The 57,123-nt window shown below is 64.6% G+C and carries 50 protein-coding genes and 1 riboswitch (2 of these 51 cut by a window edge); of the genes, 21 read left to right on the forward strand and 29 right to left on the reverse strand.

The features are described from left to right. The 4 genes from gcvH to BWQ92_RS06180 form a co-directional block, all read right to left on the reverse strand. On the reverse strand, positions 1-53 hold the 5' portion of the coding sequence (gene gcvH, locus BWQ92_RS06165; RefSeq protein ID WP_076798756.1) for a glycine cleavage system protein GcvH. It extends 331 nt beyond the left edge of the window; only the first 53 of its 384 coding nucleotides appear in the window; its start codon is at positions 51-53; its stop codon lies off the left edge, out of view. 621 nt (positions 54-674) lie between these two features. Beyond that, positions 675-1,823 carry a glycine cleavage system aminomethyltransferase GcvT gene (gcvT, locus tag BWQ92_RS06170; protein ID WP_076798757.1) on the reverse strand — a complete coding sequence of 383 codons (1,149 nt, stop codon included), beginning with the start codon at positions 1,821-1,823 and terminating at the stop codon, positions 675-677. Between the two features lie 66 nt (positions 1,824-1,889). After that, entirely contained in the window at positions 1,890-4,760 is a 2,871-nt protein-coding gene (gene gcvP, locus BWQ92_RS06175; protein ID WP_442856748.1) for an aminomethyl-transferring glycine dehydrogenase, read from the reverse strand. A 186-nt stretch (positions 4,761-4,946) separates the two neighbouring features. Continuing rightward, positions 4,947-5,045, reverse strand: a riboswitch (glycine riboswitch). A gap of 220 nt (positions 5,046-5,265) precedes the next feature. Then, positions 5,266-5,805 carry a TetR/AcrR family transcriptional regulator gene (locus BWQ92_RS06180; RefSeq protein WP_076803542.1) on the reverse strand — a complete coding sequence of 180 codons (540 nt, stop codon included), beginning with the start codon at positions 5,803-5,805 and terminating at the stop codon, positions 5,266-5,268. A gap of 68 nt (positions 5,806-5,873) precedes the next feature. Here BWQ92_RS06180 and BWQ92_RS06185 point away from each other — a divergent pair, with 68 nt between their 5' ends. Continuing rightward, the gene (locus tag BWQ92_RS06185) at positions 5,874-7,430 is read left to right on the forward strand and encodes an MFS transporter (protein ID WP_076798759.1); all 1,557 of its coding nucleotides are present in this window, start codon (positions 5,874-5,876) and stop codon (positions 7,428-7,430) included. Positions 7,431-7,566: 136 nt separating this feature from the next. Here the strand turns inward: BWQ92_RS06185 and BWQ92_RS06190 are convergent, their stop codons facing one another. After that, positions 7,567-8,046, reverse strand: a complete 480-nt coding sequence (locus BWQ92_RS06190) for a Dps family protein (RefSeq protein WP_076798760.1) — start codon at positions 8,044-8,046, stop codon at positions 7,567-7,569. Between the two features lie 245 nt (positions 8,047-8,291). Here BWQ92_RS06190 and BWQ92_RS06195 point away from each other — a divergent pair, with 245 nt between their 5' ends. Genes BWQ92_RS06195 through BWQ92_RS06205 form a run of 3 tightly spaced genes read left to right on the forward strand, consistent with a single transcriptional unit; the run spans position 8,292 to position 11,935 of the window. Further along, positions 8,292-9,338, forward strand: a complete 1,047-nt coding sequence (locus tag BWQ92_RS06195; RefSeq protein ID WP_076798761.1) for a nitrilase-related carbon-nitrogen hydrolase — start codon at positions 8,292-8,294, stop codon at positions 9,336-9,338. 11 nt (positions 9,339-9,349) lie between these two features. After that, the gene (locus BWQ92_RS06200; protein ID WP_172804345.1) at positions 9,350-10,360 is read left to right on the forward strand and encodes an agmatine deiminase family protein; all 1,011 of its coding nucleotides are present in this window, start codon (positions 9,350-9,352) and stop codon (positions 10,358-10,360) included. Positions 10,361-10,372: 12 nt separating this feature from the next. Further along, positions 10,373-11,935 (forward strand): APC family permease, encoded by a 1,563-nt coding sequence (locus BWQ92_RS06205; RefSeq protein WP_076798763.1) that lies wholly within the window; start codon positions 10,373-10,375, stop codon positions 11,933-11,935. 97 nt (positions 11,936-12,032) lie between these two features. Here the strand turns inward: BWQ92_RS06205 and BWQ92_RS06210 are convergent, their stop codons facing one another. Then, complete coding sequence (locus BWQ92_RS06210) at positions 12,033-12,581, reverse strand: AMIN-like domain-containing (lipo)protein (RefSeq protein WP_076798764.1); 549 nt, start codon at positions 12,579-12,581, stop codon at positions 12,033-12,035. Positions 12,582-12,894: 313 nt separating this feature from the next. Continuing rightward, a complete protein-coding gene (locus BWQ92_RS06215) occupies positions 12,895-13,197 on the reverse strand; it encodes a DUF4193 domain-containing protein (protein WP_076798765.1) in 303 nt (100 codons plus the stop codon). Positions 13,198-13,452: 255 nt separating this feature from the next. On the opposite strand from BWQ92_RS06215, the gene BWQ92_RS06220 reads away from it, so the two are divergent. Next, a complete protein-coding gene (locus BWQ92_RS06220) occupies positions 13,453-13,800 on the forward strand; it encodes a hypothetical protein (RefSeq protein ID WP_076798766.1) in 348 nt (115 codons plus the stop codon). A gap of 302 nt (positions 13,801-14,102) precedes the next feature. Here BWQ92_RS06220 and BWQ92_RS06225 read toward each other — a convergent pair whose 3' ends face one another. The 10 genes from BWQ92_RS06225 to BWQ92_RS06270 form a co-directional block, all read right to left on the reverse strand. Beyond that, positions 14,103-15,227, reverse strand: coding sequence for a YkvI family membrane protein (locus BWQ92_RS06225; protein ID WP_076798767.1), 1,125 nt, complete (start codon positions 15,225-15,227; stop codon positions 14,103-14,105). Between the two features lie 174 nt (positions 15,228-15,401). Next, positions 15,402-16,781: an MFS transporter gene (locus tag BWQ92_RS06230; RefSeq protein WP_076798768.1), complete on the reverse strand. Its 1,380-nt coding sequence runs from the start codon at positions 16,779-16,781 to the stop codon at positions 15,402-15,404. Positions 16,782-16,814: 33 nt separating this feature from the next. Then, complete coding sequence (locus BWQ92_RS06235; protein ID WP_076798769.1) at positions 16,815-17,447, reverse strand: GntR family transcriptional regulator; 633 nt, start codon at positions 17,445-17,447, stop codon at positions 16,815-16,817. A gap of 133 nt (positions 17,448-17,580) precedes the next feature. Beyond that, positions 17,581-18,918, reverse strand: a complete 1,338-nt coding sequence (locus BWQ92_RS06240; protein ID WP_076798770.1) for an MFS transporter — start codon at positions 18,916-18,918, stop codon at positions 17,581-17,583. Between the two features lie 13 nt (positions 18,919-18,931). Continuing rightward, entirely contained in the window at positions 18,932-20,419 is a 1,488-nt protein-coding gene (locus tag BWQ92_RS06245) for an aldehyde dehydrogenase family protein (RefSeq protein WP_076798771.1), read from the reverse strand. 4 nt (positions 20,420-20,423) lie between these two features. Next, positions 20,424-21,317 (reverse strand): 4-hydroxy-tetrahydrodipicolinate synthase, encoded by an 894-nt coding sequence (gene dapA / locus BWQ92_RS06250; RefSeq protein ID WP_076798772.1) that lies wholly within the window; start codon positions 21,315-21,317, stop codon positions 20,424-20,426. A 65-nt stretch (positions 21,318-21,382) separates the two neighbouring features. Next, the gene (locus tag BWQ92_RS06255) at positions 21,383-22,768 is read right to left on the reverse strand and encodes a protoporphyrinogen/coproporphyrinogen oxidase (protein ID WP_076798773.1); all 1,386 of its coding nucleotides are present in this window, start codon (positions 22,766-22,768) and stop codon (positions 21,383-21,385) included. Positions 22,769-23,186: 418 nt separating this feature from the next. Beyond that, positions 23,187-24,524: an MFS transporter gene (locus BWQ92_RS06260; RefSeq protein WP_076798774.1), complete on the reverse strand. Its 1,338-nt coding sequence runs from the start codon at positions 24,522-24,524 to the stop codon at positions 23,187-23,189. A gap of 332 nt (positions 24,525-24,856) precedes the next feature. Further along, positions 24,857-26,257: an amino acid permease gene (locus tag BWQ92_RS06265; RefSeq protein ID WP_076798775.1), complete on the reverse strand. Its 1,401-nt coding sequence runs from the start codon at positions 26,255-26,257 to the stop codon at positions 24,857-24,859. Between the two features lie 186 nt (positions 26,258-26,443). Beyond that, positions 26,444-27,361: a LysR family transcriptional regulator gene (locus BWQ92_RS06270; protein ID WP_076798776.1), complete on the reverse strand. Its 918-nt coding sequence runs from the start codon at positions 27,359-27,361 to the stop codon at positions 26,444-26,446. Between the two features lie 95 nt (positions 27,362-27,456). Here BWQ92_RS06270 and BWQ92_RS06275 point away from each other — a divergent pair, with 95 nt between their 5' ends. The 6 genes from BWQ92_RS06275 to BWQ92_RS06300 all read left to right on the forward strand — a co-directional run bounded on the left by BWQ92_RS06275 (position 27,457) and on the right by BWQ92_RS06300 (position 35,305). After that, positions 27,457-28,662 carry an NAD(P)/FAD-dependent oxidoreductase gene (locus BWQ92_RS06275; RefSeq protein WP_076803543.1) on the forward strand — a complete coding sequence of 402 codons (1,206 nt, stop codon included), beginning with the start codon at positions 27,457-27,459 and terminating at the stop codon, positions 28,660-28,662. Between the two features lie 58 nt (positions 28,663-28,720). Continuing rightward, the gene (hglS, locus tag BWQ92_RS06280; protein ID WP_083706230.1) at positions 28,721-30,139 is read left to right on the forward strand and encodes a 2-oxoadipate dioxygenase/decarboxylase; all 1,419 of its coding nucleotides are present in this window, start codon (positions 28,721-28,723) and stop codon (positions 30,137-30,139) included. Positions 30,140-30,161: 22 nt separating this feature from the next. Next, positions 30,162-31,700: an L-piperidine-6-carboxylate dehydrogenase gene (gene amaB / locus BWQ92_RS06285; protein WP_076798777.1), complete on the forward strand. Its 1,539-nt coding sequence runs from the start codon at positions 30,162-30,164 to the stop codon at positions 31,698-31,700. 95 nt (positions 31,701-31,795) lie between these two features. Next, a complete protein-coding gene (locus tag BWQ92_RS06290; protein WP_076798778.1) occupies positions 31,796-33,145 on the forward strand; it encodes an FAD-binding oxidoreductase in 1,350 nt (449 codons plus the stop codon). A 34-nt stretch (positions 33,146-33,179) separates the two neighbouring features. After that, positions 33,180-34,100 carry a LysR family transcriptional regulator gene (locus BWQ92_RS06295; protein WP_076798779.1) on the forward strand — a complete coding sequence of 307 codons (921 nt, stop codon included), beginning with the start codon at positions 33,180-33,182 and terminating at the stop codon, positions 34,098-34,100. 32 nt (positions 34,101-34,132) lie between these two features. Beyond that, complete coding sequence (locus BWQ92_RS06300; RefSeq protein ID WP_076798780.1) at positions 34,133-35,305, forward strand: Glu/Leu/Phe/Val family dehydrogenase; 1,173 nt, start codon at positions 34,133-34,135, stop codon at positions 35,303-35,305. Between the two features lie 156 nt (positions 35,306-35,461). Here BWQ92_RS06300 and BWQ92_RS06305 read toward each other — a convergent pair whose 3' ends face one another. Continuing rightward, on the reverse strand, positions 35,462-35,872 hold the full coding sequence (locus tag BWQ92_RS06305; protein ID WP_236783121.1) for a cupin domain-containing protein: 411 nt from the start codon (positions 35,870-35,872) through the stop codon (positions 35,462-35,464). Between the two features lie 423 nt (positions 35,873-36,295). Between BWQ92_RS06305 and BWQ92_RS06310 the strand changes: the two genes are divergently transcribed. Both BWQ92_RS06310 and BWQ92_RS06315 read left to right on the forward strand, forming a co-directional pair. Then, positions 36,296-36,712 carry an ethanolamine utilization protein gene (locus BWQ92_RS06310; protein ID WP_236783122.1) on the forward strand — a complete coding sequence of 139 codons (417 nt, stop codon included), beginning with the start codon at positions 36,296-36,298 and terminating at the stop codon, positions 36,710-36,712. Positions 36,713-36,791: 79 nt separating this feature from the next. Further along, a complete protein-coding gene (locus BWQ92_RS06315) occupies positions 36,792-37,652 on the forward strand; it encodes an NAD(P)/FAD-dependent oxidoreductase (protein WP_076798781.1) in 861 nt (286 codons plus the stop codon). 97 nt (positions 37,653-37,749) lie between these two features. Here the strand turns inward: BWQ92_RS06315 and BWQ92_RS06320 are convergent, their stop codons facing one another. After that, entirely contained in the window at positions 37,750-38,001 is a 252-nt protein-coding gene (locus BWQ92_RS06320; RefSeq protein WP_157365112.1) for a hypothetical protein, read from the reverse strand. Here BWQ92_RS06320 and BWQ92_RS06325 point away from each other — a divergent pair. Continuing rightward, positions 37,993-38,229, forward strand: coding sequence for a hypothetical protein (locus BWQ92_RS06325; RefSeq protein ID WP_157365113.1), 237 nt, complete (start codon positions 37,993-37,995; stop codon positions 38,227-38,229). The genes BWQ92_RS06320 and BWQ92_RS06325 overlap by 9 nt on opposite strands. 203 nt (positions 38,230-38,432) lie before the next feature. Further along, positions 38,433-39,020, forward strand: a complete 588-nt coding sequence (locus tag BWQ92_RS06330; protein ID WP_076798784.1) for a TetR/AcrR family transcriptional regulator — start codon at positions 38,433-38,435, stop codon at positions 39,018-39,020. A 28-nt stretch (positions 39,021-39,048) separates the two neighbouring features. On the opposite strand, the gene BWQ92_RS06335 is transcribed toward BWQ92_RS06330, so the two are convergent. The 5 genes from BWQ92_RS06335 to BWQ92_RS06355 all read right to left on the reverse strand — a co-directional run bounded on the left by BWQ92_RS06335 (position 39,049) and on the right by BWQ92_RS06355 (position 45,770). Then, on the reverse strand, positions 39,049-40,260 hold the full coding sequence (locus tag BWQ92_RS06335; RefSeq protein ID WP_236783123.1) for a hypothetical protein: 1,212 nt from the start codon (positions 40,258-40,260) through the stop codon (positions 39,049-39,051). Continuing rightward, positions 40,257-41,555, reverse strand: a complete 1,299-nt coding sequence (locus BWQ92_RS06340) for a lipopolysaccharide biosynthesis protein (RefSeq protein ID WP_236783124.1) — start codon at positions 41,553-41,555, stop codon at positions 40,257-40,259. The genes BWQ92_RS06335 and BWQ92_RS06340 overlap by 4 nt, the downstream gene beginning before the upstream one ends. Then, complete coding sequence (locus BWQ92_RS06345) at positions 41,552-42,364, reverse strand: glycosyltransferase (protein WP_076798785.1); 813 nt, start codon at positions 42,362-42,364, stop codon at positions 41,552-41,554. The genes BWQ92_RS06340 and BWQ92_RS06345 overlap by 4 nt, the downstream gene beginning before the upstream one ends. Positions 42,365-42,377: 13 nt before the next feature. Then, positions 42,378-43,469 (reverse strand): hypothetical protein, encoded by a 1,092-nt coding sequence (locus tag BWQ92_RS06350; RefSeq protein ID WP_076798786.1) that lies wholly within the window; start codon positions 43,467-43,469, stop codon positions 42,378-42,380. Positions 43,470-43,550: 81 nt separating this feature from the next. Next, the gene (locus BWQ92_RS06355; RefSeq protein WP_236783125.1) at positions 43,551-45,770 is read right to left on the reverse strand and encodes a CBM96 family carbohydrate-binding protein; all 2,220 of its coding nucleotides are present in this window, start codon (positions 45,768-45,770) and stop codon (positions 43,551-43,553) included. A gap of 1,182 nt (positions 45,771-46,952) precedes the next feature. Between BWQ92_RS06355 and BWQ92_RS24470 the strand changes: the two genes are divergently transcribed. The 3 genes from BWQ92_RS24470 to BWQ92_RS06370 all read left to right on the forward strand — a co-directional run bounded on the left by BWQ92_RS24470 (position 46,953) and on the right by BWQ92_RS06370 (position 48,423). Next, positions 46,953-47,081 carry a hypothetical protein gene (locus tag BWQ92_RS24470; RefSeq protein ID WP_257787663.1) on the forward strand — a complete coding sequence of 43 codons (129 nt, stop codon included), beginning with the start codon at positions 46,953-46,955 and terminating at the stop codon, positions 47,079-47,081. A 2-nt stretch (positions 47,082-47,083) separates the two neighbouring features. Continuing rightward, on the forward strand, positions 47,084-47,554 hold the full coding sequence (locus BWQ92_RS06365) for a hypothetical protein (protein ID WP_076798788.1): 471 nt from the start codon (positions 47,084-47,086) through the stop codon (positions 47,552-47,554). 206 nt (positions 47,555-47,760) lie between these two features. After that, positions 47,761-48,423, forward strand: a complete 663-nt coding sequence (locus BWQ92_RS06370; RefSeq protein WP_076798789.1) for a hypothetical protein — start codon at positions 47,761-47,763, stop codon at positions 48,421-48,423. A 182-nt stretch (positions 48,424-48,605) separates the two neighbouring features. On the opposite strand, the gene BWQ92_RS24205 is transcribed toward BWQ92_RS06370, so the two are convergent. The 4 genes from BWQ92_RS24205 to BWQ92_RS06385 all read right to left on the reverse strand — a co-directional run bounded on the left by BWQ92_RS24205 (position 48,606) and on the right by BWQ92_RS06385 (position 52,328). Next, positions 48,606-48,827, reverse strand: a complete 222-nt coding sequence (locus tag BWQ92_RS24205; protein WP_236783126.1) for a hypothetical protein — start codon at positions 48,825-48,827, stop codon at positions 48,606-48,608. A gap of 33 nt (positions 48,828-48,860) precedes the next feature. Continuing rightward, positions 48,861-50,123 (reverse strand): APC family permease, encoded by a 1,263-nt coding sequence (locus BWQ92_RS06375; RefSeq protein ID WP_236783127.1) that lies wholly within the window; start codon positions 50,121-50,123, stop codon positions 48,861-48,863. Between the two features lie 188 nt (positions 50,124-50,311). After that, positions 50,312-51,805 (reverse strand): aldehyde dehydrogenase family protein, encoded by a 1,494-nt coding sequence (locus BWQ92_RS06380; protein ID WP_076798790.1) that lies wholly within the window; start codon positions 51,803-51,805, stop codon positions 50,312-50,314. Between the two features lie 58 nt (positions 51,806-51,863). Next, positions 51,864-52,328, reverse strand: coding sequence for a hypothetical protein (locus tag BWQ92_RS06385; RefSeq protein ID WP_076798791.1), 465 nt, complete (start codon positions 52,326-52,328; stop codon positions 51,864-51,866). A 116-nt stretch (positions 52,329-52,444) separates the two neighbouring features. On the opposite strand from BWQ92_RS06385, the gene BWQ92_RS06390 reads away from it, so the two are divergent. Both BWQ92_RS06390 and BWQ92_RS06395 read left to right on the forward strand, forming a co-directional pair. Further along, positions 52,445-54,427 carry a primary-amine oxidase gene (locus BWQ92_RS06390; RefSeq protein WP_076798792.1) on the forward strand — a complete coding sequence of 661 codons (1,983 nt, stop codon included), beginning with the start codon at positions 52,445-52,447 and terminating at the stop codon, positions 54,425-54,427. 94 nt (positions 54,428-54,521) lie between these two features. Then, on the forward strand, positions 54,522-55,139 hold the full coding sequence (locus BWQ92_RS06395) for a TetR/AcrR family transcriptional regulator (RefSeq protein ID WP_076798793.1): 618 nt from the start codon (positions 54,522-54,524) through the stop codon (positions 55,137-55,139). A gap of 98 nt (positions 55,140-55,237) precedes the next feature. Here BWQ92_RS06395 and BWQ92_RS06400 read toward each other — a convergent pair whose 3' ends face one another. Further along, positions 55,238-56,605, reverse strand: a complete 1,368-nt coding sequence (locus BWQ92_RS06400; RefSeq protein WP_236783128.1) for an MFS transporter — start codon at positions 56,603-56,605, stop codon at positions 55,238-55,240. Positions 56,606-57,075: 470 nt separating this feature from the next. Between BWQ92_RS06400 and BWQ92_RS06405 the strand changes: the two genes are divergently transcribed. Next, a protein-coding gene (locus BWQ92_RS06405; RefSeq protein WP_076798794.1) for a flavin-containing monooxygenase crosses the window boundary here: on the forward strand, positions 57,076-57,123 show its beginning. The gene runs 1,278 nt beyond the window's last position; 48 of the gene's 1,326 nt are visible here — the first part of the coding sequence; the start codon lies at positions 57,076-57,078; its stop codon lies off the right edge, out of view.

Raw genomic sequence — 57,123 nt, forward strand, 5'->3', positions numbered from 1 at the left:
GAAACCCATTCATGCTCGGCGGAATACTGCAGTTCAGCGGCAACTTTTGCCATTTATTTTTCCTTTGCTCGTGAAACTCGCGGACAAAAACAGTTGTGGCTGGGTTACGCGACGGGACACGGGATCCTCCGCGTGCTCGGTCGCGAAGGCGCCCGCTGAGCGGACGCGACGCTCCCTTAGACGCACGCTTCCGGATACCGCGCTCCCGCCGCTTGTGCCAATGTTCCGTTGAAGAGAACGCTGGCAATTCAAAAATCACTGCGCCTTCGGCCGCTCTTGAGCACAGTTCGGCAAGCTCAATCCCCAGTGATCGAGCTCGCCGAGACGCGCTGGAGCCCTGGCTTTCGAAGGCACTAACTCGGCGATGCTAGGTTTCCAGGGGACTCCACCGGCACCCCTCCCCCAGCACTTTTGGCTTTCGATGGCGCCCGTACTGGAGACGGCTGTCCTGCCCGAAGGTGAGCTGACAGAGGCCCCTTAGGGGCTGGCATCCGGAAGCGTGCTCCCCACCGTCTCCCTAACCTCGCAAGCTCGGCCAGGGCACCCTGACGGCGTGGGCCCATTCGGGAGCGTCACGTCCGCTCAGCGGGCGTCTACGCGACCGAGCACGCGGAGGATGTCAGCCCCGACGGGGCCGGTGCCGGGAACGGCACTAGGGGGCAGGACTGGTTGGGCTACTTTGAGCGCTTGTAGAAAGGCAGTGCGACGACTTCGAACGGCTCCGCCTTGCCCCGCAGGTCGATGTCCAGTGCCGTGCCGGGTTCGGCGTAGGCGACGTCGACGTAGGCCATGGCGACCGGGTAGCCGAGGGTGGGGCTGGGCTGGCCGGAGGTCACTTCACCGACGACGTTGCCGTCCTTGAGGACCGGGTAGTGCCCGCGGCCGGCGCGGCGGCCCAGGCCCTTGAGGCCCACGAGCTTGCGGCCCGTGGCGGAGCCTGCTCCGGCTTCCTTCTTGGCTGCCAGCGCGGCCTTGCCCACGAAGTCGCCTTCCTTGGACAGCGCGACGACGGGGCCGAGGCCGGCGGCGAACGGGTCGCCCTCGAGGGAAAGCTCGTTGCCGTAGAGCGGCATGCCGGCCTCCAGGCGGAGTGAATCACGGGAGGCAAGACCGGCAGGCGTCAGCTCACCCTCGTCCGCGATGGCGACGATCGACTGCCAGAGGGCGGCGGCGCCTTCGTTCTCCACGAAGATCTCGAAGCCGTCCTCACCGGTGTAACCGGTGCGGGCCAGCAGCAGGTTCCGGCTGGCACCGCCCACCAGGAAGGGGACCTCGACGGCGGCGTAGTACTTCAGCCCGGTGACCAGCTCGTGCTGGGCGGCCGGGACCAGGCGCAGGAGGATCTCCTCGGCCTTGGGACCCTGCACGGCGACCAGCGACGTCTCAGCGGAGACGTCTTCGACAACGGCGTTGAAGCCGGCAGCCCGCTGCGCCAGTGCCTGGGCCACGACCTTGGCGTTGCCGGCGTTCGGGACCACGAGGAACCTGTCGCTGTCCTCAATGTCAGAGGGCCGCCGGTACACGATGAGGTCGTCGATGATGCCGCCGTCCTCGTTGCAGATCAGGGAGTACTTGGCCTTGCCGACGGCCATGGCGGAAATCTTGCCGGCCAGGGCGTAGTCCAGGAAGGCTGCGGCCTCCGGGCCGGTCACCCAGACTTCGCCCATGTGGGAGAGGTCGAAGATGCCGGCCGCATTGCGGACGGCGTGGTGCTCGGCCAGTTCGGAGCCGTACTTCAGGGGCATCTGCCAGCCGCCGAAGTCGGTGAAGGAGGCGCCAAGCTTCTTGTGCTCCTCGTAAAGGGCGGTGTAGTTCTCAGTCATTGAGGAATCCTTTGGGTGCTGGTGGGCAGGCCGAAGTACGGCTTCGGCCTGCCCACCATGGGAGCTTTAGTTTTCGAACGCTGCTGTGTTGTCCTCGAACGCTTCGAGAGGTGGGCAGGAGCAGACCAGGTTGCGGTCACCCGCTGCGCCGTCGATGCGGCCCACCGGCGGGAAGTACTTGTCCTGCTTGTGCGTGTGCCCGGGGAAGACGGCCTGCTCGCGCGGGTAGGCGCGGTCCCAGTCGGAGCTGATCGCGGCGGCCGCGGTGTGCGGTGCGTTCCGCAGCGGCGAGTTCTGGACCGTAAAGTCTCCGTTGGCCACCTGGTCGATCTCGCCGCGGATGGCGATCATGGCCTTGATGAACCGGTCGATTTCGCCCAGGTCCTCGGACTCGGTGGGCTCCACCATCAGCGTTCCCGCCACCGGGAACGCCAGCGTGGGCGCGTGGAAACCGTAGTCGATCAGCCGCTTGGCCACATCCTCGGCGGTGACGCCGGTCTTGGCCGTCAGTTCGCGCAGGTCCAGGATGCACTCGTGCGCCACAAGGCCGCCTTCGCCCGTGTAGAGCACGGGGAAGAAGTCGTTCAGGCTGGCCGCCACGTAGTTGGCTGCGAGCAGCGCAGACTTGGTGGCCTCGGTCAGGCCAGCCCCGCCCATGAGCTTCACGTACGCCCAGGAGATGGGCAGCACGCCCGCGGAGCCGAAGCGCGACGCGGAGATCGGGACGTCGTTGCCCTCCGTCCAGGTCGCCGCGTCGCCCGGCATGAACGGGGCGAGGTGGGCCTTGGCTGCGACGGGGCCGACGCCCGGTCCGCCGCCGCCGTGCGGGATGCAGAAGGTCTTGTGCAGGTTCAGGTGCGAGACGTCCCCGCCGAACTTGCCCGGCTGCGCCAGGCCCACCAGCGCGTTGAGGTTCGCGCCATCGACGTACACCTGGCCGCCGGCGGCATGCACGGCGTCGCAGACCTCGCGGACATCGCCGTCGTATACCCCGTGCGTGGACGGGTACGTGATCATGATGCAGGAGAGCGCATCCTTGTTGGCCTCGATCTTGGCGTACAGGTCCGCGTGGTCGATGGTGCCGTCGGCGGCAGTGGCCACCACGACCACCTTCATGCCGGCCAGCACGGCCGAGGCGGCGTTGGTGCCGTGCGCGGATGCCGGGATCAGGCAGATGTTGCGCTGCTCATCACCGCGGGAGCGGTGGTAACCGCGGATGGCCAGCAGGCCCGCGAGCTCGCCCTGCGACCCGGCGTTGGGCTGGATGGACACCTGGTCGTAGCCGGTGATCTCCGTCAGCTGCCCCTCAAGGTCGGCGATCAGTTCGCGCCAGCCCGCGGTCTGGGAGTCCGGGGCGAACGGGTGGATCGAGGCGAATTCCGGCCAGGAGATGGCCTCCATCTCAGCCGTCGCGTTCAACTTCATGGTGCACGAACCCAGCGGGATCATGGTCCGGTCCAGGGCAAGGTCGCGGTCGGAAAGCTTCCGGATGTAGCGCAACAGTTGCGTTTCGGAGCGGTGCGTGTTGAACACCGGATGCTGCAGGTACGCGGAGGAACGTTCGACGGCGGTCTCCAGCGCGAAACCGTCACCCGCCTCCACTGCCGTGGCACCAAAGGCGGCGAGAACGTCGGCGACAATGGCCGTCGTCGTGGTTTCATCCGTGGAGATGCCAACGGTGTCGGCGTCGATGCTGCGGAGGTTGATGCCCTTCTGCTCGGCGGCGGCGACGATGGCGGCCGCCTTGCCCGGGACGGAGACCGTCACGGTGTCGAAGAAGCTGGTGTGGAGGACGTCCAGCCCGGCAGCCTTGAGCGACGCGGCGAGAGTCCTGGCGTGGCCGTGGGCAGTTTCGGCGATTGCCTTCAGACCCTCCGGGCCGTGGTACACGGCGTACATCGAGGCCACAATGGCCAGCAGGGCCTGCGCGGTGCAGATGTTGGACGTGGCCTTCTCGCGGCGGATGTGCTGCTCTCGCGTCTGCAGCGCCAGCCGGTAGGCGGGAACACCTGCGGAGTCCTTGGAGACACCCACGAGCCGGCCGGGCAGCGAGCGCTCAAGACCCTTCTGCACGGCCATGTAGGCGGCGTGCGGTCCGCCGTAGAACAGCGGCACGCCGAAGCGCTGGGCGGTGCCGACGGCGATGTCCGCGCCCTGCTCGCCCGGGGGCGTGATGAGGGTCAGGGCCAGCAGGTCGGCGGCCACCGTCACCAGCGCGCCGCGCTCCTTGGCGGCGGCAATCACTCCGGAGTGGTCGAAGACCCGGCCCGAAACGCCGGGCTGCTGGAGCACGACGCCGTTGATGTCGCCGTCGGGCAGTCCCTGGGCGAGGTCCGCGACCTCCACCTCGAAGCCAAGCGCTTCGGCGCGGCCCTTCACGATGGCAATGGTCTGCGGCAGGCAGTCAGCGTCCAGGACGGTCTTGCCCTCGTTCTTCTTGTTGGCCCGGCGCATCAGCAGCACGGCCTCGGCCACGGCCGTGGCTTCATCCAGCAGGGAAGCGTTGGCGATGGGCAGCCCGGTCAGGTCCTGGACCATGGTCTGGAAGTTCAGCAGCGCCTCGAGCCGGCCCTGGGAGATCTCCGGCTGGTACGGGGTGTACGCGGTGTACCAGGCGGGGGCCTCGAGGATGTTGCGGCGGATCACCGGCGGCGTCACGGTGTCGTAGTAGCCCTGCCCGATCATCTGCACGGCAGTCTTGTTCTTCGCCGCGAGCTTCCGGAGTTCGGCGAGGGCTTCCACTTCGCTCAGCGCGGGGGCGAGCGCCAGCGGGGAGTCCTGGCGGATGTCGTTGGGCACTGCCGTATCAACCAGCGCGTCGAGGGTGTCGTAGCCGACGGCCTTGAGCATGGCTTCGACGTCGGCCTGGCGGCGGGCGCCGATATGCCGGTCGACGAAGGACGAGGAGGCTGAACTAACGGTCAAAAGGAACTCCATGACTAAGGCGGCGCAGGGTACGCCACATTGATTCGGGTTCCTCCCCGCTCTGTATTGGACCTGAGAGATTCCGCGTTGCTGCGCCCTCGCACAGCCCCGCTTGCACCGTCGGTGAGCACAGCACGCCCTGAACCGTCCGCGTGGAGCGGAGCATTTCAGGGACAGCCTGCTGCTCTCCAGAGTTGCCTTGCCGCGGCGGTACGTGGGCCTGAGAGATTCCTGGGGAGGTTTTGCTCCTACGGCGCCTGCTTGTACCTACTTGCAGGACTCTCCCGCCGCAGATCAAAGGCTTTATTAAGTTGGGCGGTGACAGCTGCCACCGAGCCCATTCTCCTACTCCGGGTTCGCGTCCGCAAACCGTGTCGGCGCAGGGTGAGGCATGACGGCCGGCCCCAGAACGAAAACGCCGGAAGGCCTCCCGTTCGCTGGAAATTTCCGGCGGCTTCGATGCGTTCCGGCGGGTTCGCGTCCACAAACCGTGGCGGCAGCCCGGCCGCAAGCCGGCCTACCCCCGCAGCCGGTCAAGGGCGGCAAGGAGGCTTTCGACGTCCGCAGCCGTCTCGGACGGGGTCGCGGCGGGGCCAATGGACAGCATGGCGTTGAAGTAGAGCCCGTCACCCATGTACAAAACAGCCTTGGCCAGGCCCGGTCCGACATCGCGTGCGATCTCATCAAGCCACCGCTGCTGGATGTGGGCGAACCGGCGCCGCGTTTCCTCGTGCGCCACTTCGGCGAGCCGGGTGGCAGCCACGATGGCCCGGTCCAGCGGCGTATCGGCCCAGACCGATGACTTGATGAAGTAGGCGGCAGCACCCTCGGGGGCCGCTGCCATGGCCTGGGCATCCGCCTCGGCGAACTCATCCAGCCGGTCCAGCAGGACGCCGATCAGCGCCTCCTTGTTCGGAAAGTGGTACAGGAGCCCGCCCTTGGAGACGCCGGCGCGGGCGGCCACGGCGTCGAGTGTGGCAGCGCGCTCCCCCACCTCAATCAGGAGGGATTCGAAGGCATCGAGGACTGCGCCGCGCGCGACCGGTTTTCTGGGCATGGATTCCATCATGCCCGGTTCCGGCAAAGAGGGTGATAACTGTACCGTCCAGACGGTATAGTTATTTCATGACGATCCACTCGACGCTTAGCCCGAGGCTCACCGGCGGCAACGCGGCTGCACACAAGAGCCGCGACTGGTTCGCCCTGGCCCTGCTCATGTTCCCGGTCCTCCTGGTGGCCGTGGACAATACGGCACTGACGTTCGCCCTTCCCGCCATCGCGCGCAGCTTGGATCCCTCAGGCGTGGAGCTTTTGTGGGTGGTGGACGCCTACGCGCTGGTCCTTGCCGGGCTCCTTGTGGCAATGGGCAGCCTTGGAGACAGGATCGGACGCCGCCGCCTGCTCCTGGTCGGCATCTCGGGCTTTGCGGCCGTGTCCGCAGCGTCTGCGTTCGCACCGAGTGCCGAATGGCTCATCGCCGGCCGCGCAGCACTCGGGTTCTTCGGCGCGATGCTCATGCCGTCCACGCTGTCCCTGATCCGCAACATCTTCCAGGAACCGGGCAGGCGGAGGCTGGCCGTTGCCATCTGGGCGGCATGCTTCTCCGGGGGTGCAGCGCTGGGGCCGATCTTTGGCGGCTGGCTGGTGGAGCATTTCTGGTGGGGCGCAGTCCTGCTGGTGGCCGTGCCGATCATGCTGCCGCCGCTGATCCTGGGCCGCTTCCTCATCCCCGAATCCAAGGATCCGAAGCCGGGACGGGTGGATGCCCCCAGCGTGGTGCTGTCGATGCTGACCATGGTGCCGGTGGTCTACGGCATCAAGGAACTGGCAACCCACGGGCCCGGCCTGGCCCCCTTCGCCGTCATGGCCTTCGGCATGGCCATGGGCTTCCTCTTCGTCCGACGCCAGCAGGCCCTGGCATCGCCACTGCTGGACCTGTCCCTGTTCGGGAACCCGGTGTTTAGCACGGCGATCACGGCAAACATCCTGTCGCTGTTCTCCTACAACGGCTTCATCCTGTTCCTGGCACAGCACCTGCAGCTGCTCGAAGGCATGTCACCATCGGAGTCCGGCACCGCCATGGTGCCCGCGCTTACGGCCATGGTGCTGGCGGGCCTGCTGGTGGTTCCGCTGGTGAGGAAGGTACGGCCCGGCTTTGTGGTGGCCGCGGGACTGGCACTGAGCGCCACCGGCTACTGCCTGGTCACGTTCGGAAATCACGACGGCGGCCCCGCCACGCTGCTGGCCGCCCTCCTTCTCCTGGCCGTGGGTGTGGGAGCAGCCGAGACCATCTCGAACGACCTGATTCTGGGAGCAGCGCCGGCAGCGAAGTCCGGCGCAGCGGCAGCGATCTCCGAGACGGGCTACGAAGTGGGCTCACTCCTCGGCACGGCGGTGCTGGGATCCATCCTGACCGCGTCCTACCAGCAGCACCTCGCCCTGCCGGCAGTCGTTGCGGAGACGGTCCCTGCAGCGGCGGCGGACAAGGCCGGGGAAACACTGGCCGGCGCGATGGAGCTCGCCGGATCGCTGCCGGCACCGCTGGCCGAGGCGCTGACGGCAGCAGCCCGGGCATCCTTTGACTCCGGCGTCCATATCACTGCGGCGATTGGGCTGGTACTGATGGCTGCAGCATCGGCCCTTGCCGCCGTCGTACTACGCCGCATCCCGCGCGCAAAGTAGCGGGCACCGCGAGAAGTAGTCGGGACGCGCGAAGTAACGGGCACAAAGAAGTAGCAGACACAGAATCGGGCGGCCCCGGTGGAATCCCTCCAGGGCCGCCCATGACAACCGGCGCGGGCAATAACTGCCCGCGCGGCTACTTGCTGTCAGGCTGCGTGACGCTGGCCGTCGCCTTCATGTTCTCGGCGGCGGTCATCCACGCGAACTGCTCGAGCTTTTCGATGAAGGTGTGCAGCAGGTCTGCGGTGGTGGGGTCTTCCTCATCCACCTCGTCATGGACCTTGCGCATGGTGCCCACGGCCGCTTCCAGCGCGGCCACAATGCGGTCGATCGCATCCTTGGTGTTGATGAGCCCCTCCGGGAACTGGGGAAGGTTCGTCGACTTGGCCACGGTGGTGCTGCGTCCGTCCGGCAGGGCATGCAGGGCGCGCATCCGTTCGGCCATGTCGTCGGCAAAGAGCCGGGCGGCGGTGACAATTTCGTCCAGCTGGAGGTGCAGATCCCGGAAGTTGGTTCCAACGATGTTCCAGTGCGCCTGCTTGCCCTGGATGTGCAGTTCGATCAGGTCCGTCAGGACGGCCTGCATGTTGTTGGTCAGTGTCGGTGAAGCCTTCATGAATCCTCCTCGAATGGTCCAGTGCTTTCGACGCTACCGCAGGCGCTCCAGAACGGGGAGCAGCGGAGTGCGAATTTCACAATCAGCTTACTTACTAATTTTCCGGGCACCAACTTCCGGTCGCGAGCGGGCAGGGTCATAAATGATCGGCATTCAAATAACCCTTGCCACGCCACGGCCGCACGTGCATACTAAATGAACGTCATTCATTTAGTGACGGTCGTCTCACTGGAGTAATCATCATCATGATCGAAATAAACTGCCCCAACGCTCCTGCTTCGCTCGCCCGGACAGCGCCGTCCGGACGTCCTTCCTTGAGGGTGGGCGTCGTACAGCACCGCTGGCACAGCAGCGCCGCCGCACTCCGTGCAGAGCTCAACGACGGCATCGACCGTGCCGCCCGGCTGGGTGCCACCGTGGTGTTCCTGCCCGAGCTCACCCTCTCCCGCTACCCCGCCGACCAGGTTCCGGAGAACGACCTGGCGCTGCAGGGGCAGCACCGCCCCCGCCCCTCCGACGCCGCCGAGGACCTGCTGACGGGCCCCACCTTCCGCTTCGCGGCCGAGGCCGCCCGCCGGAACGGCATCAGTGTGCACGCCTCGCTCTACCAGCGGGCCGCCAACCCGGACGGCTCCGACGACGGGCTGGGCCTGAACACCTCCATCCTGGTCTCGCCGTCCGGCGAACTCCTGGCCCGCACCCACAAGCTGCACATCCCGGTGACCGCCGGATACTACGAGGACAAGTTCTTCCGCCAGGGTCCTGCCGCGGAGGATGCCTACCAGGTTCATGCCCCGGCTGAACTCGGCGGTGCCCGGCTGGGCATGCCCACCTGCTGGGACGAGTGGTTCCCCGAGCTGGCGCGCATGTACTCCCTCGGCGGCGCCGAACTGCTCGTCTACCCGACGGCGATCGGTTCCGAGCCGCTGTTCCCGGACTTTGACACCCAGCCGCTCTGGCAGCAGGTCATCGTGGGCAACGGCATCGCCAACGGCCTGTTCATGGTGGTCCCGAACCGCTGGGGCCAGGAGGGCAGCCTGAACTTCTATGGCTCCTCCTTCATCTCGGATCCCTACGGCCGCGTCCTGGTCCAGGCACCCCGGAACGAGTCGGCGGTCCTCGTGGCCGACCTCGACCTCGACCAGCGCAAGGACTGGCTGACGCTCTTCCCGTTCCTCACCACCCGCCGCCCGGACACCTATGCCCGGCTCACCGAGCCGGTCCGCTCCGGGGAGCCGTTCGGCACGCCTAATGCCCCGGCCGAGCTCGCCGAGGCCGGAGTGCAGGCGTGAGCACGTGGCGCATGCCGGCTGAAACGGCCCGCCAGGAGCGGCTCTGGATGGCCTTCCCCACCGCGGGCTACACGCTCGGGGACACCGCGGAGGCGGCACATGCCGCCCGTTCCGTCTGGGCCGCCGTCGCGAACGCCGCCGTCGAGTTTGAACTGGTCACCATGGTGGTGGACCCGTCCGACGTCGGCACCGCCGCCCGCTACCTCTCCCCTGCCGTCGAGGTGCTGACGGCGGAACTCAACGACGCGTGGATGCGCGACATCGGCCCCACGTTTGTCCTGGACGGAAACGGGTCCGTGGGTGCCGTGGACTGGGTCTTCAACGGCTGGGGCGCACAGGACTGGGCGAGGTGGGACAAGGACTCACTGGTCGCCGCCGAGGTGGCCGGCCGGTCGGGCGCCCGGCACCTGGTCTCCGAGCTGGTCAACGAGGGCGGCGGAATCCAGGTGGACGGCGAAGGAACCGTGCTGGTCACCGAAACGGTGCAGCTGGATCCGGGCCGCAATCCCGGACTCGGCAAGGCCGACGTCGAGGCTGAACTGGCCAGGACCATCGGCGCCACCAAGGTGATCTGGCTGCCGCGCGGACTCACCCGGGATTCCCAGCGGTTCGGAACGCGCGGGCATGTGGACATCGTGGCCGCCATCCCGTCCCCGGGCAACCTGCTGGTCCATTCCCAGCAGAATCCTGCCCACCCGGACTATGAGGTGAGCCGCGGGATCATCAGCTTCCTGTCCTCCACGACCGACGCCGCCGGCCGGGAATGGAACATCATCGAAGTCCCGGCGCCCGTTGCCCTGACGGACCCGGAGGGCTTCGTGGACTACAGCTACATCAACCACGTTGTGGTCAACGGCGGAGTCATCGCCTGCACGTTCTCCGACCCCAACGACGAAAAGGCGCTCCGTATCCTCGCGGACGCCTATCCCGGACGCAAAGTTGTGGGCATCGATGCCCGCGAACTTTTCGCCCGCGGCGGGGGGATCCACTGCATCACCCAGCAGCAGCCCGCTGCCATCTAGAAAGGGCCACTCATGAGCCAAACCACGCGTGAAAGCATCCAGCCCGGCGGGAAGAGCGCTTCCCCGGCCGGCGACGCAGCACACGGCATCACCCGGAAGGGCCTGAAGGGCGGGCAGCTGGGCCTGCTCGCCGTCGTCGTCCTGGGCATTTCCACGATCGCTCCGGCCTACACGCTGACCAGCGCGCTCGGTCCCACGGTCAACGAGGCGGGACTCCAGCTTCCGGTGATCTTCCTCATCGGCTTCATTCCCATGATCCTCGTATCGCTCGCCTACCGGGAGCTGAACGCTGACTCCCCGGACAGCGGCACCACCTTCACGTGGGTGACCAAGGCCTTCGGACCGTGGGTTGGCTGGATGGGAGGCTGGGGCCTGCTGGCCGCCAACATCATTGTGCTGTCCAACCTCGCCGGGGTGGCGGTGGACTTCTTCTACCTGTTCCTGGCACAGCTGACCGGGTCGCCGGAACTGGCGGACCTTGCCGCCAACAAGCCGCTGAACGTGCTGACATGCTTTGTGTTCGTGGCCCTGGCTGTCTGGGTCAGCTACCGCGGCCTGCACACCACCAAGCTTGTCCAGTACGGGCTGGTGGGCTTCCAGCTGCTCGTGCTGGGCCTCTTCGTGGCCATGGCGTTCGCCAACTGGTCCACGTCCTCCACCGCCATCCCGTTCAGCTGGGACTGGTTCGACGTGAGCAAGATCGAGACGTTCGGCCAGATCGCCGCGGGCATCTCACTGTCCATCTTCGTCTACTGGGGCTGGGACGTGTGCCTGACCGTCAACGAGGAAACGGCCAACGGGAAGAAGACCGCCGGCCTCGCCGGCACCCTGACCGCCGTCGTCGTCCTGGGCATCTACCTGCTGGTGACCATCGCCACCATGATGTTCGCCGGCGTGGGCGATACGGGGATCGGCCTGAACAACGAGGAAAACCACGCGAACGTCTTCACCGCCCTGGCCTCGCCCATCATGGGCCCGTTCGCCATCCTGATGTCCCTGGCGGTCCTGTCCAGTTCGGCGGCATCGCTGCAGTCGACGTTCACCTCGCCCTCGCGCAGCCTGCTCGCGATGGCCCACTACGGAGCCCTGCCCCGGCCGTTCAGCCACATGAGCAAGAAGTTTTCGACGCCGGGCTTCGCCACGATCGCGGCCGGCGTGCTGTCCGCCGGGTTCTACGCCGTGATGCATGTGGTGAGCGAGAACGTCCTGAACGACACCATCCTCGCCCTGGGCCTGATGATCTGCTTCTACTACGGACTGACCGCCTTTGCCTGCGCCTGGTACTTCCGCGGCAGCGTCTTCAGCAACGCCCGCAACTTCGTGCTGCGGCTGCTGTGCCCGCTGCTGGGCGGCATTGGCCTGACGGTGGTCTTCCTGCAGACCGCCATCGACAGCTGGGCGCCTGAGTTCGGCAGCGGTTCGGAGATCTTCGGCGTGGGGCTCGTGTTCGTGCTCGGAGTGGGGATCCTCGCCTTGGGAATCGTCTTCATGCTGGTGATGGCACGGCTGCAGCCCGGCTACTTCCGCGGAGACACCATCCGCAGGGACACCCCGGCGCTGGTGGTTCCCGAGTAGCAGCCTGCTTCATCCTGCAACAGCGGCGGTGCCCCGCCTCCCGGACCAAACAGGTCCCGGGAGGCGGGGCACCGCTGTTTTGATGGGCGCGGGCACCTCACCAGTAGTGCGCAACGTCGACGACGAGCCGTGAGCCCGAGCCGGGACCGTCCAGCGTGAACACCCTGAACGGCAGCCGGGCGCGGACGCCCAGGCCAAGGGCGGTATAGCCCTCAAAGCTGCCGGCCCAGGCCACCTGCCGGAACGTGTGGTAACCGGACACGTTGGTCACCTCGGACCGGTTGGCCGGGATGAACGTGGCCTTGCCGGTGGCGTTGTCATAGGCCGGCGAGTTGATGGTGAGCTGCAGGAAGGCGCCGCCGCGGAGCTTGACTGGCAGGCCGGACCCTTCCTGGGCAACCTGGGAAACGTAGCGGATGTTGTAGCCTTTGGCCTTGCCCCTGAGATCGATCACCAGGCGCTCGAAGCAACGGTGCTGGCCAGTGCGGACATTAGTGACGGCTGCCGTGCTCAGGGTCTGGTCTGCCTTCGCCAGCGAGCCCCACACCTGCCCGCAGTAGGAGGCTGCCGAGGCAGAGCCCGGAGCCAACAGGCCCAGTCCAACAGCCAGCAGAATGACTGTGAACCAGGCGGGGATTTTTTTCATTTGGCCACCCCTTTCGAGTGAGCGATTGGATAGCTCCAGCGTAGGAGCGCCAAAAGCCCTAAACGAGGGATGTGGCCGGTTCGGGGCGCAACCGTTAATCTTGCAAAAAGCGGGTCACGGGGACGTAATCGCCGGGGTCTTTTTGAGGGCGTCGAGAGTCGTTTGTGGCCCTTTCTCCATGCTTCCGTTACCGCTCATAACGGGCCCTTTGCGGCCATATTGCGGGTGTGAGGAAAGCAGGACGCAAAATGCGAGGCGCCGGCCTCCCAAATGGGAGCCGGCGCCTCGCATGGCCATGCACAGTCGGGCTGTCTTAGCCTTCGCAGTCGTGGCAGTACTTCATGCCGTTCTTTTCCTTCGCCACCTGGGACCGGTGACGGACCAGGAAGCAGGAGCCGCAGGTGAATTCGTCGGACTGCTCGGGAACGACGATAACCGTCAGTTCCTCGTTGGAAAGATCGGCGCCCGGAAGGTCGATGCCCTCGGCGGTGTCATTCTCGTCGACGTCGATAACGGCGGTCTGGGCACCGCCGCCGCGGGACGCCTGGAGGGCCTCCAAAGATTCGGAGGGAGACTCTTCTTCTGTCTTGCGTGGGGCGTCGTAATCGGTAGCCATAGCGTTGTTCACTTTCGTTGCTGCACAGCGCCATTCAGGCACCTCAGTGAAGCAGTTTAGGTCATAAAGCAGCAACGTCAAGAATAGTGTGGCCAAAGCGACACTAATGGGTCTTTTCCGCCTGTTTCGGGGGCTTGCCGGGGGCTCCGGGCAGTTAAGTTTCAGGGCACTAACGCATCCGGGCGACCACTGGCGGGCCGCCGTCGTCGGTCTTAGCCTTGAGCTGTTCCTGGATCTGACCGCCGGAGGCACCACATGGCTACGAAACTGAACCGCAAGGCACTGGAGCATGCACGCAGCCTCGTAAAGAAAGGGAAAGTGGAACGGGATATCCGTGACGACTGGAGCGAGCATACTCCCTCAACGGATGAGGAGAACTCGTTTGTCGACAAGCACGGCTTCGACGAATTCTCGAAGTGGCACCTGGGCATCGACAGCGAGAAATCGGAAGGCACCAAGGGCAGCGTGAGCTTTCCCTTCGGGGATTTCAAGAAGGTCCACCGCTGCGCCATTATTTCCCTGGAGAGCCGGGCGGCGCAGTACGACCATGACGACATCAGCAAGGCCGCCAAGGACCTGCTGGAGGAGATCGACGCCGATTAACGGCTCACTGCCTGGCTCCCTGCCGGGTCTGCTTTGGCCAGCCGCCATGTCACGCTTTGTCCATGCAGGCCGGGCATTAGGGAGCCTTGCCACAAGTAACGGGCTGTGCCTCCTTGCTGGCCTTCAGGGATCCACCAACCTGTGTGCGGGCAGTGGACCCCGGTGGCAACGGCGCGTCGCGCCGGGCGTAGAGCGTTCATTGCCTCGATGCTTTTCATGTCCATCTCCTTTGATGGTTTTGAGGAGTCAACGGTGGTGGGGCGCCCGCTTGCGTTGGCGCCCCACCACTGTTCCTGACGCTGTTAGAAGGCGCGGCGCAGTACCACTCTGCTTCCTGTCTTGACGAGCATCAGCAAGAGCAGCAGGATGCCGACGTAGCCGTTGATCACGTAGACAACGTTGACCATCTGTGAGAACGGGACGACCAGGCCCACAACGGTTCCGGCCGCTGCGAGGGCGAGGGTCAGGTACTTGAAGCCCGGCTTCTCGTCGGAATAGAAGCGTGAGGATACGGTCCAGAGCAGCGGGACGGCGGTTGTGTAGATGCCGGCAAGGATCATGACGGAAATCCCGGCGGCCAGCAGCGGGCTTACGTCGTTAGCCAGCACGAGCATGGGAATTTCGGTGCCGTTCACGCGTGCGATGTGGGCGAGCAGCCCCAACCCGACGATGATGCACGCCACCGAGAAGACAACTGAACCCACCAAACCGCCAGTGGCAGCTTCTTTGCGGCTGCGTGCCGTCTTGCCCAGTGCGGTGAGGAATGCAGCCAACCAGAGCATGCAGAAACCCACATAGGACAGCCCGGACATGAACCAGTTCGTTGAGGCTTGGGTCAGCTCCAGCCCGGGCAGCAGCGCGTTCCCCTCGGCGATGCCGCCTGGATTCCGGACAATGCCCAGGACGCCGAGCGCGATGGCGATGACGGCGATGAGCGGGCCAATCTTGCCGATCACGTCCACCAGGTTCTTCAACCCGAACCACACGGTGAGCCCGACGACCACTGCAAGTCCGATGCCGCCAACAAACTTTGACAATCCGTAATGCTCCTCGAAAACGGCGCCGGCACCCGCAACCATGACGGCAAAGCTCAGGAACACGAAGAGGATGGAGAAGTAGTCAAAGAAGGTGCCCAGGTACTTGCCGCAGTAATAGTGAAAGATTCGTGAGGGCTTATCGAAGCTTTTCGCCTGGCCTACCACGAAGAACTCAATGACGACGTACGTCATCAGGGCGAGAACCAGCAGGCCGGTCCCGAACACGCCCCAATACCCGTACGACGTGAAGTACTGGAGGATTTCCTGGCCGGTAGCGAAGCCCGAACCGATGAGGAAGGCGACAATGGCGCCGGCGTACGTAAGGATCCGAGGAATGCTCGTCTTTTGTTGAGTCTCTACGCGCGCCTGGGTTAAGCCAACTTGTGTCATCTACGGGTTCCTCCCGACAGTGGCACGGCCTCATTGCCGTGTCAACAGCTGATATATCAGAACACTAGGAACGGTATGCCACGTGCTGTGATGCAGTCAACATTTTTGGCGGACGGGCCAGAATGTGAAGCAGGCCTCATCACCGCGGTGCTCCATGTGCCTGGCAAGGCACGCTCAGGCGGCTCCGGAAGCGGGTCGAAGTTCGGATGTGCTCTCCCCGCTGGAGTGCATCAGAGGGGCACCTTTGGTTTCTACGGCAAGGAAGAAAGACAGCAGGAGTCCCGCCACGGTCATCAATGCAGCAACCAGCATGGTTGCGCCGATTCCCCAGGCTTCCAGTGCCAGGGGCAGACCGAAGGTGCCAAGAGCAGCCCCGATGCGGCTGGCCGCGGTACTGATTCCCACCGCGCTGGCCCTAACGCTGGTCGGAAAGAGCTCACAGGGGTAGGCCCACTCCAAAATGCCCGGACCACCGGAGAACAAGGCATAGGCGCAGAAACACGCGATGATGACGCCTGCGGGAGCCCATGGAATGATGCCCAGAACTAACAGCGGAACTGACATCAGAGCGAAGCCCCAAATGATGAGCGGGCGCCGGCCCCAGGTGTCGACCAGGCCAAGGGCGGCAAGACAGCCGGCCAGGAACCCCAAATTGATCACCGCGGAGCCGAGGGTCGAGTGGCTGCCTTGGGCTAAACCGAGGGCGGAGAGGATCGTGGGACCGAATGTGTAGATGGCAAAGAGCGGGCCCGCCTGCAGGGCGTAAAAGCCACTGCAGAAAATTAGCCTCCGAAAGTATCTGGGTTGCAGCAGGATGCGCAGTCCCTGTCCGTTTGCGGCCTCGTCTTGCCTTCCCGTGGTATCAATCACCAGGAGCCCGATACCGGGCTGGTCTGCGAGCGCAGCACGGACGGCGCTCTTCGCCTCCTTGGGCCTGCCCTTGTGGAGGAGCCACCGTGCGGATTCAGGCATGCCGAGCCTGAGCGTCAGGACGATGACCCCGAGTACGGCTGAGGAAACGAGCATCCAGCGCCATGACGCCGCACCAAGAATTTCGAACATGGAGTAGCCCACCAGCGACGCGAAGGCAGCACCGATGAACCACCCCGCCTGGAGAAGGCCAAGCGCCCGGCCGCGGCGCCGGCGCGGAAGCCATTCAGCCAGCAGGGCATTGACAATTGGATAGTTGGCGCCGATCGCTATGCCCAGGATGAATCTCGCGGCGATGAGCTGGACTGCATCCTGGACAAAAAACTGCAGCAGGGAGCCTGCCACGAGGACCCAGAGGTCGATGGTGTACATCAACTGACGCCCGATCCTGTCCGCTACCGGCCCGAAGACGAGGGCTCCCAGGAAGATGCCCAGCAGCGCCGAGGCACCAATGAGGCTGGTCTCCAGGGGGCTGGCCCCGAAGTCAGCCGAGATACCGGACATGGCAATTGCGATGATGCCGAGGATGTAGCCGGCCAAAACGGGTCCGCCCAGGCAGGCGGCAACCAGCCGTTTGTGGAACCGTAAGAAGCGTGCTTCATCGATGGCGGCATGGATGTCCATGGAACTCCTTGGGAACGTGACGCTGGATGCCGGCTAGCGGAGCCCGGCCAGGTAGTTGTCGAAGGCACGGACATGCTGATCCATCAGGCTGCGGCTTTGCTCGCTGTCATTTGCCTCGATCCGTTCCAGGATTTCGGCCAGTTCCAGGGTCCGTTCGACGACAGGCGGCTGGCGTTCCAGGAGCAGTGACCAGAGCCGGATGGACAGGTGGGCGTATCGTGTGAGCGTGTCCTCAAGGTGCCGGTTCATGCTCAGGCCATAGATGAGTTTATGCACCGCAAGGTGGAGCCGCATGAGTTCGCTCTGTTCGAGGGAGCGCGTTCTTAGCGACCGCAGGAGTTCCAGATGCTGGTCAAGGGTCTCTGCGTGTCCCGGGTGGTAATGCTCAGCCGCGAGTCCGGCCGCTACTGGTTCGAGGGCATGGCGGATCAGGGAAACCTGGCGGAAGTCACTGGGATCGACGGGGGCGGCGAAAGCCCCTTTGCGCATCTTTGTCACCACGAGGCGGTCGTTTTCGAGTTTGCCCAGGGCCTCGCGGATCGGCGTGCGGCCCATCTGCATGTCCTTGGACAACTGCGATTCGTTGATTGCCTCATTGGGGCGGATATCGAGGGTGATGATTCTGTCGGCAATGACCCTGTAGGCAAGGCTGGCCAGAGATTCGATGACGCAAGCACTCCGTTCCGTATCGGCTTACGCATCAATGTACGTGGTCACACAGGGCAACGCTAAGCCTGCCCCGGAGTGGTTCCGGGGCAGGCTTAGCGTTGGCAAAGTTCCTCTCAGCTGGCGCGCCTTATCAGTGCGCGTATCCGGCGGCTGCCTCAGTGAGCGATTTACCCTTGGTCTCCGGGGCGAGCCACTGGGAAAGAGCGGCTCCGACGAAGGCGACACCGGCGGCCATCAGCATGGTGGGGCCGGGGCCCAGGTTCTCCATCGAGATGGGCAGTAGGAAGGTGCCGATGCCGGCCCCTACCCGGCTGACGGCGGCCGCGAAACCGGTTCCGATCCCCCGGATCTCCGTCGGCAGGACCTCGCCCGGATAGACGTTCGTCAGCGTGTTGTAGCCGGCGTTGAAGAACGAGAAGACCAGGAAGAGGATCAGCACGATGATGGCGGGCGCACCGGCCCACAATCCGATGACCGCCAGGACGACGGCGCACAGCCACTGCGGGGGAACGGTCAGCGCGCGCCGTCCGATCTTTTCGATCAGCAGGAACGTGACCACGACCCCGGCCAGCGCGACGGCTGAAAGCCCGACGCCGCCGGCAAGCCCGCCAGCCAGACCGTACTGGTTCAGGACGCTGTCGGCGAACGTGGCGATCGCGAAATAGGGTGTCACGGCGCAGAACCAGAAACCCGAGATGAACAGCGTGGAGCGCCAGTACTCCTTTGAGAACAACATCCCGAAGCTGCCCTTACGGACATCCTCGTGCTGAAGATCGTCGAGCGCGTCGTCGGGCATGTACCGTGCGGCGAGGGCGCGGGCCTCGTCCTTGCGGCCCACACTCCACAGCCAGCGCGGTGACTCAGGCATGCCGAGCCGGGCGAGGAAGATGGCAACAGCGATGAACGTGCTGGTACCCAGGATGAAGTTCCAGCTCAGATCCGTGTATTCATTGAGCAAATGACCGGTCAGGAACGCGATCATGAAGCCGCCGTACCAGGCGATCCCCATGGCGGCCATCAGCCGGCCGCGCAGATGGGTGGGCGAGAACTCAGCCATCAGGGGCCAGCCCACCGCATACTCCGTGCCGATCGCGATGCCCATCAGCAGCCGCACCACGACCAGCCACACCGGAGAGTCAATGAAGAACTGCATCCCCGATGCGATAGCGAACAGCCCGATGTCGAACATGAAAATCGGCTTGCGGCCAAACTTGTCGGAGGCCCAGCCGCCAATAGGTGAGCCGATCAGGATGCCCACAAGGGCTGCCGCCGCGATCAGGCCCTGCCAGACGGCGGTGAGTTGCAGGTCCTCCGCCATGGTCCCTGACACCGGTCCGATGATGCCAAGGACGTAGCCGTCCAGGACCATGCCGCCGATCAGGACGGTGACCATCCTGATCAGGAAGCGGCGCTTGCTGGCCGCCGAGGTATCGGTGCGATGATCGGCCGGGTTCTTCGTGGATGACATGGTCACTCCTGGCTTAGCCTCGGTTGTACATGACGTGTTTGGTGCGGGAGAAGTCGTCCAGGGCGTAGCTGGAGAGGTCGCGGCCGTAGCCGGATCCCTTGAATCCGCCCCAGGGCATTTCGGTGGCGATGACAAGGTGTGAGTTGACCCAGACCGTGCCGAAGTCCAGCTTCCGCGGAACTGTCAGCGAGCGGGCGGAGTCCTTGGTCCACACCGAGGCTGCCAGGCCGTAGATGGTTTCGTTGGCGCGGGTGACGGCTTCCTCGTCGGTGCTGAACGTTTCCACGGACACAACGGGGCCGAAGATCTCGTTGCTGGTGATCGGGGCCTGCGCGGGGACGTTGGTGACCACGGTGGGCTCGATGAAGTAGCCCCGGCCCTCGATGGCCCGTCCGCCGACGGCGATGGTCAGGCCGTCCTTGCGGATGTCGTCGAGTGCGGCGAGGACCCGCTCGTAGTGGGCTTTGGAGATCATGGAGCCGATTTCGGCGTCCGCTGCGCCGGGGGTGCCGACAGTGATTTCGCTGATTTCCCGGACGAGCAGCTCGGTGAACTTGTCTGCCACCGATTCATGGACCAGGACACGGCACGCCGCGCCGCATTCCTGCCCGCCGTTCCAGAACCCGGCACTGCGGACGCCCTTCGCGGCGGCCTCGAGGTCGGCGTCGGCAAAGACGACGACGGGTGCCTTGCCGCCCAGCTCAAGATGCACCCGCTTGACCGAACCGGCAGCTGCGGCGGCCACCTTCTGGCCGCTGCCCACGCTGCCCGTGATGGCGACGAGGTCGACGTCGGGGTGCTCGGAGAGGCGATTGCCCACCACGCGGCCGGGGCCGGTGACGATGTTCAGGACGCCTGCGGGGACTTCGCCGGCGATGAGTTCGGCCAGTTTGAGGGTGGTCAGCGGCGTCTGTTCGGAGGGCTTGAGGACCAGCGTGTTGCCTGCCCCGAGGACCGGGGCGATCTTCCATGCGGCCATCAGCAGCGGGTAGTTCCACGGCGTGATGACACCGACGACGCCGACCGGCTCACGGTGGATCACCGAGGTGTGGTTTTCGGCGTAGTCGTCGGCGCCGAGGGTGCTGTAGGCACGGGCCGCGCCGGCGGAGAACCGGAAGGTGTCGATGGCGCTGGAGATGTCGTCTTCCGCCACCGCCGGGGGTTTGCCGGTGTTGGCGGCTTCAAGGGTTTCGAACAGCTCCCGGTTGGCCTCGATGATGTCCGCGATCTTCAGCAGGACAGCGGCGCGGTCCCGGGGCGTCGTTGCCGCCCAGGCGTCCTTGGCTGCTACGGCGGCTGCTACGGCGGCGTCCACGTCCTCCGCGGTGCCGGCCGGGACCTGCGTCAGGACTTCCTCCGTGGCCGGGTTGACGATGTCCACCGTCGAGGTGGACGTGGAGGGGACGAACTTCCCGCCGATGAACTGGCCGAAGGCGGGAAGGGAAGGCGCCGGCGTCGCGTCCGCCCGGATGACGGTGAACAGTGCAGTTTCTGTCGTCATGGTCTTAACCCACGTTCTGGTAGAGGGCGGACACGGCCTGCTGGACCCGTGCGAGGTCGTCGGCGTTCAGGTCTGCCGTGGGCTGGCGCGGGGAGCCGGCCGGAAGCCCCTGCAGGGTAAGGCCCGCCTTGACGGCCGGGATGAACGGCACGGAGAGGAGGGCGTCGATGACCGGGTAGAGCTTCTTCCACAGCTCCAGGGCGCCGGTGAGATCGCCTTCGGAGATCAGGCGGCTGACGGCGACGATTTCGTCGGGGACAACGTTGGCCGTGCCGGCCATGACGCCGGCCGCGCCTTCGACCAGGGCGCTGTACAGGTAGACGTCCCAGCCGATGAAGGTGCCGATGACGTCCGAGTGGTGGTGGATCAGCTGCAGTGCCTGTTCCCAGTTCGCGCTGGAGTCCTTGATGTACTTGATGTTGTCCACTTCTTCGGCCAGGGCGCGGACCGTGGCCGGGTCCAGGTTGACGCCTGTGACGGCCGGGATGTTGTAGAGCATGACCGGGATGGTGACGGACCGGGCGACGTCCTTGATGTACGTGACGGTCTCCTCCAGGGAGAGCGGTTCGTAGTAGGGGGTGATGAGCATCAGCACGTCCGCGCCGGCCTTCTCGGCGGCCTGCGACAGGCGGATGGCCTCGGCCGTGGAGGTGGCTCCGGTCTGGGCGATGACGGGGACGCGCCCCTTGGCCTGCTCGATGACGGTGTTGATCAGGAGCAGCCGCTCCTCCGAGGACAGGGCACCGACCTCGCCCGTGGAGCCGGCAGCGACGACGCCGTCCACGCCGGCGTCGATGGAGCGGTCAACGATGCGGCGCAGGGTCTCGACGTCGATGGCGCCGTCCTGGGCGAAGGGGGTGGAGAGTGCGGTCAGGACACCGCGAAGGTCGTTGGACATGGAATGGTTCCTCTTCTTAAGTACGGGGGGTGGAAAACGATGGTTGATTCAGGTGCCTGTTGGGTTCAGGCGACGACCGAGAGGCCGGAATGGGGCGGGGCCTGGCGGTGAGTGGCCAGCAGGCTCGCGGCCTCCTGTGCTGCCGAGAAGCCGGTGGTGATGGAGCTTTCGGTGTACAGGGTTCCGAGGTAGTCGCCGGCCAGGAAGACGCGGTCGGTGCCGCGCATGAGCGTGGACTGCAGCTTCGCCCGGCCGGGGAAGCAGTAGGGGGAAGCAACCTTCCAGCGGTCCGTCTTGGCCTCGACGACGCTGTCGGCGAACCCGTGGCCGAGGACCTGGTCGAGGTCGGTGAGGTGGGTCTTGATGACTTCCTCGTCGCTCTTGTCCAGCAGGGCCTTTCCGAGGCTGGCCGGCGAGAACGTCATGAAGCTGCCGCCGGGCTTGCGCACGGACTCGGTGCCGCGGACGATGCTCGCCTGGTTCAGCGCGATCGCGAACGAGCGCTTCGGCGCCGCGATGGCGTAAATGTCGTCCCAGGGACGGGCCGAGGTCTCGTTGGTCAGGAAGGCAGTGCTGACGTGCGGGCCGTACTTGATCTGGCCGAGCGCCCCGCGCAGCTCCTCCGGAAGGTCCACGCCGACCCGGTGCGTCACGTCGGCGGTGGTCGCGAGGACGACGGTGCGGGCTTCCACTTCGTGGTCCACGCCGCCCTGGGTGTAACGGACGACGACGGACTCCTTCTTGTGCACGACCTCCTGCACGGCGGCACCGAGCTGGATGCGGTCGCCGAGGGAGGCGGCGATGGATTCGGTCAGGGTGGAGGGGCCACCGACAATGCCCTGGCTGAGCCCCTGGCCGATGCCCAGGACCAGGCTGAAGTAGCCGATGCCTGCGCCGGCGGAAATCTCGTTCATGTCGCCGGCCGAGCGGGTGACCGTGGTCTTGAACAGTGCTGCTGCATCCTCGGAGAGGTTCCCGATGAAGTCCTGGAAGGAGCTCTGGTTCTCGAAATCGTAGATGCGCTGCTGCCGCATTGCGCCGGACTCCCCTGCGCGCTTCCGGACAACGCCGGTGTACTTGGCGACGCCGCTGACAACCTTCATGCCGGCCCGCAGCGTGTCGATGCGCGACGACAGCGACATCGGAATGCGGAACGGGTACGTGGCGATGTGCCCCTTGCGGATGAACTTCCCGTTCATGGACAGTGCCTGCAGCGAACCCGGGATGTTGACGGCGGTCACGCCGACCTCGTTGAGCAGTGCATCGGTGGAGGATCCGGCGCCGGCGAAGACGTGTCCTCCCCAGTTCAGCCAGTAGGCACCGCGGCGCTCCGAGCGGATCCGGCCGCCGACGCGGTTCTCGGACTCCAGGACCACGGTGTCCCAGTGCCGCAGGCGCCATGCTGCCGACAGGCCGGCGAGTCCAGCACCGACGATGACTACATCTTTCATGATTTTGAACCTTCTTACTCAGGGGAACCAGGAGCCGGCCGCCTGGGCGGGAGCATCTGGTGTGGAACGTGTGTGGCAACGGACTCCTGGGCGCTTCTTCGTTGACAGCGCGGGCGGGCTTCACCGGGTTTCCGTAACCGTTGTGTGGTCCAGGAGCGGGGGTGTGCGCCTAGTCACAAATTAAAGATACATCATTGTATGATTAATGCAATAGCTTTCTTGAAGTCTTGCCGAAGTGCTACGGGAGAACCCCCTGCACCCCGGAGTTGGGCAGCCAATGCCCAACGGGCAGGTCTGCTGAGCTGCCAACAACGACGCCGGCCGGTCACCTCACAAGGTGACCGGCCGGCGTCGTACTCTCCCTGGTTCTTCCGGGGTTTTGTTCAAATGCCGGCTCCAGGCCGGGTGATGGCCGCTGCTAATGCGTGTACCCGGCAGCGCATTCAGTGAGGGATTTCCCTTTCGTCTCGGGTGCGAGCCACTGGGAAAGCGCGGCGCCGGCCAGGGCGACGACGGCGGCGATCAGCATGGTGGGGCCGGTACCCAAGGTCTCCATCGAGATCGGCATCAGGAAGATGCCGATGCCCGCCCCGATTCGGCTGAAGGCGGCCGCGAATCCTGTGCCGAGTCCCCGGATTTCGGTCGGAAGGACCTCGCTGGGGTAGACGCCCGTCAGCGCGTTGTACATCGCGTTGAAGAACGAGAACACCAGGAACAGGATGAGCACAACCATGGCGGGAGCGCCGGCCCACAGGCCGATGACTGCCAAAACGACGGCGCACAGCCACTGCGGCGGGACGGTCAGTACGCGGCGGCCGGCCTTGTCGATCAGGAAGAACGTGAGCACGACCCCGGCCAGGGCGAGGGCCGAGAGACCAACCCCGCCAGCGAGGCCGCCGGCGAGACCGTACTGCTTCAGCACACTGTCGGCGAAGGTGGCAATCGCGAAGTACGGTGTCACGGCGCAGAACCAGAAGCCCGAGATGAAGAGCGTGGACCGCCAGTACTGCCTGGAGAACAGCATTCCGAAGCTGCCCTTGCGGACATCCTCGTGCTGGACATCGTCAAGCGCATCGTCCGGCATGTATTTGTAGGCGAGGGCGCGGGCCTCGTCCTTCCGGCCCACGCTCCAAAGCCAACGGGGAGATTCCGGCAGGCCGATCCGGGCCAGGAACAGTGCCACCGCAAGGAAGGTGCTCGTACCCAGGATGACGTGCCAACTCACGTCGGTGTATTCACTGAGCAGATAGCCGATCAGGAACGCGATCATGAAGCCGCCATACCAGGCGATCTGCATTGCGCCCAGCAGCCGTCCCCGCAAATGCGTGGGCGCGAACTCACCCATCAGGGGCCAGCCAACGGCATACTCCGCGCCGATTGCGATGCCCATCAGCAGCCGGACCACGATGAGCCACACGGGCGAATCGATGAAAAACTGCATGCCCGAAGCGACCGCGAACAGGGCGATGTCGAACATGAAGATCGACCTCCTGCCCCACTTGTCGGCCGCCCAGCCGCCGAGCGGCGAGCCGATCAGAATGCCGGCCAGTGCGGCCGCGGCGATCAGGCCCTCCCAGGCCGCCGTGAGCTGCAGGTCCTCGGCCATCGTTCCCGTCACGGGCCCGAGGATGCCCAGGACGTAGCCGTCCAAGAACATCCCGCCGACCAGGACAGTGACCATTCGGACGAGGAAGCGCCGCTTGCTTGCGGCTGAGGCCACGCCACGGTGCGTAGCCGGGTTCTTCATGGATGACATGGGACGGTCACTCCTGGAAGGGGGATGGACGGGGGCGGTTTTCGCCTTGTTCGCGACACTGGGAAGCGAGCGTTCACGCAGTGTGAAGGGGTTCAGAAGGAGGGGCGTGTGGTTCAGGTCACAAATCAAAGATACATCATTGTATGATTAATGCAATAGATTTTCTCCTTGTCCTCACGGCATCAGAGTTCCTCTACGTCAGCACTCCAGGACGCTCATTCTCCTCCCAACTCCCGTGACACGGCAGACCCGTCGACGGGAACCGTCGACGGGTCTGCCGGTTTGCCTGCCGGCATGAACCGGTGTTTACGAGCGTCCTTAGGAACCGGCTGCTACTCCGCTGCAACCAGGGCGGAGCTGGGCGCCTCGGCATGAACACGCTGAGCAATGGTGACGGAGCCGCCGCGCCTCCGCACGACGAGGTACACGCCCAGCACCAGCACCCATGAGAGGCAGCTGAGCGTCAGCGAGATTTGAGTACCCGGGCTGACGGCCATTTGAACAAGGACGGCGGCGATCGCGGCGGCTGTGAGGACGGACAGCCCCGGGAAGAGCCACATCTTCACTTTCAGTTCGCCTTCCTTCGCGCGCCGACGCAGAACGATCTGTGAGAGTGCTATCAGCAGGTAGACGAAGAGAATGATGGCGCCGGAGGAATTGAGCAGGAAGAGGAATACGCCGTCGGGGGAAATCGCTGCCGCGAGCACGCACAGGAATCCGACCACCGAGGAAGCCAGGATCGCGACCACCGGCACTCCGCGCCGGCTGACCCGGGTCAATGCAACGGGCGCCTCGCGCCGGGCAGCCAGGACAAAAAGCATTCTGGACGAGGTGTAAAGGCCGGAATTCAGGCAGGAAAGCACCGCCGTGAGCACCACGGCATTCATGAGGGTGTCGGCAAACGGAATTCCCATGACCGTGAACGCGGTAACGAACGGCGAAGCGCCCAGATCCGTCGAGTTCCAGGGGACGATAACGGCAAGGAGGAACAGGGAGCCCACGTAGAAGATGGAAATCCGCACCACCACCGACTTCATGGCTTTGGTGACTGAGCGTGCGGGGTCCCTTGTTTCGGCCGCGGCGATGGTTGCGACTTCCGCCCCAACCATGGAGAAGATCACGACGACGATGGCCGAGAAGATCGCCTCGGGGCCATGCGGAAGGAACCCGTCGTGGACAACGAGATTGCTGAAATCCATCGTCCGCTCCGGCCAGACCCCGAGGACGAAGGCGCCGCCGAGGACCAGGAACACGACGATGGCCGCCACTTTAATGCCGGCAAACCAGAATTCGAATTCGCCGAAGGAGGACACGGAGAACAGGTTCGTGCAGGTCATCAGCACCATCAGGCCAAGTGAGAGCAGCCACAGCGGGGCATCTATCCAGTAGGAGATGACCTTGGCCCCGGCAACCGCCTCGAAGCCGACGACGATGACCCAGAAGTACCAGTACAACCAGCCCACCGAGAATCCGGCCCATCCCCCGAGTGCCCTGCGAGCGTAGTCGGCAAAGGAGCCGGTTGAAGGGTTGGACGTCGCCATTTCGCCGAGCATGCGCATTACCAGGATCATGAGCACGCCTGTGATGGCGTAGCTAAGAAATGCTCCGGGCCCGGCGTCGTTGATCACCACACCTGAGCCGACGAAGAGGCCGGCCCCGATGACCCCGCCGATGGCAATCATGCTGAGCTGGCGCGGCTTGAGGTTCCCGTGCAATTGACGTTCAGAATTCATGGGCTTTTTATCTCTCGGTCTTAGTGTGTCCGGCCTGTGTTCGGACTGCATCCATCGAGTGGTGGCGCTTCAACGACTATGGATGAGCCGGACTGTGGCCGGAAGCACTTCAGGCCGAGGGATCGTGGCCCTGACCCAAGCGACTCTTTCGCTGGCGGGCCTGCCTGGAATCTCTGACGAAAGCCTTCAGCCCAACTTGGGCGGCTGGCTGAAGGCGTGGACCAAGGCGTCGCGGACGGCGCGCACGCTATCCCGCTCCAGCGCCGAGGACCGCACGATGGCCACGATGCTGCGGGTCGATTTCCCCGGCAACACGGCTGTTGGCGCGGCTGTTGGCCGGAGACCCATCATGAGCGGCGTGGCCAGGGTGACACCGATTCCCGATTCGGCGAGGGCGATCGAGACGGCGGTGTCGGTGACGAGGTGCTGGACGTTAGGTTCGATGCCTGACCTGGCGCAGGCGAACCTGCAGGCCCGGCCGAAGTAGGTGTCCACCGGCGGAAGTATCCAGTCACAGTCGTTGGCATACTCCATCAGCAACCGGTCGTCGTGGACAAGTTCGTGCGCTGCGGGAGGCAGGACCATCAGGAACGGCTCCCGGTGCAGGACCTGGGACACAACACCGCGCAGGGGAGGCTGGGGTGCGTCCTCGTAGTTCAATCCCAAAGCGATGTCGATCCGCGATTCCTGAATGGCCTGGGGCATGGTTTCGACGTCGACTTCGACTGCCTGCACTGCCACGTTGGGTGACGTCTCACGCAGGCGGCCGATTGCGGGCTGCATGGCCGACACCGCAGCTGAGCCGAAGACACCAACAGACACGACGGCGCGCTGTCCCGCTTGGGGACCGCTGAGCGCTGCAGCAGCCTGGCGTTCGTCTTCGATGAGCACCGCGGCATGGTGGAGAAGCGTCTTTCCGGCGTCTGTCAGGGCGACTCTGCGCCCGTCCCGCGCAAACAGAGGCCTGGGAACACTGCCCTGCAGGGATGCCATCTGCTGTGACACGGCACCGGCGGTAAAGCCCAGCGCTTCCGCCGCCGCCGTCATGGTTCCCAGTTCGGCCACCACTTTGAATGTCTTCAACTGCTCGAAGGTCCACTTCATATAGCAAATCTATACGTTATGTCGAAAAATCATCGATAGACCTAAATACCCTTGGCCCTCCAAGCTTGTTCCAAGACAGGCTTTTGGAGGAAAACATGCAGACCAAGCACGTGGACAACGTCGTCCCGCTGGCCAAGTCACCTGCTGCTCCGCTTCCGGCGGAGGCAGACGTGGTGATCCTGGGCGGCGGGATTATGGGGACCAGCATCGCCTTTCATCTGGCGGAGGCTGGTGTCCGCAACATCGTTCTTATCGAACGCAATTCACTGGGTTCCGGTTCGTCGGCCAAACCGTTGGGAGGAGTGCGTGCAACGTTCTCCGACCCGGGAAACATACGCCTCGGGCAGCGGAGCCTGGAGGCCTACGAGCGCTTCAGCGAAAAGTTCCGGGCCGACATCGGGCTTCGCCAGGTGGGCTATCTCTTCCTCTGCCGCACGCAGGCAGAATTGTTCGAGGTGGAGGAAAGCACCCACATCCAGAACTCCTTGGGTGGTTCCAGCCGTATGGTTTCGCCGGCGGAAGCCCAGCGGATCAACCCCTTCCTTGATCCGAACGCCTTGCTCGGGGCCTCCTACTCCCCCCGGGACGGATTTGCAGAACCGTCCAAGGTGGTCCGCGCCTATGCGGAGGCAGCCAGGGAGCTGGGTGTAACGGTGTGCGAGGACACGGAGGTACTGGATATCGACGCCGGCCACGGTGCGGTGCGGGAAGTGCACACCAACCGCGGACCGATCCGCACAGGAACGGTGATCTGCGCTGCCGGGGCCTGGTCAACCCGGCTGGGCGCCATGGCCGGCGTCCATTTACCGATTCAACCGGTCAGGCGCCAGATCGGAATGACGCCGCAGCGAACGTCTCCGTTCCCGACCGTCCCGTTCACCCTGGATCTGTCCACCACGCTGTACTTCCACAACTACCTCAACGGAATGCTGCTGGGCATCTCCAACCAGGACCAGGAACCGGGGTTCTGCCGCGAATTCGATTATCAGTGGCTTCCCGCTTTCAACCGGGCGGCGGAAGCAGTGGCCCCTTCGCTGGCCAACCAGGAGTTGGAGGTCGGCTGGGCGGGACTGTACGAGAACACGCCCGACCACAACGCCATGATCGGTTCCTCCGACCGTGTCGAGGGATTCATGTACGCCACCGGGTTCTCCGGGCACGGATTCCTGCAGGGTCCGGCCGTCGGGGAGCTCGTCAGGGACATGTATCTCGGCAGGGAATCCTTCATGGATCCGGAACAGTTCAGCGCTGCCCGCTTCGCAGGCGAGCTGTCCCGCGTCAAGGAAGTACACATCATCTAGCTCCGGCCTCCGGCCGCTGCTTACCCGCAAGCAATCATCAGGCTTGAAAGGAAAGCCCATGCCAACAACAACGAAGCTGCAGCAGTGGGAGCTGAGGGCGGCATTCGCCCTACGCCTCGCAAGCCTCTACGGCGACGAAGTTCCCGCATACAACACGCTGGTGGACGTCTCCCGGGAGGTGAACGAGGATTTCATCCGCAGGAACGGAGAGGACGCCGAGCGCCTGGGCAGCGTTGAGCGGGTCACGGCGGAGCGCCACGGCGCCATCCGCGTCGGCTCGCCCCGGGAACTTTCGCAGGTGTCCCGGATCTTCGCCGCTTTCGGCATGCACCCCGTTGGCTTTTACGATCTCCGGGACGCTTCAAAGAGCTCCGTACCGGTGGTCTCCACCGCATTCCGCCCGGTCGATCCACAGGAACTGGCCAAGAACCCGTTCCGCGTCTTCACCTCAATGCTGGCCCACGACGACCGCCGGTTCTTCGACGAGGAGACGCAGCATCAGCTTGAGCGCTTCGTCGGGGCACGGACGCTGTTCCCCGACGAACTGCTGGACCTTGCCGACAAGAGCGCCGAGGAAGGCGGACTGGACGGGAACGAGGCCGAACGGCTCCTGGAACTGGCCACTTCTTCCTTCAAGCTCTCCCCCACCCCGGTCGACCACGACTGGTACTTCAAGCTGGAGGCCATCTCGGCGGTTGCGGCGGACATCGGCGGCGTTCCCTCCACCCACATCAACCACCTCACTCCCCGCGTGCTGGACATCGACGACCTGTACGCCCGGATGCAGGCCCGCGGGATCACCATGATCGACGAGATCCAGGGTCCTCCCCACTGGGAAGGACCCGACATCCTGCTGCGGCAGACGTCCTTCCGGGCCCTCGCCGAGGAGCGCACCTTCCGCCATGCCGACGGCGGCATCCGCCCAGGATCGCTCCGTGTCCGGTTCGGCGAAGTGGAACAGCGCGGCATTGCCCTAACTGAAAAGGGCAGGAACCTCTACGACCGGATGGTCGCCGAGGTGGACTCGTGGCTTGCCGCCAGCCCCGTCGTGACAAGCCGCGCCGAAATCGCTGAGCAGGTCTGGCGGAAACATCTGCCGGGCACTGAGCAGGAACTGGCCCTTCAGGACCTCGCCTACTTCACTTACCGCCTCGCAAACACCGCCCCCGTTGGCCACACGGTATCCGCGTCCCTCCGCGAACTGGTCGAGGCCGGGATCCTGGTTCCCGAGCCCATTGTCTACGAGGACTTCCTGCCGCGTTCGGCCGCAGGGATCTTCCAGTCGAACCTGACCGATGACGGGTCCCGTGACGACGGGCAGACCGGCACGCCATACGACATCAACCGCCTGTCCGAAGTCCTGGGCCGCCGGATCTTTGACCCCAACGAGCTGTACTCGGCGCAGCGCTCGGAATCACTGGCTCAGGCGCAGCGCACCCTGGGCATCACCATCACCGATATCCCCTCCAACAAGTAATACCAATCCAAAGGAAGCCACCATGACAACCCTTGCCCCCGCACTCCCGGCCACGTCCGAAATCACCGCCGAAGTCCAGAAGAGCCTGCAGTCCATCGGCGTTGATCCAGTTCTGCTGAACGGCCCGCGCGAAACCCGCACGCCCATCACCGGTGAAGTCATCCTTTCCACCGCAGTCCATGACGACGCCGATATCGAGGCAGCCATTTCCACCGCCGCCGAGGCGTTCAAAACCTGGCGCAACGTACCCGCACCCGTCCGCGGCGCCGTCGTCAAACGCTGGGGCCAACTGCTCACCGAACACAAGGAGGACGTTGCGTCCCTCATCACGGCTGAGGTGGGCAAGATCCGTTCCGAAGCCCTCGGCGAGGTGCAGGAAATGATCGACATCGCGGACCTCGCCGTGGGCCAGTCCCGCCAGCTGTACGGCAAGACCATGCCCTCGGAGCGTCCCGGACACCGGCTGGCCGAGACGTGGCACCCGCTGGGCGTAGTCGGGATCATTTCCGCCTTCAACTTCCCCGTGGCAGTCTTCGCCTGGAACGCCGCCCTGGCACTCGTAGCCGGGGACACCCTGGTGTGGAAGCCGGCCGATGCCACCCACCTCTCTGCCCTCGCCGTCGACACCCTCCTTGCCCGCGCGGTCAAGGACGTGGGCGCGCCTGCCGGCATCCACCACCTGCTGCTGACCGACCGCACCGGTGGCCAGAAACTCGTTGAGGACCCGCGCATCGCGCTCGTGTCCGCTACCGGATCCGTCCGCATGGGCCAGGAGATCGCCCCCACCATCGCCCGCCGGTTCGGCCGCGCACTGCTGGAACTCGGCGGCAACAACGGCGCCATCGTCGCGCCCTCTGCCGACCTGGACCTGGCCCTGCGCGGAATCGTGTTTGCCGCGGCCGGGACGGCTGGGCAGCGCTGCACCTCGCTGCGCCGGCTCTTTGTGCACTCTTCGATCGCCGACGCCCTCATTCCCCGGATCGTGGAGGCCTACCGCACGTTGAACATCGGCAGCCCCACCCAGGAGGGAACCCTGGTTGGACCGCTGATCAACGCCGGCAGCTTCAAGGCGCAGCAGGATGCTTTGACCCAGGCCGTCGCTGAAGGCGGCGAGATCGTCCAGGGCGGCAACCGCGTGCTGGCGGACGAACACCCGGAGGCCTTTTACGTGGAACCGGCTGTCGTGCGCATGCCGGCCCAGACCGCCGTCGTCCATGACGAAACCTTCGCCCCCATCCTGTACGTCATGACGTACGAAAGCCTCGAGGAGGTCATCGAGGTCCACAATGCCGTCCCGCAGGGCCTGTCCTCGGCCATCTTCACCCAGGACCAGACCGAAGCTGAGCTGTTCCTCTCGGCCAGCGGGTCGGACTGCGGCATCGCCAACGTAAACATCGGCACGTCGGGCGCGGAGATCGGCGGCGCCTTTGGCGGCGAAAAGGAAACCGGCGGCGGCCGCGAATCGGGCTCGGATTCGTGGAAGGCCTACATGCGGCAGGCCACCAACACGATTAACTTCTCCGGACAGCTCCCGCTCGCTCAGGGTGTCGAGTTCATCTGAGGACCAGACGTGCAGGCGGCGGGCCTACCGCCGCCTGCACACTCCGACCACCCGCAAAGCCTTGGCACTCCAGCACACAGTAAAGGACACCACCAGTGACACCAACCCAGGAGCTCCGCCACCACCTCGGTTCCCAGGTGCTGACCGCTCCGGCCGACCTTGTCCGCTACAGCAGTGACGCCTCACGGGCCGTTCCGGAAGGGACGCCTGCAGCAGTACTGGCAGCGCGTTCCACCCTGGATGTCGTTGCCGGTGTCCGCTGGGCCGCCCGGCACCGTACTCCCGTTTCTGTGCGGGGCGCCGGGACCGGACTGGCGGGCGGAGCCGTGGCCTACGAAGGCGGGCTGGTGATTTCCCTTGCCCGGATGGACGCCATCCACAGCATCGATCCGGACAACCGCCTCGCCGAGGTCCAGGCAGGAGTGGTTACAGCGGACCTTGACGCCGCTGCCGCCGAATATGGCCTGATGTACGCACCGGATCCGGCGAGCTACCGTCAGTCCACCATCGGGGGCAACATCGCCACCAACGCCGGTGGCCTGAGGTGCGTGAAGTACGGCGTTACTACGGACAGCGTCGCGGGGCTGGAGGTGGTCCTGGCCAACGGAGATGTTATCTCCACAGGTGCCCGGACCCGGAAGAATGTGGCCGGATACGACCTCACGAGCCTTTTCGTCGGCTCCGAGGGGACATTGGGAATTGTCACCGGCGCGACCCTGCGCCTGGTTCCCCGTCCAGCAGGCAAGGCGGTAACGTTCCGGGCCACCTTTCCCACGGCCGCCTCAGCCGGCCAAGCAGTTTCCGCCATCATGGGCAGTTCTGTGGTTCCCGACGTCATGGAACTGATGGACCGGGCCAGTGTCCGGATCGTTGAGCAGTTTCATCCGACGGGCCTGTCCACGGATGGCGCCGCCATCCTGGTCGGGCAGTTTGTTTCGCCGTCGTCGGAAGCGGATGCAGCCGTGGCGGCCGCCCTATGCACTCGGGCCGGTGCCACCGCCGTCGAACAGGCCGACGGCGACGTCCTGCTGGAGGCCCGCCGCGTCTCCGGCAAGGCCCTCGATGCGCGCGGGCTCCGGGCGTCGTGCGACGTCGCCGTCCCCATCTCCCGGCTGGCCGACATGTTCGTTGCGCTGGAACAGATCGGGGCCGCCAACAACGTGGAAATTCCGACGTTCGCCCATGCCGGGGATGGAAACCTGCACCCGTCCGTGGTGATCGCAGACGAATCCGTCGAGGCGTATGCGGAGGCGGAGCGCATCCTTGACCTGATCACGGACCAGGCGATCGTGCTTGGCGGCACCATCAGCGGCGAGCATGGCATCGGCTCCCTGAAGGTGGGTTTGCTCGGCAAGCAGCTGGACCCGGAGACTCTTGCGGCGCACCGCCTGGTCAAGTCCGCTTTCGACCCCCTGGGAATCCTCACCCCGGGCCGGGGCATCTGACGGCAGACCTGATAGATCCCTGGCTGACAAACAAATGATTAATGCCCTTCATCTGCGGACTTTCATCGTGGTGCTGAGGACCGGATCGTTCGCTGAGGCTGCACGCTCGCTTGGCTACACCGGTTCCGCGGTCTCGCAGCAAATGTCCTGCCTGGAGCGATCAGTGAAGATGACGCTCTTCGAACGCGATGCCCACGGCATCCGGCCCACGCCCTCAGCGGGGTTCCTTGCCGAACGCGCACAGGATGTCCTTACCGCCTTTGCCGCCTTTGAGGATGAGGTGAAGGCGATGTCTGAAGGGAACTTCGGGCACGTCCGGCTCGGCAGCTTTCCCACAGCCAGCCAGCAGCTTCTTCCGTCGTCGCTCTCCAATTTCGCGCGCACGCATGGCGGGATTCGCGTAGACCTGGACGAAGGCGAGCCGGACGTACTCGTACCACTGTTGCTGGACCGGGACCTGGACCTGGCGGTGGTGTACCACTACGACCTGGTGCCCCGGAAATGGCCAAAGGCACTCCAGGCCGAGCCGCTGCTGCACGAGGAACTGGTCCTGCTGCTGCCGCCCGGCCACCGATTTGCCGGTTCTGAGATTTCCCTCGCCGACCTGGAAAAGGAAACGTGGGTGGCCACGGGAGAACGGACCTCCGGCGCCCTATCCCTGCGCCGTGCCTGCGCAGGGGCCGGATTCGAGCCGGAGGTGCACTACCGGAGCGATGACTACGACGTCATCCGGAGGTTTGTCAGCACCGGCCTGGGTGTGGCGCTCGTCCCCGCGCTGGGGCACGTCCGGGGGTCGGTCGCCTCCGCAACCATCGTTGACCTTTCCGTTCGCAGGCACGTGGTGGCCCTGCATGGGCCCAGCGCGTCGAACCCCGCCGTCGAGGGGGCATTAGCGGCTCTCAGAAATGCCAGCACTGAGACCGCCCAGCGCCTGCACGGCGTCCATATTGCCTGAACCATCACCCCTTTTAGAACAGGAGCACCGAAATGGCCGACAGCACCTTCTCACTCTTTGACGAGTGGGGACCTGAAAAAATTGTGGTCGTCTCCGACCGGAAGACCGGAATGCGGGGGGTCCTCGTCATCGACAACACCGCACGGGGAACCGGCAAGGGCGGCACCCGCATGGGCCCCAACCTCACGGTGCAGGAAGTGGCCCGGCTGGCCCGCACCATGACCTGGAAGTGGGCGGCGGTGGACCTGTTCCATGGGGGTGCCAAAGCAGGCATCCTGGGAGATCCCGGTGATCCGAACAAGGAAGCCATCCTGCGGGCCTTTGCCAGGGCCCTGTCCAACGAGGTCCCGGCAGAATATGTCTTCGGCCTCGACATGGGCCTGGCGGAGGAGGACGCAGCGGTCTTCCTCGATGAGCTCGGGGACAGGGGCGCCTCCACCGGCTTGCCGCGGGCATTGGGCGGGCTCCCCTACGACCAGCTCGGCGTGACCGGATACGGTGTAGCGGAAGCGGCCGAAGCAGCGGCACAGAACCGCGGCATCAGCCTTCAGGGCGCCAGTGTTTCGATCCAGGGCTTCGGCGCGGTGGGCCAGGCAGCCGCAACCCGCCTCGGTGAGCTGGGCGCCGTCGTGGTTGCGGTTTCCACCGCCAGTGGGGCCGTACACGACCCCAGCGGCCTGGACATCGCCAAGCTCGTAGAACTTCGCGCGGCCACAGGCGACGCATGTGTTCAGCACTACGGCGCCGTGCTTCCCGCCGGCGCTGCCCTGGACGTGGACGCGGATGTCCTCATTCCCGCCGCGCGCGAAGACACCATCGATGACGTCGTCGCAGCCAGCACCAATGCCAAACTGATCGTGGAAGGCGCCAACCTTCCTACTTCCCCCACGTCCCGCAAAATCCTGCACGAACGCGGAATTACGGTGGTCCCCGACTTTATCGCCAACGCCGGGGGCATCGTGGCAGCAGCGCACTCCATGGCCGCACGCTACTCCCCGTTCGTTGTGGACCCGGCCGATATCTTCACGATGATCTCGGACAAGCTCAGGGCCAACACCGCAGCCGTCCTCGACGAGAGCTGCCGCGCCGGCCTCACTCCACACGAAGCGGCCTACAGGCTGGCCGAGCAGCGCGTTCTTGAAGCCATGAAGCTTCGCCGCCAGGTACCCCAGCCGGTCACCGAGACGATCGAAGTTCTGGTCTGATCGGGGCTGCGTGCACGCTGGGCACGCAGGGAACGAACGATAGTTCGTCAGAAATTCTGGGCGGAAGCGCTGCGGCGCTTCCGCCCAGCGTCGTTCCCCGACGTTTGCCCCAGCTTATTGTTCATTTCCGCTACAGCTCGCGGCGGGGTATCTCCCTCAGATTTCGAAGTACCGGAAGGAGTGCGACTCTGCACCTTCCGGGTTCGGGCCGTACGTGGTGACCATCCGGGCGTAGACGGGCGCCCAGTACCGCCCCAGTTGTCCTGAATTAACACGCGCCGCGTCGCCCGGCTTGAGGATGACCGTCTTGCCTTCACTCTGGATGTGGAGTTCGCCTTCCAGGACGAAGTTCGTCTCGGTGTGGGGATGAAAGTCCTCCCAGCCACACGCCTCCAGCTCCCACTCCGAGAGGATGAACTCGCTCCACCGGCCTACAGGCTTGGAGTTGATGAACCTGCAGCGCAACCGCGGCCATTCGTCCTTCATAGGTGTCATGGACTCCGCCGGCCAGAAATCGATATTTTCATCGGCGGCTGTTGTCTGGAACTGAGGGGTGGTTGTTGTCATTGTCTTTTACCCGTTTCTCGAATGGTAAATGCTGCTATTGCGAAGGCCTCGGGGAATCTCGTGCGGCCGGATCCAGATGCTCTGAGCCAGCGTGTTGTCCAACACTGTGACATGGACGCTCGTCTCAGTCAACGGGTGGAAATCGAGTTTCATGTACACGAGAAGTTCTTCTTGGACGGTTGACTAATACATCCGTTCATGTCAGAGTTTCTGCCACGAGCAAACGTGACTGGCATCACACCAGCCGGGTTTGGTTGGCCCTGCAGATCCGGAGAACTCCGGTTTGCAACTGACTCTCGCGGGAGCCCCGATCGGGCTCCCCGGCTGCCTTCGGTGCAGCCCCGCAGGTCCCGTCCGCTTCCAGTTCTGTCAAAGGCGCAGTTCTGGGCTGATCATGCACGCACTATCGATCCAGGAGAGATTATGGAAACCCTCGTAGGAACCCTGAGCAAGGCCGGATCCATCCACAAGGTCGTTGGCGGTTACACCGGTCTGCCGTCGATGAACGAGCCCGGCACGGTCGCTGCGATTGGCGACTCCCTGCACAACCCGGAAGGCTCGGTCATGAGCGCCGGCTTCTTCGAGCTGAAGGCCTCCGAACCCCTGGTGTACACCTACACCTACGACGAGATGAAGGTCGTCATCGCCGGTGAGTTCATCCTCACCGACGAAACCACCGGCGAAGTCACCCACGCCAGGGAGCGCGACGTGCTGTTCTTCCCGAAAGGGCACGACCGTCAGGTTCGAGACCCCCGACTACGGCCTCGGCTTCTTCACCGGCGACCGCACCTTCCCCGCCTGATCCCCCGGGCAGCATCCCCACCCCGCCCAGCGCGTTAGCGCGTCCCCATACCGTCGCGGATCCGCGACCGGAGATCCGGATCCGTGACCGAAATTTTCATTGGAATTGGAGAGCAAGATGACACTGCGAGTAGGAATCATTGGTGCCGGCCCCAGCGGCCTGGCCCAGCTGCGCGCCTTTGAATCAGCACGCCAGAAAGGCGCCGCCATCCCCGAGATCAAGTGCTTCGAAAAACAGGACGACTGGGGCGGGCAGTGGAACAACAGCTGGCGGATCGGCCTGGACGGCCACGGCGAACCGGTCCACTCCAGCATGTACCGCCATCTGTGGTCCAACGGCCCCAAGGAATGCCTCGAGTTCGCCGACTACTCCTTCGACGAACACTTCGGCCGGCCCATTTCCTCCTTCCCGCCGCGGGAGGTCCTCTTCGACTACATCAAGGGCCGGGTCGAAAAATCCGACGTCCGCCAGTACGTGCAGGTTCAACACCGTCGCCCGCCACACCAGCTACAACGAAACCACCCGGGAATTCACCGTCACCGTCGAAAGGACCTCAAAACCGGGATCACCGAAACCCACGTCTTCGACAAACTCGTCGTCGCCACCGGCCACTTCCACGTCCCCGCCGTCCCCGAATTCAAAGGGCATCAAAACCTTCCCCGGCGAAGTCATGCACGCCCACGACTTCCGCGGCGCCGAACGCTTCTACGGCAAACGCCTCCTCATGATCGGCAGCAGCTACTCCGCCGAGACATCGGCATGCAGGCCCATAAAATGGGCGCCGCCGCCATCACCATGAGCTACCGCAGCAACCCCATGGGCTACCACTGGCCCGACACCACCGTGGAGCGCCCTCGTCACCACTTCCAGGCAGCACCGCCCACTTCAGCGACGGCACCCACGACGACTTCGACGCCGTCGTGCTCTGCACCGGCTACCAGCACAAATACCCCTTCCTGCCCAGCGAACTCTCCCTGACATCCGCCGAACGTGCTCTACCCGGGCAACCTCTACAAAGGGCGTGGTCTGGCAGCAAGAACACCAACCTGTTCTACCTCGGCGCGCAGGACCAGTACTACACCTTCAACATGTTCGACGCCCAGGCCTGGTTCGCCCGCGACGTCATGACCGGCGTCATCGACCTGCCCTCCATCACCGAACGCGACACCGACATCCGGCACTGGCTCGACCGCCAGGCCGCCTCCCCGACCACGACGCCGAAGCCGACTTCCAAACCGACTACCTGCGCGAACTCATCAACGCCACCGACTACCCGCCCTTCGACCTGGACGCCGTCTCCCAGCTCTTCAAAGACTGGATGCGCCACAAACACGAGAACATCCTCGGCTACCGCGACATGACCCACCGCTCCGTCATCACCGGGACCATGGCCACCCCACACCACACCCGCTGGCTCAACGCCATGGACGACTCCCTCGAACGCTACCTCCACGGCACCAGCCAGGACATCAACACCGGCCAGGACATCAACACCGGCCAGGACATCGACACCGACACCCCCGAGGACCTCACCGATACCTTGGCCGCAAGGTAATTCGCGCAAACCCGGCCCACGGCCCCGCCCCGCGGTCCCACTGGACCGTGGGGCGTCCGTGCGACTTCTGGACGCCACCATCAGCAACAGGGACAACCGTTCGAGTCAATAGTTCATGAATGGTGCGCGATGTTTATCCAGGCAATAGTCTTAGGACAAGGCCCTCACCGGGGGCCTGATGCCGGGAGACGAGAGAGTGAGCTATGCGGGTACCCGCAGAGGAACGCAAAGAACAGCTAATCGCAGCCACCGTTGAACTGATGCGGCGCGAAGGCGTCCAGTCAGTAACCGTCCGGGCCATCGCCAAAGAAGCCAACGCGCCCCTGGCCACCGCACACTACTGCTTCAGCGGCAAAGACGAAATCATGGACGCCGCCGCCGAAGCCTGGCTCAAAAACCTCAGCAGCTTCTCCGGCGACATCCACTTCGAACTCGGCCTCCGCAAAGCCGTCGAACAAGTCGCCGAAGGCTACTGGCGGGCACTGGAAGAAGAACCCGCCAGCCTCCTCGCCGAAATCGAACTCATCCTCTGGGCCACCCGCAACGCCCCCGCCAGCCCCCTCGCCGCCAAAATCTACCCCGCCTACGAAACAGAACTCGGCAACATCTTCTCCACCGCAGCCGAAAGCAACCGCGAAAAAAGCCTCATAGACTTCCCCACCCTCGCCCGGTCCTTCCTCATGATCTACGACGGCGCAGCCATCCAATACCTCACCAACCCCAAAGCCACCGACCACCGCACCATGTTCTTCACACTCGTCGACGCACTCCTGACCAAAGCCGGCGTCTAACTTTTATCTTTCCCGGAGGAAAGCCGGGTTAGGAACGGTCGGTGGAGTCGTGGTCCGCACCGGCGAACTCACCGGCCCGGCCACCCTCCGGACGCCAATAGCGGAGCCCGCCGCTGGTGGTGCCGTCGCAGGCGACATCGACCCTGACGTACGGAAACACCCCACGGTCCGATTGGTCAGGTCCGCGGCCGCGGACATCGGAACACCACGTGCCGGTATTGGCATACCGGGTGGCGCACGCCTCGAGCGCCCCCTCAAGGGCCCGGTGGGTGTGGCCTGAGACGTACCAGGCCACCCCGGCACCGTGCGCCTCGAGGGTCCGTGCGAACCGGCCAGCGGCAGCAGGAGCGTCCTCACGGGCGATCGTGCGCCCGGCGGCCGCGAGCAGCATGCGAGTTGCGGCGACGGGGAGGGCCGACAGCGTCCGGAACCGGGAAAGGTGCGCCAAGTCCCGAACTGCCACCACGTCAAGCGCGAGCCGCAGAGACTCGGCCTGCAACAGCTGAGTGTAGGCGAACTGCCGGACGCGGCGTTCCGCCCGCTCGGATGCGAGGCAGGCACGGAGAACGGCCCCGGCACGGCTCAGGGGCGACCTCGTAGGATCGGCGTTCCAGGCGGCCAGCGGTGGCAGGTCCAACTCGTCGGTGCCGTTGACGGCCACGCGGAGCACCTCGGGTATCCGGTGCAGTGCGTGATGCTGGTGTCCGTGCTCGGCCACGAGTACGTGGGGCACGTGCAGGAACCAGGGGTAAACCCTGACCCGCGTTGGCTCCGCGGGCGACAACAGCTCCGACAGGAGGGCGGCAACCGAGGGCCGGGCCAGCTCGGCGTCGTGGTTTCCGCACACGAAGTGCAGTTGCACGCCGCGGGAGGTGCACTCCTGGAGCGCCTGGAACGTGTCGCTGTGGCGGGTGAGGATGGACTCCAGCCGGGTTAGGCTTTCTTCTTCGGCGATCCCGACCAGCTCGAACGTGTCACCGACGAAGACGACATGCTGCTGCGCACCGGACGCAGCGAGCACCTCGCGGCACAGGAAATCGGGCAGCACCTTGCCGGGCCACCGGATATCGTCGTCGGACATGCCCAGGTGGAGATCGCTGACGAGCCACCAATGCCCGGCGCCTTCCACGCGAGCAGTTCCGGAACGCGAAGATGGAAGAGGCGCAGCTCCATCATCCACATGCCGGCCACGGCCCTGCGGCTTGTCGAACGGGGCGGGAGCCTCTGTTGCGCTGCTCATCGCGACTCCTGCTTAACACGCTTGAGAATGGCAACCAGCCGGAGGCCCGCCACCGCGGCCCCGATGGAGAGCACCACCAGCCACGCGAGGGCCATGGCGGTTGCGCCCCTGTCGGCGGCCATCAGCGATGAGGCGCAAAGGGCGACTCCCAGCGTTACGCCGACCAGGGTCGCCTCCGCGTAGCGGTCACAGGCCCGGCAGGCGGCGTTGTAAGCCTGCAGCACCGCGTACGGCACGAGCCCCGCGGCCAACCACCGCAGCGCGTCCGCGGACGAGTCGGCGTACCGCTCCCCCAGCAGGCTGAGCAGCGGGTGGGCTAGGAGGATGAGGACGGCAGCAGCCAGACCTCCCACGGTCAGCGACCACCGAAGGCTCGCCCAGGTGGTCGACGCGAGGCGGCCCGCGTCGCGGACCCCTTCGGAGAACTGGACGATGCCCATCAGCGTCGGAGCGGTGTAGACGGCCCAGGCCATCATCCACGCGGGGTACCAGTAGGCAGCGGCCTCCGGCGACACGATGTGGGCGAGCAGGAGCGGCAGCACCAGCCCGGGGGCTCGCTCGGTGAGGGTGAGGAGCTGGTGCGGAATGCCCAGCGCCAGCAGCGGGCGGCCGCGCGCCAAGCGCAGGGACGGCCGCGGCCGGTAGCCGACGAGTCGTCGGAGCTGGACCGCTCCGACGACGCATGCCACGGCCGTCCCGAGGGTCCAGCATGCCAGCAGCACGTCGGCGGAGGCGCCGTGCGCCCACCAGGCCACGAGCCCTGCAGCCGCGAGGGAGACCCCGCCGCCCCATGCATACCTCGAGGTGGCGCTGGCACCGCGTCCCAATGCTACGAGCGCCTGGTCCAGCACGATGACCAGAGTGCCGGCGACGGCAGCCACGAGGAACGTGAGCCAGAAGAGAACCGAAGCCGAGGCCGTGTCCGGCATCACCGCAGACTGGAGAACGAGGTAGCCGAGGGCCAGCACTGTTCCGGCTACGCCCACGATGGCGAATGCCGCGTCCAGCACCCGTGCGGGCGGCTCCCCTCGGCCAACCGAGACGATCACGGCAGACCCGGCTCCCAGTACCGCCAGCTGCGTGCAGATCATCACTGCCGAGACCGCGGCCGTGGTGAGACCGACCTCACGGTCAGACGTCGCGCGCGCAACAACGATCCAGAAGGCAAAACCAGCGCCCGTCTGGGCAGCCTTGGCCACGACGAGGCCGAGCGAGCTGCGCAGGGCGGAGTGCCGGACGATCGAGGCGTCCTTGACGGCGGTCCCCCGCTTAGCCCTCGCGACCTTAGCCCTCACGACGCAATGCCCCTGGTCACGCCCACGTAGTTGTACCAGCAGAAGGCAGCGTAATAGCGCAACCACCGGGGCTGGCCCGCGACCAGGCTCAAGGCGCTGCCCCGGACTGCCGCGGCGGCGGGCAGCAGCGCCAACCTCGCACCGCGCCAGCCGTGTTTGCGGATCATCCGCCCCAGTCCCGTTCCGTCCATGAGGAACTGATCGAGTGCGAAGTCAAAGTCATCGGCGGCGAAACGGTGTTCAACGAGGACCCGGCGTGACACTCCTGTTCGCAGCCCGGACTGCCGCATCCGCCAACGCAGTTCAATGTCCTCCCCCGACTTGAACGAGTCGTCAAAACCCAGGCCCAGCATCAGGTCCCGGTCGACGAGCGTCGCCACCAGGCCGAACCAGTTGCGGCTACGGCCGGTCCGATGATGATGTGCCAGCGCCTGCCCCCAATAGCCTGGGCCAGCGACACTCTCCAGACCGGCTTGGAGGGCGTCGTAACGGCCCTCGACCATCTCGGTAAGCAGGTCGGCCACCCCCGTGGTCCCAAACACGACGTCGGCGTCGACGAGGAGGACCCAAGGGGTACTGCTGCTCCGCACGCCGAGCGTTCGAGCCCACGGCAGGCCGCGGCCCTCGTCACTCAGGACCCGGGCACCAGCCGCCAGGGCGATGTCGACGGTGCGGTCGGTCGACAATCCGTCCACCACGATGATCTCAGCGACACCCGATTGCCGCAGGGCCTCAAGACAGCGTGGGAGCAGGTCCTCCGCGTTCCGGGCCGGAACGACGGCGGTGACATCGGCAGGGCTGTTACCCATCGTGTCCCACCCCTTATTCCTGCTCATCGAGGACCGACGGCAGCAGTTGCTCAAGATGCCGGACGATGTCGTCCGACGCCTCGTCCGCTGTGTACTCGGAAGGCACCTGCAGGAGGTGGCAGGGCCGTCCGTCGAGGGCCTTGCTTAGCACGAGCCCCTTAGCCGCGAAGTGCTCCCGCCACGGGACCACGGACGTGGCCGCCAGGCCGGTCACGACCCGCTGTGAGAAGCCCGCCATCTCGATGTGGAAGTTGCCGAGCATGCGGTCGACCATCCAGTCGCTCGTCCGCTCGACGATCCGGGTCCGGGTGCCCTCGAAGCGCTCCACGTAGATGGCGGCCGCGAGCGGGGCCGAGGTGGTCACTTTCCGTCCCGGGAACGCCGCCGCCGGGGCGACCATGCGGTGCTCCGGTGACCATCGCCGGGAGAAGTCAGCGAGGCGCGGATAACGGATGACGTACGGGTGCACCACTGTGGTGAGACGGCCTACGCTTCCTGAGAGCCGCGACGGGATGAGGGGCTTCCGGACACCTTCAAACAGGTGCGGGTAGATGGCCCGGTGGTGCGGCTTGATGAACATTGGTTTCGCGTAGCCGAGCAGGGTGGCGTCCTCGGCGAGGAAGGCCCAGTCGTCGCCCATGAGCGACCACCCTTCGCGCCGCATCAGCTTGGCGACGGTGCTCGTCTTGCCGGTCCCCCCAGCGGCGGGAAGCGCGATCGCGTGACCCCGGTACGCCATCGTGGCCGCGTGGATCATGGCGGCTCCTCGACCCACCATGGCGGAGTCGAGAACAGGGACCACAGAGGTCAACAGCTCGCCCGGCCCGTGAATGCGCCACTGTTCTCCGTCCCTTACCACCTGGACGTGTTCGGCTTGGAATCGCACGCTGTTGCCCGTGTAGGCGAGCTCGTGCTCGACCAGGCCTGCATCCGGCATCGGCTCCGGCCGGTCATCAACGACGATGTTGGCCGGCCCTTCGGCGTCAGTGGCGAAACAAGCCAACATGGTCTGGAGCTGGGTTGCTGCCGGCGCCTTTGCGTCGACGCGGATCGTGACGCGGCCGTGGATGTCGAAGTGCAGTGCCTTGGTCTGCCCGGTGTGCATGGTCGTCCTCTGTCTGGGTGGTTGGTCGGGTGGGATGGTGTTGCTGGTGCGGATCGTGTCGGCCGTGTTGACGGCGGCCGCCTACTGCCCCAGTGTGAGCACCAGTTTGGGTGCCGCAGTGCTTCCGACCTCCCTCGAGTTGAGGTCCAGGCCATCGCTGCTGCTGGAGTTCAAGCCAAGGGAGAGCTGTTGTCCGAGTTCGCCGCCCACTGCGCTGGCTGTCAGCGAAATGTTGTAGGTGGTGTTGGTCGTTGTCGGGCCGAGTGTCCCAATGCTGGTGGTGCCGAGCGCCGGATTGTTGCCGTCCGTGATCCCGGTTTCGGTCCAGTTGTCATCGGCGACCACTCTCACGTTCTGCGTACCCGTGGACCCGCTCCCGGCACTGCGCAGCTGCAGCGTCGCACCCTGCAGCGTCCTTCCCGCATATGGGGTCAGGTCGAACTTTAGGTAGGTGGCCTCGACCGGGCTGTTGTCCACGCCCAGCAGGGTGTTCGTGCCAAAGTTCGTCGTCGGCGACGCGCTGGTCACGTAGCTGTCGGCGGTGGCCGTCAGCGTGACCGTCTGCGGTGTCGTACCGCCGCCGCCCGCGGCAGCCGTGGTGAACTGCCAGGTCTTGTCCGCCGCCATTGCGTTACCGGCAGCATCCTTCACCCCGCTGGCACCGCCCTTGATGGTCGCCGTGTAGGTCGTGCTCGCGGCCAGGTCGGCAGTGGGGTTCAGCGTCGCGACCCCGCCACTGTAGGACACAGCGCCTGCCACTGTCCCGGCCGCTGACGTCAGGGTGAACGTGGACGTGCTGACCGTCGTGGAGTTCATCGCCTCGGAGAACGTTCCCGTCACATTCGCCGTCGCCGCTACGCCAGCCTGACCGGTAGTCGGAGACGTGGCCGACACCGTCGGAGCCGTGGTATCCGCCGTGCCGCCGCCGGCGCCGCCGGTGGGGTCGTAGTAGTGCCAGTAGCGGCTGGTGGCGTTGACGTCGGCGAGCAGCAGCAGGCCGCTGTTGGCGGTGCCCCGTGCGGTGCTGTTGAGGTTCTGCTTGGTCGAGGTCACGTTGTGGACGTACTGGTCGGCGTCCACGATCCGGGCCGTTTTCGTGGTGGTGAAGCTGATGTTGTCCAGGGGCGTGGACTTCTCATAGATCGCACCTCCCGAGCTGGTGCAGACCCCGGCGTTCGTCGTGCCGGACGGTTTGGGGTAGGTGGCGAAGGTCCGGACCCTCTGCGCGCTCTCATCGATCATCACGATCACCCGGTTCGGGCACTCGGCCACGGTCGCGATCGTGGTCGCGGACCACGCCGTGCCGTTGAACGCCAACAGCTGGATCAGCGGCTGGGATGCCGAGGTGAACGAGGTCTTGATCGCGGCGAACACCCGGCTGCTGGAGGAGTCCAGCCACTTCAGGTTCATATGGTCATCACCGGTGCGCTGGCCCTTGACCGCCGCAACCGGCGTAGTCCAGGAGGTATTGCCCGCTCCATCCACGTGCGAGCTCCAGTACATGCCGTCACTGGCGTCCCCGACCTGCCGGCTCCACATCAGGCCCATCTTGCCGGGCCCGAAGGCGATCAGCGCCGAGTTGTCATCCACCGACACGTTGGCCAGCGACGCAGGATGGGCGAACGGGGTCCCCCAGGTCGCGCCGTTGGTGCCGGTGACGTTCAGATAGATCCGGTTGCCCTGCTGCCACGTGGCCCACAGCCGCCCGGTCGAGTCCTTATCGATCGACAGGGTCTCCACCCGGTGGTTGTTGATGTTGGACGAACCCAGCAGCGTGTACGTCTTGGCGCTGGAGTTGTAGCTGTACCGGCGCATCGTCGACGGGAAATTCGGCTCGGCCGGCAGGCCGTCATTGACGAACCGGTAACTGGCCACATACAACGTCGACCCGTCCCACAACACGTCATGATGGGTGTTCGCACGGGTATCCGTCGCGACCTCCGTATCCACCCACGAACTCGTCGCGGCATTGAACCGGAAGATATGAAAATCCGAGCTCGCGGTATCCCACAGGTTCCCCCACCACAACCCGTCATTGAACCACAACGCATTCGTCTGCCGCTTCGTACCCGTCGGCGTGCCCGTCCCCGAATGCGACAAACCCTCCACCCCAACATCACCCGGAGCAGCCGACGCCGGCCCCGGCACCACCACCAGAGCACCCAGCGCAACCAGCACAGCGGCGAGCAGAGCCTGAATCCGCAGATTCCTGCGACCTCTGCCGCGCCCGCCCACATGCAAAAGGTAGTCCAGGGTCGTTGATCTCCGGCGTTGACCGTCGGCCTGCATAGGGATGCTCACTAGCCTCACCACTCTTACTGGAGTTGTCTGCCTATGCCAGTTCCGAGCAACTTTCCCGGTTGGGTACGAGAAATCGAAGCGCCTGCTGCCGTCCTGGCTCCTTGCCTGCACTCCCCCTCGGAACATGGTCGGCTGGACAACTTGTGAAAAGCTTGGTGTTTTCTTGAGCGGGCCCCCAGTTTTTGGGTTGAAGAGGCACCAAAAACTTCATGCACGACGCCGGACCGCACCTTAGCGCTTAGGTGCTGGCCGCCGTCGTACACGGCAATGCGGATGGCGAGCCCGTCCGTTAGGTGATCTCCGCACATGCTGGTTTCGGCTGAGCGGTTACTACATGGGTGTCCGGATCGTGCGTCAGGGCCGGCCTGCCGGCCACAATCGCTGTAGCACGCTCCCACGGCCGGTCTTCAAGCAGGAAGGGTATTTCCTGTTCTTCCCACTCCCTGTGCAGCTCTTCTTCTTCCTGGCCATCCCGCGCCAGGAGTCGACGTCGGGCTTCAAGGTTGTCGCACTGCACCCAGATCGACGCGTCGACCAGGTCGGAGAGCGCTTGGCGTGATGATCCGCTCCCTTCCACCCACACCACGGACCGCCCGGCGGGCAGAGCTATGGCACCTGGACGTTCCCGGGCCACCCAACCCGGCGGACGGTAATGGACTGCCTCGCCCCGGAGCAGGGGTTCGAGGACACCGTCACGGAGTTCATCCGCCCAATCAAAAAAGGAGAGGTGCCACGCTACATCGTCCGTGTGAACGACATCTGACTCCGGCACGCGAGCGAGTAGGCGATCGACCAGAGTGGTCTTGCCTGACCCGCTCCTTCCATCTACCGCTACAATCCAGGGTCGCTTGGGCCGCTGTCCTGCTGCCGGCAGTAACCGCTGCACCAAGCTTTCCAGTGGCTCGGCTTGCCAGGGCCCCGCATCGGGTTCGCCGACATCCGGTTTCATATCCATGGTTGTCTCGACTCCGATCGCCAGTCCCGCCCAAAGCTGTCTGGTATGAAGTCTCAAGAGTTGCCGTGGTTAGCGCAAGCTCTTTTCGGGGGCAAGACACCTCGGCTGTTCGCTAGTGTGAAGTCTACGTAAGCCACAGGTACCGGTATTCACCGGGACCTGAAGTTGCATCGTGCTGGGGGCGCGCCGCCTTCGCGCGCCTCATCCCAGAAGGAAAACTTGCATCAGTGAACTGCGTTGCCGTCATCATGACCATTCCCGCCAGCCTGGCCCCGCTGTCCCTGCTCTTCGGGATGGCGGCGTTCATCATCTCCATTCCCGGCGAGCCGGGATACGCTGCCCCCGGAGGGTACTGACAGTGGTGTTTTACAGCGAGCAGGAGCGGCGGAATGATGCCGTGTACGCCGAGCACAAGAGGGCCCTCGCAGCCGGTGAGAAGCGGGTCCTCCGGACCACCAGCGCAGGTGAACTGCACAGCTACCCAGGCGATGAGATCGGCTTCACTCCCGGCCGCGGTCAGGCGCAAGTCAGCACTTGGTGGGGCATGGGCATCCTCATGCTCGTATCGGGGACCATCCTGCTCGCCTCCGTGTGGCTGTTCCTGCATCCTCTATGGGAGGGCAAGCCCCCAGAGTGGGGTGCCCTGTGGCTCATCGGCATTTCCGGGTTCTTCACGCCCTACGCGTTCATCCTCGCCCGCAACGAATACCGCGCCACCCAGCTACGTAAGCGGCGGGGTTCCCCAAAGCCGGGCACTTCCGGCGCGGTCGACATCAACCTCTTGGAGCTGGGCCAGGAACACCCCGACCAGCCAGGCACGTCACGATAGGAACGACGTTCAGCCAGCACAGCCAGTTCTTCCCCACTGACCAGTCCATGGACCACCAATCGTGGCGTGCCCATGGAATGTTTCCACACTTGTCCGGTCCCGGCGATGGGCACAACTACCCTGTCCCGGAGTTCCTGGATCGTCCTTCCCAGGTGATTTACTGACCTGACCGTACACGTTCATTTGGGGGATAAGAATGAAGGGCATTGCTGCGTCGTTTCTGCTCGTTCCGCTGCTGCTCACCGGTTGCGTCGTCCCCCTACGAAGGGGCTGGCGCTGCCACCACAGCAACGGCGGCCACCAACGGCTATGCCCGCCTGGATGAGGCCGGGATCGCACAAATCAAGGCGTCCAAATCCGCCCGGCTGGACATGACCTCCGGACAGCTCACCAAAGAAAGCGTCGGCCTTGAGAGCGGTACAAGCCAGGCACCGGACGTCCTGATGCGCGACGGCATGATGGAGCTGATTATCGAAGGGCCAACGGGTACCGTCCGTGCCCACACGGACCGGCTGCGGTTCAATGGCATGAACAACGGGCCCGATTTCAGCCAGGTCACATACTTCCTCACGGCAAGGTCATTGGAGGACTTCACCGCCCTCCTCCGTGACGGCGTGGACCGCTACGGCATTCCAGGTGAATCAGCAGAACGCTGGATCGAGTCCATCTCCAGCCGACCAGAGGACAAAGGCGACTTCGCCCTGGAACCTGGCACATCGACAGGGCTCGACGTCATTTACGACCTCCGTTACGACGGCACCAAAGACGTCCAGGTCATCATTGTGCACGTAACCCGACTCACCGGGAGTGATCCGAAGCTCCAGCAGGCTCAGACTCGCACGGTCACACACCTCTTCGAGGACGAGTGAATTTCACCTGGTATCCGATTCAATGGTCTCGCCATACGGGACGTCGCGGTGCAGCTCCAAGGTGAAGTCACGGGGGGGCCTCAGGTTTGCGGATAAGTCCTTGGAGATCCGGCTGGGGGTGCTCCGCGCCTGGGTCTTGAGCACCCCCCGTAACCGCGGTCTCCCCTCGCGGCGCGTTAGGACTAGACGCCCGGCAGGGCTGCTTCAGAATCTTTGGAGGGGTCTGTGACAGGATCCCGTCGCACCTTGTTTCCCCGGACGTAGCCCACGATTCCCAGGGCGAGGATGCTGGCGAGTGTACCGAGGGCGAATGCTTCAAAGGTGACTTGCGAGACGCCCCAGGTTTCCTCGAAGTCGTAGTCGAGGCCGAACAGCATCTCCAGTGTTCCGGGGAAGATCGCCACCCATGATCCGATGAGAATCCAGATGAAGCAGATTCAGCCAAGGACCCGGAATCCTGTGTCGGAGACAGGGACTTTGAAGGGCCGGTTGGTCAGTGGGTACTTTGTGCGAAGCCTGACCGCGGCGGGGATGGCCAGCAGGTAGCTGAGCAGGAACGTGGAGATGGCAATCGACAGGACCACGCCGAACAGTGCGCTGCTGGTACCGCTGAGCTGCATGGCTGCCAGCATGAACAAGGTGGCCACCACGCCGGAGAGCGTATTGACCCGGATCGGTGTTCCCAGTTTCGGGTGGAAGCGGCCGAAGAATCCGCCGAAGAACGAACCGTCAGCTGCAGCCATGGCCTGCATGCGATCGCTGATGATCATCCACGCCGCCCCCTGGGCCACAAGTACGAAGCAGAAGACGATCGCGGAGACGGCAAGCATCGCGTCGGCGGCGGGGCCGAAGACTGTATAAACGGTGGAAATGGCACCAAACAGGCCACCGATGCCGGTGATCTGGTCCAGCGGCACCACCAGGAGGATGGCGAGGATGGGCAGGAGGTAGCTTGCGGCGGCAATCATCGAGGAGCGGGCCACGGAGATGGGGACGTCTTTGGCGGGGTTCTTCATCTCTCCCGCGGCGCTGTTGCCGGATTCGAAGCCCAGGAAGGAGAACAGCAGCAGGGGTGTGACGCCGAGGAAGCCCGCCAGGGTGGGTGCGAAGAAGCCCAGATCAAGGCCGTTGAAGCCGTGCTGCACTCCATAGGCAAGCGTGACCAGGATGAAGAAGGTCAGGAAAACGACTTTGAGGATGGCCCCCAGCGACGGCAGCCACTTGCCGTGCTTGAGGCTCACAATGGCTGAGGAGACAGTGATCCAGATGAACAGCAGTTTGAAGATGTAGTCACCCACGCTGCCGGCCTCTACGTGGCCCACGTATTCAGACCAGGTTTCCACTGCCACGAACGCCATGGCGCCGCCCACCCAGACGGGCTGGGTCACCCAGGTGAACAGGGAGGTGATGGCAGCCACCACACGGCCGAACGCCATTTTCGTCCAGACGTAGACCCCTCCTTCCTCGGTGAAGGCCCCGCCGGTCTCTGCGAAGATGAGTCCGTACGGGACCATGAAGGTAACGGCAAGGATGAGGGTCCACGTGAAGGTTTCGCCGCCGAAGCCGGAGACCTGGCCCAGAACTTCGATTGAGATGACGGCAGCGACAACCAGCAGCAGGATGTCGAAGCGGCCAAGGGATTTTTGCAGGTGCTTGCTTTGTTCCTGTGCCAGGGGCGTTGATGTTGTTGGCTGAGCCATGATCTGTCCTTTGCTACTGCTGACGATTGCTAATGCGCAAAAAGGGGTGTTTGCAGATTCCGGCGGACCAGCGGTTCCTCGCCTCGCTGTTGCCTGGTGTCATTCTGCTGCTGACTAAAGGTAGGCCCGTGAACTGCATCACGTAAAACATGGGATAGTGATCCGATGCATCTGCTTATCTGATGCCCTTAGCCGAACTGGATCCAGGTCGTCTTCGGCGCCGTGTAGTTGTCGAAGGCGTGCAGGGACAAGTCCCGCCCGAACCCGGACTGCTTGAAGCCGCCGAAGGGTGTGGTGTTCCCCAGCGCGTCTACAGTGTTAACGGAAACGGTGCCAGCGAGGAGATCGCCTGCCACCCGGTGCGCCCGCGACAGATCCGACGTCCAGACCGATGCCGCCAGTCCGTAGTCGGTGGCATTGGCCATTGCCACCGCTTCAGCTTCGGTGTCGAAAGCGTGCAGCACGGCGACCGGACCGAAGATTTCCTCGCGGTGGACAGCATGGTCAGCGGATAGACCCCCCAAGAGTGTGGGCTCCAGGTACGCGTCAGAACCCCGGATTATCCGCCGCCCACCGCCAAAGAGGACTTCCCCGTCGGTGCGTCCGCGCGTGACCCAGGCTTCGACGTCGTGCGTGTGGGTGCTGCTGATCAGGGCACCGTTGCCCTCTCCGCCGGAGAGGGGGTCGGCCGGAGCATACGCGCTGGCCGCGTCGGCAAGCAGCGCGGCGAACTCGTCGTGAACCTGCCGCTGAACCAGGATGCGGGAGTTGGCCGAGCAGACCTGCCCCTGGTTGTAAAAGGCGCCGAAGGCGGCCTTAGCGGCCGCGAGCGGAAGATCGGCGGTGTCGGCAAAAATAACGTTGGAGCTTTTGCCGCCGGCCTCCAGGCTAAGGCGCTTGAGGTTGCTTCGGGCCGAGGCCTCCAGCAAGGTTCTGGAAACGGCCGTGGAGCCGGTGAAGGCCAGGGCATCGACATCCATGTGGTTCGCCAGCGCGGCGCCCACCTCCCGCCCACTGCCCGTGACGATATTCAAGACGCCATCAGGAAGCCCTGCCTCGGCTGCCAATTCAGCGAGCCGCAGGACGCTCAGGGAAGTCTGCTCCGCCGGCTTGAGCACCATCGTGTTCCCGGCGGCAAGCGCGGGAGCCAGTTTCCAGACCGCTATCTCAAGGGGGAAGTTCCAGGGCACGATGGCTGCCACTACACCCAAAGGCTCGCGGGTGACCAGAGCTATGGCTCCGGATGGAACAGCAGGCAGTTCCCCGCCTTGTTTATCCGCTGCCTCCGCATACCAGCGCAGGGTGGAAATGGCACCAGGAACGTCCACGGTAGTGGTTTGCAGGATGGGCTTGCCGCTGTCGAGTGTTTCCAGGAGGGCCAGCTCGTCGGCATGGCGCTCCATGAGCGCGGCCAGTGCCAGCAGTGACTCCTTGCGCTCCACGGCAGCCCTGCGTGACCAGGCCGGGAAGGCGCGCCGTGCCGCAGCCACCGCGGTGTCAACGTCGGCGCGACCGCAGGAGGTCAGTTCGGCGAGGGCGCGTCCATCAATGGGACTGACGGCGGGCCGGGTGAGCCGTTCGCTGCCGGACACCCTTCGTCCGTCGACGAACGCTCTTCCGTCGATTGCAAGGGCATCGGCCCGGCTCTGCCAGTCGGAGGAAATCATGGTGGTGCTGTTCATAGTGGCTCCTGGGATCGGTTCCGCCGTAGGCGGCTTGTGTTCGGGTCAGTACGGAAGGTCAAGGGACGACGGCGGGCAAAGCCGGGCCGGCGGCGTTGTGTCGGGACAGGCGGAGGACGGCGGAAGCCGCCATCATGCACAAGAGCTCCACCCCCATCACCGCCAGCATTGCCGGCGCGTGCGCCATGGAGACAGCAGCGCCGGCAGCCGCGACGGTCACGTGATGAGCTCCAGGGTTCGGCACCGTTAGGAGAACCACGTGGATAAGGACCATCCCCCCAGTTGTGGCGAGCAGGTGCCCGGCGGCCTTGCCGGCACAGCGCCGACCCACTACCAACGGGGCGCCGCAGGTCAGGCAGACGGCAGCCATCGCGGCCATCCACCACCCCATCGCTCCGGCCGGTCCGGCTGCCGCAGCCACCGAGTGGGCTCCAGCACTGACCGCCACGGCCGTGGCGACGATGCACGACGAAAGCCGTACGGCGGGCAGGGGGACAGAGCGCCCTGGGGCGTGTGGGTCCATGGTGCTCCTCGGGGCTTCCCGGCGCCTGATCGCACTTTACGTCGGCGCTGTGAGATGGGTAACATCAACTTTTGATGGAACAGTTGTATCATCAAAATCTGACTTCAGGAAGTGTTATGACTCTGGAAACACCCACATTGGCTGCAGTCAAGCAGCACCCCCTCGAACAGCTCAGCGCGCAGGAAATTTCCGCAGCGCGGCACATCCTGGCGGATGCTGGGCTGGTGGCTGACACCACCCGTTTCGCCTACCTTGGTCTGCTGGAACCCCCGAAATCCGTCTTTCAAGGGGGCGGCGGCCGCGCAGACCGCACTATCCGTGTAATGCTTTGGGATGCTGCCCGATCCCTCTCGCTCGACGTCCGCCTGTCCCTGACCACCAGGGAAATCCTCGACCAGCGGAAGCTGGACCCCGCCGTCGATGGTCAGCTCCCTGTCCTGATCGAAGAGTTTGAAATCATCGAGGATGTCCTGGCCGAAGATCCGCAATGGAGCGCTGCCCTTGCCTCACGCGGTCTGACCCCGGCGCAGGTGCGCGTAGCTCCGCTCTCCGCAGGAGTCTTCGAGTACGAGAACGAGAAGGGCAAGCGGCTCCTCCGCGGACTCGGCTTCCGGCAGGACCACCCGCTCGACCATGCCTGGGCCCACCCCATCGACGGCCTCGTCGCCTTCGTCGACGTGGAAAACCGCCGCGTGAACCACCTCATCGACGACGGACCCGTGCCCGTCCCGGACGTCAACGGAAACTACACAGACGCATCAGTCCACGGCGAGCTCCGCACCGACCTGAAACCGATCGAAGTCACCCAGCCAGAGGGTCCCAGCTTCACTTTAGAGGGCAATCACCTCTCGTGGGCCGGGTGGGACCTGCGAGTAGGATTCGACGCCCGTGAAGGACTTGTCCTCCAGCAACTCCACCACACACACGACGGCCGGCGGCGCCCCCTCGTCCACCGTGCCTCCATCTCCGAAATGGTCGTCCCATACGGCGATCCTTCCCCCTACCGCAGCTGGCAGAACTACTTCGACTCCGGCGAATATCTTGTCGGTCGGGACGCGAACTCCCTGAAGCTCGGTTGTGACTGCCTCGGCGAGATCACGTACATGTCCCCCGTCGTAGCCGATGACTTTGGGAACCCGCGCACCATAGACAATGGCATCTGCATTCACGAAGAAGACGCCGGCATCCTCTGGAAGCACACCGATGAATGGGCCGGTTCCAACGAGGTACGCCGCAACCGCCGGCTGGTGGTGTCCTTCTTCACCACCGTGGGCAATTACGATTACGGCTTCTACTGGTATCTCTACCTGGACGGCACCATCGAGTTTGAGGCCAAGGCAACCGGCATCGTGTTCACAGCCGCCCTGCCAGACAAGAAGTACGCCTACGCCTCAGAGATCGCTCCCGGGCTTGGTGCGCCCTACCACCAGCACCTATTCAGTGCCCGCCTGGACATGATGATCGACGGTCCCGCCAACCGTATAGAGGAACTGGACCTCGTCCGGCTTCCGAAGGGCCCGGGAAACCCCCACGGCAACGCATTCTCGCAAAAACGCACCCTCCTGGCGCGCGAATCCGAGGCGGTACGCGATGCAGATGGCACGAAGGGGCGAGTCTGGCACGTCAGCAACCCCGAGTCCCTAAACCAGCTTGGCCACCCTGTCGGCTACACGCTGTACCCAGAAGGCAATCCCACCCTTGCGATGGCCGACGATTCGTCCATTGCATCGCGGGCCGCATTCGCCCGGCACCACCTGTGGGTTACCCAGTACGGGGATGGCGAGCTTTATGCAGCGGGCGACTTCGTCAACCAGCACCCAGGTGATGCAGGGCTTCCCGCCTACATCGCCCAGGACCGTGACCTCGACGGCCAGGACCTCGTCGTGTGGCACTCCTTCGGCCTGACCCACTTCCCCCGCCCGGAGGACTGGCCCATCATGCCGGTAGACACCACCGGATTCACATTGAAGCCGCACGGCTTCTTCGATTCAAACCCCACACTGAACGTCCCACCCTCCGCTTCCCGGCACTGCGCGAGCGGAACCGCAGCCGGAGGCACTGTCTCCGACAGCTCCGGGCCCGTAACCTGCGCACACTGAGTCACCCCGCAGCCGCGGGAACGCGTCAGGGTTCCCGCGGTGGTAGGGTGCACACGGCGGCTCGACAGACCCCGCCTGTGGACTAAGGAGCACCATGCCCCGCTTGGTAGATCACCAGGAACGACGCCGCTCGATCATCGAAACCACGTGGCGGCTCATCGCGGAACAGGGCATCGAAAACGCCAGTATGAGGGACATCGCCCGGGAATGCGGCTACGCCGCGCCCGGAGTCCTGGCGCACTATTTCCCCAGCAAGGACGCGCTCCTGCTCGCCTCTTACGAACTGATCTGCGAGCGCACCAACGAAAGGATTACCGCTGGCACGGAGGGCCGCCGCGGGCTCGCGGCGCTGCGAGGCCTTTGCATGGAAATCATCCCGGCAGACCCCCTCACCGTCGTGGAGGCACGGGTGGCGGTGTCCTTCTGGCAGCGCGCCCAGACGGAGGATTCCCTCCGCGCTGTGGGACGGGACGCTCTGCTGCATTGGCGGGACCTGATGCTGGGATTTCTCGCCGAAGCAGAACACGACGGCGAATGCCCGCCCTTGGCGGACCCGGACACGGTCGTCGATGAACTGCTGAACATCATGATGGGCCTGCACGTCACGTCCATGCTGGACCCGGGCGCTGTCACCGGTTCCCGGCAGCGTCACTTGATGGAAAGAGCCATTGTGCGCCTGGCGCAAGGCAGCCCCGGGAGAACCGCAGCCTAGGAAAAGCCGTTGCAGACTGATGGTTAAGCCAGGCAAGGAAAAAGGCCGCGTCCCAGTGCTCAGACCCAGGACGCGGCCTTTCGTGGTTTGACCGTTCGCTATGACTGAGACGATGCTGGCTGCTGTTCAGAGCCAATGCCCGGCGCGGCCGTGGGGATGACGTCTGCGCCGCTGAGCAGATCGATGCCTTTGGTTTCTTTCATGCTCAGGACGGCCACCAGGCCGATGATTCCCACGAGGATGAGGTAGAAGGCTGGCATCATGTCGTTTCCTGTCTGCGCGATGAGCCACGTCAGGACGTAGGGGACTGTGCCGGCGAAGATGGCGGCGGTGATGCTGTAGGCCAGCGAGAGGCCGGTCTGGCGTGTACGGGTAGGGAAGAGTTCAGCGGCTGCCACAGCATGGACTCCCAGGATAAGAGCCAGGATTATTCCAAGGCCGAGGGTGCCAACAGTTCCGGCCCAGGAAACACCTGAACCCATGACCAGGAAGAGCGGCACAGAAAGGACGATCAGGGCAACCGCGGCGATGATTAGCAGCGGACGGCGGCCGATCCGGTCCGAGAGTGCACCGCAGACCGGGACGAGGACCAGTCCGGCGATGGAGGCGACAGTGGACAGCAGTGCGGCGGTACCTGCGTCGAAGCCCAAAACCTTCTCCTGGTACGTGAGCAGGTAGACGAGCACGACGTAGAACGTCACGTGCATCATGATCTCGAGCCCGCTCATCTGCAGCAGCTGCTTCCAGTGAAGCCGGAAGACCTCTTTGACCGGGCTTTGAGGCACGTTTTCCAGCTTTTCGAGCGAGAGAAACTCGGGGGTGTCCTCGATCTTTGTGCGGATGTAGAAGCCGACGATGCCGAGGGGAACGGCGATGAGGAACGGGATCCGCCATGCACCGTTTTCGATGGCCTGGGCGTCCGCCAAGGAGGTCAGCACGAAGACGACCAGCGATGCTGCCAGAAACCCCAGGAGGCTGCCGAATTCGAGCCAGCTCACGCCGAAGCCCCGGTTCTTGCGGGGCGAGTACTCGGCCAGGAAGGCCGCAGCGCTACCGAACTCTCCGCCGGCTGCGAGGCCCTGAACAACCCGCGCGGCGACCAGGAGCACCGGGGCCCAGAGGCCGATGGCATCGTAAGTGGGCAGAAGGCCCACGACGAGCGTCGCCCCGGACATGGACAAGATGACGATTGACAGCGTCTTCTTCCGGCCGATGCGGTCGCCGAGTGTGCCGAAGATCAGGGCGCCGAGCGGACGGACTCCAAAAGAGATGGCGAAAACAGCAAAAACCGACAGCAGGGCAGCTGTTGCATCCTGCTGCGGGAAGAAAATGGTGGCGATGGTTGACGCCAAGTAGGCGTAGATCGCCCACTCGAACCAGTGGACAAAGACGCCGATCGAGCCGGCCATGACGCTCTTGCGCAGGCCCTTCTGGTTGACCGGCAGTCCCGGTTGGTTGATGGTCACGGTTCCTCCTGCGGGGAATTCCTGAGAGATAGGGCTGACTGGCAGCGAGTGTGTCGGACGTCTTCGTCCCACCCCTGCGCGCTTGGACTTTCGTTGCGGTTTGGTCCTCGGATCCTTGGCTTCCATTTCACGCCCTGCCAAAAACATCTGTCCAACACTTTTAATTCTGGAAGTGCATCGCTTTTACAGATGCGGTCGCTGGATCTCCGCCCCGGCCTTGAAAGCCTGTCAGACCAGCAGGGTCACCATCCGATTTTGCGCAGTTGATTCGCTCAGATGATTCGTTAGCGATGGGTGAATCTGAAAAAACGATGCACTTAGGCGGGAACTGATGTTTGAAATCGGCGGCTGCGCTGCGGTTTCGTGAATACATCGAGATGCACGAACGAGGCTCCCAGTAACGCCCTCCGGGCCCACGGATTGCTTGCGTCGCATCGAATCACACTTACTTATTTGCAATGGAGGTTGGCATGTCGAGCCAAAAGACTGAAGTTCTGGTCGTCGGCGCGGGCCAGGCC

Origin of the sequence: Arthrobacter sp. QXT-31 (assembly GCF_001969265.1) — a bacterium.
Taxonomy (GTDB): domain Bacteria; phylum Actinomycetota; class Actinomycetes; order Actinomycetales; family Micrococcaceae; genus Arthrobacter.

What these genes read in the sequence shown, in the direction of transcription:
- gcvT (WP_076798757.1), bottom strand. Translation starts at nt 1,823, where the DNA reads ATGACTGAGAACTACACCGCCCTTTACGAGGAGCACAAGAAGCTTGGC.
- gcvP (WP_442856748.1), bottom strand. Translation starts at nt 4,760, where the DNA reads ATGGAGTTCCTTTTGACCGTTAGTTCAGCCTCCTCGTCCTTCGTCGAC.
- BWQ92_RS06180 (WP_076803542.1), bottom strand. Translation starts at nt 5,805, where the DNA reads ATGCCCAGAAAACCGGTCGCGCGCGGCGCAGTCCTCGATGCCTTCGAA.
- BWQ92_RS06185 (WP_076798759.1), top strand. Translation starts at nt 5,874, where the DNA reads ATGACGATCCACTCGACGCTTAGCCCGAGGCTCACCGGCGGCAACGCG.
- BWQ92_RS06190 (WP_076798760.1), bottom strand. Translation starts at nt 8,046, where the DNA reads ATGAAGGCTTCACCGACACTGACCAACAACATGCAGGCCGTCCTGACG.
- BWQ92_RS06195 (WP_076798761.1), top strand. Translation starts at nt 8,292, where the DNA reads ATGATCGAAATAAACTGCCCCAACGCTCCTGCTTCGCTCGCCCGGACA.
- BWQ92_RS06200 (WP_172804345.1), top strand. Translation starts at nt 9,350, where the DNA reads ATGCCGGCTGAAACGGCCCGCCAGGAGCGGCTCTGGATGGCCTTCCCC.
- BWQ92_RS06205 (WP_076798763.1), top strand. Translation starts at nt 10,373, where the DNA reads ATGAGCCAAACCACGCGTGAAAGCATCCAGCCCGGCGGGAAGAGCGCT.
- BWQ92_RS06210 (WP_076798764.1), bottom strand. Translation starts at nt 12,581, where the DNA reads ATGAAAAAAATCCCCGCCTGGTTCACAGTCATTCTGCTGGCTGTTGGA.
- BWQ92_RS06215 (WP_076798765.1), bottom strand. Translation starts at nt 13,197, where the DNA reads ATGGCTACCGATTACGACGCCCCACGCAAGACAGAAGAAGAGTCTCCC.
- BWQ92_RS06220 (WP_076798766.1), top strand. Translation starts at nt 13,453, where the DNA reads ATGGCTACGAAACTGAACCGCAAGGCACTGGAGCATGCACGCAGCCTC.
- BWQ92_RS06225 (WP_076798767.1), bottom strand. Translation starts at nt 15,227, where the DNA reads ATGACACAAGTTGGCTTAACCCAGGCGCGCGTAGAGACTCAACAAAAG.
- BWQ92_RS06230 (WP_076798768.1), bottom strand. Translation starts at nt 16,781, where the DNA reads ATGGACATCCATGCCGCCATCGATGAAGCACGCTTCTTACGGTTCCAC.
- BWQ92_RS06240 (WP_076798770.1), bottom strand. Translation starts at nt 18,918, where the DNA reads ATGTCATCCACGAAGAACCCGGCCGATCATCGCACCGATACCTCGGCG.
- BWQ92_RS06245 (WP_076798771.1), bottom strand. Translation starts at nt 20,419, where the DNA reads ATGACGACAGAAACTGCACTGTTCACCGTCATCCGGGCGGACGCGACG.
- dapA (WP_076798772.1), bottom strand. Translation starts at nt 21,317, where the DNA reads ATGTCCAACGACCTTCGCGGTGTCCTGACCGCACTCTCCACCCCCTTC.
- BWQ92_RS06255 (WP_076798773.1), bottom strand. Translation starts at nt 22,768, where the DNA reads ATGAAAGATGTAGTCATCGTCGGTGCTGGACTCGCCGGCCTGTCGGCA.
- BWQ92_RS06260 (WP_076798774.1), bottom strand. Translation starts at nt 24,524, where the DNA reads ATGTCATCCATGAAGAACCCGGCTACGCACCGTGGCGTGGCCTCAGCC.
- BWQ92_RS06265 (WP_076798775.1), bottom strand. Translation starts at nt 26,257, where the DNA reads ATGAATTCTGAACGTCAATTGCACGGGAACCTCAAGCCGCGCCAGCTC.
- BWQ92_RS06270 (WP_076798776.1), bottom strand. Translation starts at nt 27,361, where the DNA reads ATGAAGTGGACCTTCGAGCAGTTGAAGACATTCAAAGTGGTGGCCGAA.
- BWQ92_RS06275 (WP_076803543.1), top strand. Translation starts at nt 27,457, where the DNA reads ATGCAGACCAAGCACGTGGACAACGTCGTCCCGCTGGCCAAGTCACCT.
- hglS (WP_083706230.1), top strand. Translation starts at nt 28,721, where the DNA reads ATGCCAACAACAACGAAGCTGCAGCAGTGGGAGCTGAGGGCGGCATTC.
- amaB (WP_076798777.1), top strand. Translation starts at nt 30,162, where the DNA reads ATGACAACCCTTGCCCCCGCACTCCCGGCCACGTCCGAAATCACCGCC.
- BWQ92_RS06295 (WP_076798779.1), top strand. Translation starts at nt 33,180, where the DNA reads ATGATTAATGCCCTTCATCTGCGGACTTTCATCGTGGTGCTGAGGACC.
- BWQ92_RS06300 (WP_076798780.1), top strand. Translation starts at nt 34,133, where the DNA reads ATGGCCGACAGCACCTTCTCACTCTTTGACGAGTGGGGACCTGAAAAA.
- BWQ92_RS06305 (WP_236783121.1), bottom strand. Translation starts at nt 35,872, where the DNA reads ATGACAACAACCACCCCTCAGTTCCAGACAACAGCCGCCGATGAAAAT.
- BWQ92_RS06310 (WP_236783122.1), top strand. Translation starts at nt 36,296, where the DNA reads ATGGAAACCCTCGTAGGAACCCTGAGCAAGGCCGGATCCATCCACAAG.
- BWQ92_RS06315 (WP_076798781.1), top strand. Translation starts at nt 36,792, where the DNA reads ATGACACTGCGAGTAGGAATCATTGGTGCCGGCCCCAGCGGCCTGGCC.
- BWQ92_RS06325 (WP_157365113.1), top strand. Translation starts at nt 37,993, where the DNA reads ATGCGCCACAAACACGAGAACATCCTCGGCTACCGCGACATGACCCAC.
- BWQ92_RS06330 (WP_076798784.1), top strand. Translation starts at nt 38,433, where the DNA reads ATGCGGGTACCCGCAGAGGAACGCAAAGAACAGCTAATCGCAGCCACC.
- BWQ92_RS06335 (WP_236783123.1), bottom strand. Translation starts at nt 40,260, where the DNA reads ATGAGCAGCGCAACAGAGGCTCCCGCCCCGTTCGACAAGCCGCAGGGC.
- BWQ92_RS06345 (WP_076798785.1), bottom strand. Translation starts at nt 42,364, where the DNA reads ATGGGTAACAGCCCTGCCGATGTCACCGCCGTCGTTCCGGCCCGGAAC.
- BWQ92_RS06350 (WP_076798786.1), bottom strand. Translation starts at nt 43,469, where the DNA reads ATGCACACCGGGCAGACCAAGGCACTGCACTTCGACATCCACGGCCGC.
- BWQ92_RS06375 (WP_236783127.1), bottom strand. Translation starts at nt 50,123, where the DNA reads ATGGCTCAGCCAACAACATCAACGCCCCTGGCACAGGAACAAAGCAAG.
- BWQ92_RS06380 (WP_076798790.1), bottom strand. Translation starts at nt 51,805, where the DNA reads ATGAACAGCACCACCATGATTTCCTCCGACTGGCAGAGCCGGGCCGAT.
- BWQ92_RS06385 (WP_076798791.1), bottom strand. Translation starts at nt 52,328, where the DNA reads ATGGACCCACACGCCCCAGGGCGCTCTGTCCCCCTGCCCGCCGTACGG.
- BWQ92_RS06390 (WP_076798792.1), top strand. Translation starts at nt 52,445, where the DNA reads ATGACTCTGGAAACACCCACATTGGCTGCAGTCAAGCAGCACCCCCTC.
- BWQ92_RS06395 (WP_076798793.1), top strand. Translation starts at nt 54,522, where the DNA reads ATGCCCCGCTTGGTAGATCACCAGGAACGACGCCGCTCGATCATCGAA.